At 57.0% G+C, this 55,588-nt stretch carries 58 protein-coding genes, 1 other RNA gene and 1 pseudogene (1 of these 60 cut by a window edge); 27 read left to right on the top strand and 33 right to left on the bottom strand.

Annotated features, from left to right (window positions below):
* Both ABVF61_RS04605 and ABVF61_RS04610 read right to left on the bottom strand, forming a co-directional pair.
* On the bottom strand, positions 1-230 hold the 5' portion of the coding sequence (locus tag ABVF61_RS04605; RefSeq protein ID WP_353992353.1) for an ABC transporter ATP-binding protein. It extends 694 nt beyond the left edge of the window; 230 of the gene's 924 nt are visible here — the first part of the coding sequence; the start codon lies at positions 228-230; its stop codon lies beyond the left edge, outside the window.
* A 291-nt stretch (positions 231-521) separates the two neighbouring features.
* Positions 522-1,172 carry a pyridoxamine 5'-phosphate oxidase family protein gene (locus ABVF61_RS04610; protein ID WP_353992354.1) on the bottom strand — a complete coding sequence of 217 codons (651 nt, stop codon included), beginning with the start codon at positions 1,170-1,172 and terminating at the stop codon, positions 522-524.
* 314 nt (positions 1,173-1,486) lie between these two features.
* Here ABVF61_RS04610 and ABVF61_RS04615 point away from each other — a divergent pair, with 314 nt between their 5' ends.
* The gene (locus tag ABVF61_RS04615) at positions 1,487-2,389 is read left to right on the top strand and encodes a pirin family protein (protein WP_353992355.1); all 903 of its coding nucleotides are present in this window, start codon (positions 1,487-1,489) and stop codon (positions 2,387-2,389) included.
* A 229-nt stretch (positions 2,390-2,618) separates the two neighbouring features.
* Here ABVF61_RS04615 and ABVF61_RS04620 read toward each other — a convergent pair.
* A pseudogene (locus ABVF61_RS04620) lies at positions 2,619-2,908 on the bottom strand (GIY-YIG nuclease family protein).
* Positions 2,909-3,171: 263 nt separating this feature from the next.
* On the opposite strand from ABVF61_RS04620, the gene ABVF61_RS04625 reads away from it, so the two are divergent.
* Both ABVF61_RS04625 and ABVF61_RS04630 read left to right on the top strand, forming a co-directional pair.
* Positions 3,172-4,356, top strand: a complete 1,185-nt coding sequence (locus ABVF61_RS04625) for a GNAT family N-acetyltransferase (RefSeq protein ID WP_353992356.1) — start codon at positions 3,172-3,174, stop codon at positions 4,354-4,356.
* 108 nt (positions 4,357-4,464) lie between these two features.
* The gene (locus ABVF61_RS04630) at positions 4,465-5,376 is read left to right on the top strand and encodes a PhzF family phenazine biosynthesis protein (protein ID WP_353992357.1); all 912 of its coding nucleotides are present in this window, start codon (positions 4,465-4,467) and stop codon (positions 5,374-5,376) included.
* A gap of 9 nt (positions 5,377-5,385) precedes the next feature.
* Here ABVF61_RS04630 and ABVF61_RS04635 read toward each other — a convergent pair whose 3' ends face one another.
* Both ABVF61_RS04635 and ABVF61_RS04640 read right to left on the bottom strand, forming a co-directional pair.
* Positions 5,386-6,309, bottom strand: coding sequence for a DMT family transporter (locus tag ABVF61_RS04635; RefSeq protein ID WP_353992358.1), 924 nt, complete (start codon positions 6,307-6,309; stop codon positions 5,386-5,388).
* Between the two features lie 128 nt (positions 6,310-6,437).
* Complete coding sequence (locus tag ABVF61_RS04640; RefSeq protein WP_353992359.1) at positions 6,438-7,088, bottom strand: glutathione S-transferase family protein; 651 nt, start codon at positions 7,086-7,088, stop codon at positions 6,438-6,440.
* Positions 7,089-7,243: 155 nt separating this feature from the next.
* Between ABVF61_RS04640 and ABVF61_RS04645 the strand changes: the two genes are divergently transcribed.
* The 5 genes from ABVF61_RS04645 (at position 7,244) to ABVF61_RS04665 (ending at position 9,953) form a co-directional block, all read left to right on the top strand.
* Positions 7,244-7,564: an ArsR/SmtB family transcription factor gene (locus ABVF61_RS04645; RefSeq protein WP_502949945.1), complete on the top strand. Its 321-nt coding sequence runs from the start codon at positions 7,244-7,246 to the stop codon at positions 7,562-7,564.
* The gene (locus ABVF61_RS04650) at positions 7,564-8,055 is read left to right on the top strand and encodes an SRPBCC family protein (RefSeq protein ID WP_353992361.1); all 492 of its coding nucleotides are present in this window, start codon (positions 7,564-7,566) and stop codon (positions 8,053-8,055) included. Before ABVF61_RS04645 ends, ABVF61_RS04650 begins: the two co-directional genes overlap by 1 nt.
* 24 nt (positions 8,056-8,079) lie before the next feature.
* Positions 8,080-8,793 carry a DUF899 domain-containing protein gene (locus tag ABVF61_RS04655; RefSeq protein WP_353992362.1) on the top strand — a complete coding sequence of 238 codons (714 nt, stop codon included), beginning with the start codon at positions 8,080-8,082 and terminating at the stop codon, positions 8,791-8,793.
* 194 nt (positions 8,794-8,987) lie between these two features.
* Positions 8,988-9,173 carry a hypothetical protein gene (locus tag ABVF61_RS04660; RefSeq protein ID WP_353992363.1) on the top strand — a complete coding sequence of 62 codons (186 nt, stop codon included), beginning with the start codon at positions 8,988-8,990 and terminating at the stop codon, positions 9,171-9,173.
* A 594-nt stretch (positions 9,174-9,767) separates the two neighbouring features.
* Entirely contained in the window at positions 9,768-9,953 is a 186-nt protein-coding gene (locus tag ABVF61_RS04665) for a hypothetical protein (protein ID WP_353992364.1), read from the top strand.
* Positions 9,954-10,074: 121 nt separating this feature from the next.
* On the opposite strand, the gene ABVF61_RS04670 is transcribed toward ABVF61_RS04665, so the two are convergent.
* Together ABVF61_RS04670 and ABVF61_RS04675 are read right to left on the bottom strand one after the other, a co-directional pair.
* Entirely contained in the window at positions 10,075-10,476 is a 402-nt protein-coding gene (locus tag ABVF61_RS04670) for a VOC family protein (protein WP_353992365.1), read from the bottom strand.
* Positions 10,477-10,606: 130 nt separating this feature from the next.
* Positions 10,607-10,855: a SemiSWEET family sugar transporter gene (locus tag ABVF61_RS04675; RefSeq protein WP_502949930.1), complete on the bottom strand. Its 249-nt coding sequence runs from the start codon at positions 10,853-10,855 to the stop codon at positions 10,607-10,609.
* 764 nt (positions 10,856-11,619) lie between these two features.
* On the opposite strand from ABVF61_RS04675, the gene ABVF61_RS04680 reads away from it, so the two are divergent.
* Complete coding sequence (locus ABVF61_RS04680) at positions 11,620-13,176, top strand: 2-isopropylmalate synthase (RefSeq protein ID WP_353992366.1); 1,557 nt, start codon at positions 11,620-11,622, stop codon at positions 13,174-13,176.
* 106 nt (positions 13,177-13,282) lie between these two features.
* Here the strand turns inward: ABVF61_RS04680 and ABVF61_RS04685 are convergent, their stop codons facing one another.
* The 3 genes from ABVF61_RS04685 to miaA form a co-directional block, all read right to left on the bottom strand.
* Positions 13,283-13,801 (bottom strand): GNAT family N-acetyltransferase, encoded by a 519-nt coding sequence (locus ABVF61_RS04685; protein WP_353992367.1) that lies wholly within the window; start codon positions 13,799-13,801, stop codon positions 13,283-13,285.
* 91 nt (positions 13,802-13,892) lie between these two features.
* Positions 13,893-14,432 carry a GNAT family N-acetyltransferase gene (locus ABVF61_RS04690; RefSeq protein ID WP_353992368.1) on the bottom strand — a complete coding sequence of 180 codons (540 nt, stop codon included), beginning with the start codon at positions 14,430-14,432 and terminating at the stop codon, positions 13,893-13,895.
* A 228-nt stretch (positions 14,433-14,660) separates the two neighbouring features.
* Entirely contained in the window at positions 14,661-15,614 is a 954-nt protein-coding gene (gene miaA, locus ABVF61_RS04695) for a tRNA (adenosine(37)-N6)-dimethylallyltransferase MiaA (RefSeq protein ID WP_353992369.1), read from the bottom strand.
* On the opposite strand from miaA, the gene serB reads away from it, so the two are divergent.
* Positions 15,598-16,488 carry a phosphoserine phosphatase SerB gene (gene serB / locus ABVF61_RS04700; RefSeq protein ID WP_353992370.1) on the top strand — a complete coding sequence of 297 codons (891 nt, stop codon included), beginning with the start codon at positions 15,598-15,600 and terminating at the stop codon, positions 16,486-16,488. The two genes, miaA and serB, sit on opposite strands and share 17 nt — an antisense overlap.
* Before the next feature lie 168 nt (positions 16,489-16,656).
* Here the strand turns inward: serB and ABVF61_RS04705 are convergent, their stop codons facing one another.
* Positions 16,657-17,169 (bottom strand): Hcp family type VI secretion system effector, encoded by a 513-nt coding sequence (locus tag ABVF61_RS04705; protein WP_299473606.1) that lies wholly within the window; start codon positions 17,167-17,169, stop codon positions 16,657-16,659.
* Between the two features lie 543 nt (positions 17,170-17,712).
* Between ABVF61_RS04705 and ABVF61_RS04710 the strand changes: the two genes are divergently transcribed.
* The gene (locus ABVF61_RS04710) at positions 17,713-18,357 is read left to right on the top strand and encodes a class I SAM-dependent DNA methyltransferase (protein ID WP_353992371.1); all 645 of its coding nucleotides are present in this window, start codon (positions 17,713-17,715) and stop codon (positions 18,355-18,357) included.
* Positions 18,358-18,415: 58 nt separating this feature from the next.
* Here the strand turns inward: ABVF61_RS04710 and ABVF61_RS04715 are convergent, their stop codons facing one another.
* Complete coding sequence (locus ABVF61_RS04715; protein ID WP_353992372.1) at positions 18,416-19,324, bottom strand: LysR family transcriptional regulator; 909 nt, start codon at positions 19,322-19,324, stop codon at positions 18,416-18,418.
* A gap of 84 nt (positions 19,325-19,408) precedes the next feature.
* Here ABVF61_RS04715 and ABVF61_RS04720 point away from each other — a divergent pair, with 84 nt between their 5' ends.
* Both ABVF61_RS04720 and ABVF61_RS04725 read left to right on the top strand, forming a co-directional pair.
* Positions 19,409-19,891 carry a luciferase domain-containing protein gene (locus ABVF61_RS04720; RefSeq protein WP_353992373.1) on the top strand — a complete coding sequence of 161 codons (483 nt, stop codon included), beginning with the start codon at positions 19,409-19,411 and terminating at the stop codon, positions 19,889-19,891.
* Between the two features lie 229 nt (positions 19,892-20,120).
* The gene (locus ABVF61_RS04725) at positions 20,121-21,074 is read left to right on the top strand and encodes an ABC transporter substrate-binding protein (protein ID WP_353992374.1); all 954 of its coding nucleotides are present in this window, start codon (positions 20,121-20,123) and stop codon (positions 21,072-21,074) included.
* Between the two features lie 117 nt (positions 21,075-21,191).
* Here the strand turns inward: ABVF61_RS04725 and ABVF61_RS04730 are convergent, their stop codons facing one another.
* The 4 genes from ABVF61_RS04730 to ABVF61_RS04745 are packed head-to-tail and all read right to left on the bottom strand — an operon-like array spanning position 21,192 to position 23,225.
* Positions 21,192-21,551, bottom strand: a complete 360-nt coding sequence (locus ABVF61_RS04730) for a putative quinol monooxygenase (RefSeq protein ID WP_353992375.1) — start codon at positions 21,549-21,551, stop codon at positions 21,192-21,194.
* Between the two features lie 57 nt (positions 21,552-21,608).
* Positions 21,609-21,746, bottom strand: a complete 138-nt coding sequence (locus ABVF61_RS04735) for a hypothetical protein (protein WP_353992376.1) — start codon at positions 21,744-21,746, stop codon at positions 21,609-21,611.
* Complete coding sequence (locus ABVF61_RS04740) at positions 21,739-22,980, bottom strand: MFS transporter (protein ID WP_353992377.1); 1,242 nt, start codon at positions 22,978-22,980, stop codon at positions 21,739-21,741. Before ABVF61_RS04740 ends, ABVF61_RS04735 begins: the two co-directional genes overlap by 8 nt.
* A gap of 44 nt (positions 22,981-23,024) precedes the next feature.
* Entirely contained in the window at positions 23,025-23,225 is a 201-nt protein-coding gene (locus ABVF61_RS04745) for a YjiS-like domain-containing protein (protein WP_353993665.1), read from the bottom strand.
* A 111-nt stretch (positions 23,226-23,336) separates the two neighbouring features.
* Here ABVF61_RS04745 and ABVF61_RS04750 point away from each other — a divergent pair, with 111 nt between their 5' ends.
* Complete coding sequence (locus ABVF61_RS04750) at positions 23,337-24,242, top strand: LysR family transcriptional regulator (RefSeq protein ID WP_353992378.1); 906 nt, start codon at positions 23,337-23,339, stop codon at positions 24,240-24,242.
* 127 nt (positions 24,243-24,369) lie between these two features.
* Here ABVF61_RS04750 and ABVF61_RS04755 read toward each other — a convergent pair whose 3' ends face one another.
* The 7 genes from ABVF61_RS04755 to ABVF61_RS04785 form a co-directional block, all read right to left on the bottom strand.
* Positions 24,370-24,882 (bottom strand): Hcp family type VI secretion system effector, encoded by a 513-nt coding sequence (locus tag ABVF61_RS04755; RefSeq protein WP_299473606.1) that lies wholly within the window; start codon positions 24,880-24,882, stop codon positions 24,370-24,372.
* Between the two features lie 460 nt (positions 24,883-25,342).
* Positions 25,343-26,833 carry a DegQ family serine endoprotease gene (locus tag ABVF61_RS04760; protein ID WP_353992379.1) on the bottom strand — a complete coding sequence of 497 codons (1,491 nt, stop codon included), beginning with the start codon at positions 26,831-26,833 and terminating at the stop codon, positions 25,343-25,345.
* A gap of 127 nt (positions 26,834-26,960) precedes the next feature.
* Entirely contained in the window at positions 26,961-27,146 is a 186-nt protein-coding gene (locus tag ABVF61_RS04765; protein WP_353992380.1) for a DUF2065 domain-containing protein, read from the bottom strand.
* The gene (gene hflC / locus ABVF61_RS04770; protein WP_353992381.1) at positions 27,143-28,075 is read right to left on the bottom strand and encodes a protease modulator HflC; all 933 of its coding nucleotides are present in this window, start codon (positions 28,073-28,075) and stop codon (positions 27,143-27,145) included. Before hflC ends, ABVF61_RS04765 begins: the two co-directional genes overlap by 4 nt.
* 2 nt (positions 28,076-28,077) lie before the next feature.
* The gene (gene hflK / locus ABVF61_RS04775; RefSeq protein WP_353992382.1) at positions 28,078-29,271 is read right to left on the bottom strand and encodes an FtsH protease activity modulator HflK; all 1,194 of its coding nucleotides are present in this window, start codon (positions 29,269-29,271) and stop codon (positions 28,078-28,080) included.
* Positions 29,272-29,481: 210 nt separating this feature from the next.
* On the bottom strand, positions 29,482-29,973 hold the full coding sequence (locus ABVF61_RS04780; RefSeq protein ID WP_353992383.1) for a GNAT family N-acetyltransferase: 492 nt from the start codon (positions 29,971-29,973) through the stop codon (positions 29,482-29,484).
* A 6-nt stretch (positions 29,974-29,979) separates the two neighbouring features.
* On the bottom strand, positions 29,980-30,492 hold the full coding sequence (locus ABVF61_RS04785) for a dihydrofolate reductase (RefSeq protein WP_353992384.1): 513 nt from the start codon (positions 30,490-30,492) through the stop codon (positions 29,980-29,982).
* A 158-nt stretch (positions 30,493-30,650) separates the two neighbouring features.
* On the opposite strand from ABVF61_RS04785, the gene ABVF61_RS04790 reads away from it, so the two are divergent.
* On the top strand, positions 30,651-31,025 hold the full coding sequence (locus tag ABVF61_RS04790; protein ID WP_353992385.1) for a TfoX/Sxy family protein: 375 nt from the start codon (positions 30,651-30,653) through the stop codon (positions 31,023-31,025).
* The gene (locus tag ABVF61_RS04795; RefSeq protein WP_353992386.1) at positions 31,022-31,702 is read left to right on the top strand and encodes a DUF2461 domain-containing protein; all 681 of its coding nucleotides are present in this window, start codon (positions 31,022-31,024) and stop codon (positions 31,700-31,702) included. Before ABVF61_RS04790 ends, ABVF61_RS04795 begins: the two co-directional genes overlap by 4 nt.
* Before the next feature lie 194 nt (positions 31,703-31,896).
* On the opposite strand, the gene ABVF61_RS04800 is transcribed toward ABVF61_RS04795, so the two are convergent.
* Together ABVF61_RS04800 and ABVF61_RS04805 are read right to left on the bottom strand one after the other, a co-directional pair.
* Entirely contained in the window at positions 31,897-32,193 is a 297-nt protein-coding gene (locus tag ABVF61_RS04800; RefSeq protein WP_353992387.1) for a GIY-YIG nuclease family protein, read from the bottom strand.
* A 261-nt stretch (positions 32,194-32,454) separates the two neighbouring features.
* A complete protein-coding gene (locus tag ABVF61_RS04805; protein WP_353992388.1) occupies positions 32,455-33,528 on the bottom strand; it encodes a serine hydrolase domain-containing protein in 1,074 nt (357 codons plus the stop codon).
* A gap of 88 nt (positions 33,529-33,616) precedes the next feature.
* Here ABVF61_RS04805 and ABVF61_RS04810 point away from each other — a divergent pair, with 88 nt between their 5' ends.
* Complete coding sequence (locus ABVF61_RS04810; RefSeq protein WP_353992389.1) at positions 33,617-35,086, top strand: multicopper oxidase family protein; 1,470 nt, start codon at positions 33,617-33,619, stop codon at positions 35,084-35,086.
* Between the two features lie 187 nt (positions 35,087-35,273).
* Here ABVF61_RS04810 and ABVF61_RS04815 read toward each other — a convergent pair whose 3' ends face one another.
* Positions 35,274-36,068, bottom strand: coding sequence for a thymidylate synthase (locus ABVF61_RS04815; protein WP_353993666.1), 795 nt, complete (start codon positions 36,066-36,068; stop codon positions 35,274-35,276).
* A 162-nt stretch (positions 36,069-36,230) separates the two neighbouring features.
* Between ABVF61_RS04815 and ssrA the strand changes: the two genes are divergently transcribed.
* The 4 genes from ssrA (at position 36,231) to ABVF61_RS04835 (ending at position 37,824) form a co-directional block, all read left to right on the top strand.
* Positions 36,231-36,601: a transfer-messenger RNA gene (gene ssrA / locus ABVF61_RS04820) on the top strand.
* A gap of 187 nt (positions 36,602-36,788) precedes the next feature.
* Positions 36,789-37,367 carry an SspB family protein gene (locus ABVF61_RS04825; protein WP_353992390.1) on the top strand — a complete coding sequence of 193 codons (579 nt, stop codon included), beginning with the start codon at positions 36,789-36,791 and terminating at the stop codon, positions 37,365-37,367.
* A gap of 17 nt (positions 37,368-37,384) precedes the next feature.
* The gene (locus tag ABVF61_RS04830; RefSeq protein ID WP_353992391.1) at positions 37,385-37,594 is read left to right on the top strand and encodes a DUF4169 family protein; all 210 of its coding nucleotides are present in this window, start codon (positions 37,385-37,387) and stop codon (positions 37,592-37,594) included.
* Between the two features lie 5 nt (positions 37,595-37,599).
* Positions 37,600-37,824 (top strand): ribbon-helix-helix domain-containing protein, encoded by a 225-nt coding sequence (locus ABVF61_RS04835; protein ID WP_353992392.1) that lies wholly within the window; start codon positions 37,600-37,602, stop codon positions 37,822-37,824.
* On the opposite strand, the gene ABVF61_RS04840 is transcribed toward ABVF61_RS04835, so the two are convergent.
* Both ABVF61_RS04840 and ABVF61_RS04845 read right to left on the bottom strand, forming a co-directional pair.
* Positions 37,825-41,643, bottom strand: coding sequence for an AsmA family protein (locus ABVF61_RS04840; protein WP_353992393.1), 3,819 nt, complete (start codon positions 41,641-41,643; stop codon positions 37,825-37,827). It lies immediately after the preceding gene.
* A 180-nt stretch (positions 41,644-41,823) separates the two neighbouring features.
* Positions 41,824-43,239, bottom strand: coding sequence for an FAD-binding oxidoreductase (locus tag ABVF61_RS04845; RefSeq protein ID WP_353992394.1), 1,416 nt, complete (start codon positions 43,237-43,239; stop codon positions 41,824-41,826).
* A gap of 140 nt (positions 43,240-43,379) precedes the next feature.
* Here ABVF61_RS04845 and ABVF61_RS04850 point away from each other — a divergent pair, with 140 nt between their 5' ends.
* Positions 43,380-43,880, top strand: coding sequence for a thioesterase family protein (locus tag ABVF61_RS04850; protein ID WP_353992395.1), 501 nt, complete (start codon positions 43,380-43,382; stop codon positions 43,878-43,880).
* Positions 43,881-43,989: 109 nt separating this feature from the next.
* Positions 43,990-45,633 (top strand): chloride channel protein, encoded by a 1,644-nt coding sequence (locus ABVF61_RS04855; protein ID WP_353992396.1) that lies wholly within the window; start codon positions 43,990-43,992, stop codon positions 45,631-45,633.
* A 100-nt stretch (positions 45,634-45,733) separates the two neighbouring features.
* Here the strand turns inward: ABVF61_RS04855 and ABVF61_RS04860 are convergent, their stop codons facing one another.
* Positions 45,734-47,548, bottom strand: coding sequence for an aminopeptidase P family protein (locus ABVF61_RS04860; RefSeq protein WP_353993667.1), 1,815 nt, complete (start codon positions 47,546-47,548; stop codon positions 45,734-45,736).
* 248 nt (positions 47,549-47,796) lie between these two features.
* Here ABVF61_RS04860 and ABVF61_RS04865 point away from each other — a divergent pair, with 248 nt between their 5' ends.
* Positions 47,797-48,000, top strand: coding sequence for a hypothetical protein (locus tag ABVF61_RS04865; RefSeq protein WP_299473566.1), 204 nt, complete (start codon positions 47,797-47,799; stop codon positions 47,998-48,000).
* A 96-nt stretch (positions 48,001-48,096) separates the two neighbouring features.
* Here the strand turns inward: ABVF61_RS04865 and ABVF61_RS04870 are convergent, their stop codons facing one another.
* The gene (locus ABVF61_RS04870) at positions 48,097-48,987 is read right to left on the bottom strand and encodes a 50S ribosomal protein L11 methyltransferase (protein WP_353992397.1); all 891 of its coding nucleotides are present in this window, start codon (positions 48,985-48,987) and stop codon (positions 48,097-48,099) included.
* A gap of 130 nt (positions 48,988-49,117) precedes the next feature.
* Between ABVF61_RS04870 and ABVF61_RS04875 the strand changes: the two genes are divergently transcribed.
* Positions 49,118-49,684, top strand: a complete 567-nt coding sequence (locus ABVF61_RS04875; protein WP_353992398.1) for a tetratricopeptide repeat protein — start codon at positions 49,118-49,120, stop codon at positions 49,682-49,684.
* Positions 49,685-49,692: 8 nt separating this feature from the next.
* Here the strand turns inward: ABVF61_RS04875 and ABVF61_RS04880 are convergent, their stop codons facing one another.
* The gene (locus tag ABVF61_RS04880) at positions 49,693-51,033 is read right to left on the bottom strand and encodes a sensor histidine kinase (RefSeq protein ID WP_353992399.1); all 1,341 of its coding nucleotides are present in this window, start codon (positions 51,031-51,033) and stop codon (positions 49,693-49,695) included.
* A gap of 1 nt (position 51,034) precedes the next feature.
* The gene (locus ABVF61_RS04885) at positions 51,035-51,754 is read right to left on the bottom strand and encodes a response regulator (protein ID WP_353992400.1); all 720 of its coding nucleotides are present in this window, start codon (positions 51,752-51,754) and stop codon (positions 51,035-51,037) included.
* 189 nt (positions 51,755-51,943) lie between these two features.
* On the opposite strand from ABVF61_RS04885, the gene ABVF61_RS04890 reads away from it, so the two are divergent.
* Positions 51,944-52,435, top strand: a complete 492-nt coding sequence (locus tag ABVF61_RS04890; RefSeq protein WP_353992401.1) for a hypothetical protein — start codon at positions 51,944-51,946, stop codon at positions 52,433-52,435.
* Positions 52,436-52,586: 151 nt separating this feature from the next.
* On the opposite strand, the gene ABVF61_RS04895 is transcribed toward ABVF61_RS04890, so the two are convergent.
* A complete protein-coding gene (locus tag ABVF61_RS04895) occupies positions 52,587-55,022 on the bottom strand; it encodes a UvrD-helicase domain-containing protein (RefSeq protein ID WP_353992402.1) in 2,436 nt (811 codons plus the stop codon).
* 125 nt (positions 55,023-55,147) lie between these two features.
* Here ABVF61_RS04895 and ABVF61_RS04900 point away from each other — a divergent pair, with 125 nt between their 5' ends.
* Positions 55,148-55,321: a hypothetical protein gene (locus tag ABVF61_RS04900; RefSeq protein ID WP_353992403.1), complete on the top strand. Its 174-nt coding sequence runs from the start codon at positions 55,148-55,150 to the stop codon at positions 55,319-55,321.
* Positions 55,322-55,588 lie beyond the last annotated feature (267 nt).

A 55,588-nucleotide genomic window follows, 5' to 3' on the forward strand; every position in this document is an offset into this window, starting at 1 on the left:
CGGGCGGCGCGAAACTCCTTCATTGCGTCGTGGCCGCCAACCCGGATTGAACCGGACGTGGGGCGTACAAGTCCGCAAATCGTGCTGATCAATGTCGTCTTGCCGGCACCGTTTGGTCCAAGAAGCGCAAAGACTTCTCCTTCCTCTATGTCGAGGGAAACGGATTTCAGCGCCTGAAAACCACCCTCGTAGGTTTTTTCCAGGTCGCGCACGGACAATATCGGAGCCATGAAGATCCAACCGGTTCAATGATATGCATTTGACCAGACGGCCAAATTGACAGGGCAGCCTCGCATGTGGGCCAGACCGCCGCAAGATGCAAGATCCATTGTCTGCTGCCGGTACGATGTCACCATGATTCCAAAGCGCGTATCGCCAGGCCGGGCTTAGCCCATTGCAATCCAGCCGGGTAATCCGCTTTAGAACCAGCTTTGCTCATCAGCCGGCAACGTTTCGATCTTTGATCGTAACGAAATGGAGGTCCGGCCCCCAGTCACGGTTCACAAGCATCCGGCACAAAACTAGTAAAGAGTATTCCTGTATTCCTCTTCCAGCTTTTGATCCAGCTCGTTCATCTGCGTATCGTCCTGCGGAGCGCCCTCTGTCTGGTCCAGGATGATATTCATCAGTGAGGGCATTTCGCTGCGATCCAAAAACCTGTCCGGATCCCAAAGATGCGAACGGCGAAACGCTTTTGCGCAATGCATGAAGACGGATGTCACCTTCACCAGGATCGCAATCGTTGGGGCGCGTCCATTGATGCTCAACGTCTCGAGCAAGTCGGGGTCAACCACGAGGCTCGCCGTGCCGTTGACACGCAAGGTATCGTCAAACCCCGGGATCAGGAACAACAGTCCGACACTGGGATTGGAGACTATGTTAACGAGGCTGTCGAGACGATTGTTGCCGGGGCGGTCGGGAATGACCAGCGTTTCCCGATCCACGACTTTCACAAACCCGGCAGGATCACCACGCGGGCTGACATCTGCCTTACCATCAGCATTCTGAGTGCCAAGGCACAGAAATGGCGAGCGGGCAATATAGTCTCGCGCATGCTTGTCGAGCGTCGCCTGGCACTTCTTTATCGCCAGCTCATGGGTTGCCGGGAACAGTGCGCGCAGAGAGGCTTCGTCCCTGATCGTCAACTCCGGCTTAGGTCTGTATTCCTGCATACCCTGGCTCCTCCCGCTTTGTTCCGCCGTCCTGGTTTGTACGTACCTGACGCTGCAAACCTACCGAGACTTACGCTTCAGTTTTCATATGCGCTGAATCAAACAATACAACCTAAACCGAACAGACCTTCGGTTGTTGACAGCTTTTGAGGTGCGTACCTCACGATGACACAAACTGTCAATGTTGCGGCCTCGGGGCGCGGCCCGGAATTGTTTCCCTGCAATGAACAGAGCGTTCGTTTGAGCGCGGCTAGGTTTTCTGCCAATCAACGCTATTTTCTGCACAACGAACAACCAGAAAAGGACGAACCTCCATGTCTATCCGCCCGGTGACGCATATCGGTTCAACGCAGCCAACTCTTGAAGGCGCAGGTGTAAAGCTTGAGAGAGCTTTCGGTTTTCAGGACCCTGAAATGCTTGATCCATTTTTGCTGCTGGACGATTTCCGAAATGATCGACCGGAAGATTACCTGGCTGGTTTTCCCTGGCATCCCCATCGCGGTATTGAAACCATAACCTATGTCCTGGCCGGCACGGTCGAACACGGCGATAGTCTCGGCAACAAGGGCGACCTGGGCGCGGGAGACGTACAATGGATGACCGCAGGGCGCGGCATCATGCACCAGGAAATGCCGAAGGGTGATGAAAACGGGCGCATGCACGGCTTCCAGCTTTGGGCAAATCTGCCCTCATCCCTAAAAATGACCGAACCGCGCTACCAGGACGTCACGGCAAAAGACATCCCTGTAGTGACGGAAGATGACGGCAGCTCTGCACGGATTATCTGTGGTGACTTCTGGGGCAAGCGCGGCCCGGTCGACGGGATTGCTGCGGATCCTCAATACCTTGATATCCATGTGCCCGCGGGCAAGAAAAAGCGTTTGAAGGTAGATACTTACAAGCAGACTTTCGCATATATTTTCGAAGGCTCGGGGATATTTGAGGGTGCATCCGATCCCTTCGGTGTGCTGACAGAAAAGGAGTTCGAAGGCGAAGAACTGAAATTTCGGGATCAGACGGGTGACCGGACACTCGTCATATTTGGAACCGGTGACGAAATCGTGGTACACGCCGGCGAGAAAGGCATACGCTTTTTGTTGGTCTCCGGCGCCCCGATCAAGGAGCCCGTCGCCTGGCACGGACCCATTGTCATGAACACCCGCGACGAACTTGTCCAGGCGGTCACAGAGCTGCAGAACGGAACATTCATTCGCTGACCAGCTGGCCATCCGCCGGCTCCAAACCGGGGTGGCGATCCTTACGCATCTTTGTCCTCCCCGTTTTCCACACGCGCGTAAAGGCCGGGCGGCAGCAACATTCGAGGCTGGTGATGAAATGCGACTGGACAAAAGATAACAGGTTTCCGGCCTTCCGCACCGCTCCAGCCGGAATGAGCAGCTCAAAACAAAGAGACATCCGGTACGGCTTGTTCGCGCTTACTTGCTGTCACGAATTCAAATGCCGTTTCAAGTCATACCAGTCAGGGTTCATTTTTTCGATTAACTCGATTTTCCAGTTCCGCCGCCAGGATTTGATCGCCTTTTCACGAGCGATTGCTTGGTTGGCAACTGGATGCTCTTCGTACCAGACCAGGCGAACAGCTCCGTATCGGGCAGCAAATTTTGAACCGGCCCCGCGTTCGTGCTCGCAAGTCTTCTTGCGAGATCATTCGTGACGCCGGTGTAAAGCGTTCCGTTCTTTCGGCTTGCCAATATGTAGACCCAAAAGCGCTTCATCAATCGATAGGGTGCGGCTTGGATTGCAGGGTCAAGCCCTGCAATGACCTAAAAAACAACAGTTTCAGATCCAAGCTCTTTGCATTACGTCATGCCATGGCTTGACCATGGCATCCATCCCCTTAAGGCCGAACATGTACAGCTTTTGAATGCACTCGAGCAAATGGCATAAACATGGGACGCTGTAGACGTTGCTCCCGTTTGCCTTCTTACCTTCACAAACTGTGGCTACCGCTGTCTGGCGCACAACACTACGGACTGCCATGCCCCTCAAACTCCGTCCTGCCACGCTCGCCGATGCCCCGGCGCTAACCCGTATTCTCCATCGTGCTAAGGCCTCCTGGGGGTATCCGCAGGACAAGATGGATGAATTTATCGAAACATGGGGCATCAAAGAGGCAACGATCCGGTCGCTGGAGGTAACGGTTGCAGAGCGAGATGGGACGCCGCTCGCCTTTTCAGGCGTGAGCGTTCAAGAAGGCGACACGCTCCTGGTTGACTTTCTGTTTGTCGACACTGGAGCGCAAGGCTCTGGCGTCGGCAGCCTGCTTTTGAAGCGCGTCGAGGATGCCGCCCGGAAAAAAGGCCTTTGCCGCCTTCATCTCGAATCCGACTTTCATGCAGAGCAGTTCTATCTGAAGCACGGGTACAGAACCCTGGGTACGCGACCGAGCGAGATGTCGCCGGGACAGGATATCCCGCTCATGGAAAAACGGCTGCCTGCCAGTGTCCACAAGGTCACGAATATCGACCTGAGTTTGACAGACAAACCCTGGCGGTTTGAAACCGAGAACGAACTCGAAATTTCCGCCCATTTTCACGAGGCAAAGAAAAAGATCGCCCTCTTGTGGAATGGCCGGACCCTAAAGCTGACCGCCTTTAATTTCAAAGACGGCACTTTCACCGGACACTGTGCCGAGAGCTCTTATGCAGCGCACCTGGCCTGGCGTGACTGGGGTGCTCCGGATGCCGAGGCTTTCAATCTCTTTGGATCTGCCATCGTGAGGTCTCGTGACGGCGCATTGCTCTATGGCCTCATGGCCGATCATACGGCAACAGCCGGAATGATCTATCCGCCCGGCGGCAATCTCGATCTGAACGACGTCACCGCAGAGAAAAAGGTCGATATTCGCGCGGCGATTCGCCGGGAATTGCACGAAGAAACCGGTCTTGTCTGCGATCAGCAATCCGGTGAAGACCTGCTGGTCGCATTTGACGGGCCGCGTATCTCAATCGCGCAAATCTTCGAAGTCGACGAGACCGCTGAAAGACTGCGACACCGCATGATTGAACACTCACTGAATTCGGAGGAGCAGGAACTTGCGGATATTTTCATCATCCGCGCGCGCTCAGACCTTGAGAACCCGGCCATCGTTCCATTCGCCCGCGAGATTGCCAAGTATTTGCTGCCTTCAGAAGCTCTCGGCGAAACGGAGGCCGGTCAATAGTTTGTTCACCAAGAACAACCACTAAGGACTGGCGGGACTCGCTGAGAAATGTAAAAGTCCGCACACCTCGGGAATAGAATTCAAGTGCATCTCAAGGGAGAACAGAATATGGGCCGTCGCTACGCGATCTTGGATGTCTTCACCAACACACTCCTTGCCGGAAATCCACTGGCGGTCGTGTTGGACTCCGAGGGGTTGAGCGACGAGCAGATGCAGAAGATCGCAGGTGAATTCAATCTCTCTGAAACCGTGTTTGTGTTTCCGCCCGAAAACCCGGGCCAGTCCGCAAGCATACGGATCTTCACGCCGAAAATGGAACTCCCGTTTGCAGGCCACCCGACCATCGGCACTGCCATACTGCTGGCAACAGAACGCTTTGGCGAAGTCGATGGCGAACAGGACGCTGTCGTCGTTCTGAAACAGAAGATCGGGGCTGTGCGCTGCGCCGTCATCTTGAAGCAGAATGCGGCGGGCTTCGCTGAATTCGATGTACCCAGCCTGCCGGAACCGGCCGGGCCGACCCACAATATCGAACTCATAGCAGCCGCGCTGGATCTGGAGCCGACGGACATTGGATTCGAAAACCATGCACCGTCCCGGTTTCAGGTCGGCCCACCTTTCAATTTCGTACCCGTGCGCGACCTTGATGCCCTTTCCCGGGCAAAGCCGGTCGCAGCCATGTGGAAGGCGGGCTTCGGCAAGGACGCACACAACCACGCCTATATCTACTGCCGCGAAACCCGCTCGCATGACAGCGCCTTTCATGCGCGGCTGTTTGCACCGGACATGGGCATCCTGGAAGATCCGGCGACAGGCTCCGCTGCAGCAGCCTTTGCGGGCGTTGTCAATTTTTATGACGGCCTGACGGAAGGAACCCACCATATTCGCATCGAACAGGGTTTTGAGATGGGGCGACCGTCGCTGATTGATCTTGAGATCGACATTGAAAACGGCGGCATGCACGCGGTCCGTATCGGCGGACAGGCAACACTTGTTGCGCGCGGTGAGCTGTTTGTCTGATTTTTGAGTTCAGCTGTCGTCACCGCCGCTGAGCTTGCCGCTCCCGGCGGATGACTTCGGCCGCGCGCTCAGGAGGCCGGGCAGGATGACACCTGCCACTATGAGAGCGCCACCTATCAGAATGTCCGACGTCATCTCTTCGCCGAGCGCCACATAGGCAATCACGAATGTGAAGACCACGGACAAAACGGCGAGCAGTGCCGCTGTTACGGTCGAAACGGTTGCCATGGCTTCATACCACAAGTAATACCCGACCGCCGTCGACAGAACACCAAGCAGAACAAGTAACATCATGTCGGGCACCGTCGCTTCCAAAGGATAGAGCAAGAGGCTTGGCGTAAGAACGAGTGCGCTTGGCAGGAGGATCTTCAAGAGAACCTCCATGCGATCCATTGTCGTTTTCGTGTTCTTGACCGAGCGTGCGCTGCCAACGATGAAGATTGCCCAAGAGAACCCGGCGCCAAGCTCCCAAAAGTCTCCGACCCAATTACCGGAAGCACCGGCATCAAAATCGTGCCGTACGGTAAAGTAGACACCCAACAGCGCGATACCTGTGGCAAGGACATCGTACCAACGTATTTTCTCGACACCGGCGACAACCAGAAACAACAGCACAAAAAACGGTGCGGTGTTTTCCAGCACCATCGCATTGGTGGCACTGGTGTGCTCCAGCCCCACATGGAATGTAATATAGTTCAGCGTGAAGCCAGCGCTTGCGAGCAGATTGAAACGGTCCAGCTGGAAAAGGTTCGGTCGTCTGCCGGACACCGTCAGCATCAAAAAAATCACCGAACAGGCGATCCACAACCGGAATACGGCGATCTGAAGTCCGTGCAGATCGGTGGTCAGGTACCTGACCATGACCGAGTTGGCCCCCATCAGAAAAGCGGCCACGAAACCGAACGCCAGCGCAATCGCATAAGACTTTGTCATTGACTGGTATCGTAGCGACCGGGCATCCGTCCGGCAAATGCAGGCGGCCGCGCGCGCGACCGCCATACCCTGTTGTTGGTTGACCCGCTAAACGCGGGTCGGACGCCTGTTTCAAAACGCGCCTGCGATCACTCGGCCGCCTCCGATGCGGGCGCCGGCGCTGTTTTTGCCCAGGCGGGATGAGCCTCGAGGCTTTGCAGCCAGGCAAGGACCTTTGGGAACTCCAACAGCGGCACTTGCGATTGCGGATGCAACGCGAGCGCGGAGTGGCTGCCCACGGAAAAATCGACGACGGTCGGCTTGTCACCAAGGACAAAGTCCCGGTCCGACAGGTGATCTTCAAGCACACCCGCGAAGCGCCTGAAATTATCCTGACCGGCGCTGATTTTCTCCTCGTCAGCCGGTCCGATCCCGAAAACCTGCTTTGCCACTGTTTCCCAAACGATGTCGCCAAGGGCACGATTGAAGTGCTGCACTTCCCATGACTGCCAGCGCAGGACCTCAATACGTCCCATGCGGTCTGAGGGACAGAATTCCTCGGCACCCCGGCGATCCGCAAGATAGATCATGATCGGATTGGCTTCCCAGAGCGTGAAATCACCGTCAACCAGCACCGGCACCTTCACGTTTGGATTGATCGCGCGGAATTCATCGGTCTGATGTTCGCCTGCAAACAGATTGAACTTTTGAACGTCGGTCTCTTGTTCCAGTCCCAGATGATGAACTGCTGCCAGAACACGCCGGCTGTTGGGGGACAAGTCAGTTACATAAAGTTTCATGTCTTTCTCTCCTGTTCGGACCGGCTGCGCAATAATCTGAGCCCGGCCATTGTCGAGCATTTCAGCGGGCTTTTGACTTTACTCAACCAATTAGTTGACTATAATGAATTCCCATGATAGTCAACCAAAAGGTTCACTTTATGACTGTGCAGCAAATGGCTCAACTGGACGCAACATTTTCGGCTCTCAGCGACGGCACCCGGCGCGCGATCGTCGCCCGGCTTGCCGACGGCGAGACGACGCTCTCCGATCTTGCAGCCCCCTTCGACATGTCGCTTACGGCGGTCTCCAAGCATCTGCGGGTTCTGTCGGATGCAGGTCTTGTCGATATCGAAAAACGGGGACGCACACGCCACTGCCGTCTGAAAGGTGCGCCGATCAAGGAAGCCGTCGACTGGCTCAGCAAATACGAATCCTTCTGGATCGACCGCTTCGACGCCCTCGCCCGCCATCTCGCAAAGGAGGATAACGACTGATGACCGTTCAAGAGATCGAAAAAGACTTTCTGAAATCGGATCCAGGACAGGAGCCCGTGATCGTGGAAGGACTGTTCCGGGCTGCTCCGGCGCGGGTTTTCCGCGCCTTCACGGAACCGGCTGAGGTGCAAGCCTGGTTCGTCCCGAAAGCCGGTGGGCTGGTGTCTGTCGATATTGACCTGAAGGTCGGCGGGAAATGGTGCTTCGTCATTGAAAAGACCCAGGACAAGCAAATCCATTTCGAAGGGGAATATCTTACCATCGACGCGCCGAACCGGCTGGAGTTCAGCTGGCGCCACGTTCAGGAATTTGCCGACGGCACGCGCGAGGCAACCGACACTTCGCAGGTCGCGATCACCTTTACGGAGGCCGGCAAGGCCACGGAAGTGAAGCTACGCCACGAAGCGATTAAAACCGAGGACGCCCGCAGAGGTGTTGGCGGCGGCTGGAACGGCTGCTTCAGGCGTCTTGATGAAATCATTTCGGTCTGAGTTTCAAGAGTTCAGGAGAACACCATGACATCCCAACAGTTTGTCAGCCGGGAAGACTGGCTGAAAGCCCGCAAGGCACTGCTCGCACGCGAAAAGGCCTTTACGAAGGAACGCGATGAACTCTCGGCCGCACGTCGCGACTTGCCATTGGTTCTGGTCGAAAAAGACTATGTTTTTGACACCGAAGACGGCCGGAAGTCCCTGGGAGAACTCTTCGGCCCGCTTCCCCAGTTGGCAGTCTATCACTTCATGTTCGGCGAAACGTGGGAAGAGGGCTGTCCCAGCTGTTCGTTCTGGGCGGACAACTACGATCACCTCGACACGCATCTGGCTGCGCGCGATACGAAACTGATCGCGATTTCAAATGCACCGCTCACGACGCTGCAGGCTTACAAACAGCGTATGGGCTGGACCTTTGACTGGGCGTCGACCGCCAGAAATGGATTTGGCGTCGATTTCGGCGTCACTTTCCCCGATAAGAAGGACCCGACAGGCAGAGGCTACAACTATAGCGGCCGGGACACTGTCCACTCCGAGGAACTGCCGGGCGTCAGCACTTTTCTGAAACTTGAGGACGGCCGTATCGGTCACAGCTACTCCACTTATGGCCGTGGGCTCGACATCTTGAACATGGCCTACAACATCCTGGACCTGACCCCGATGGGCCGGCACGAAGAAGGCCTCCCCTACGCCCAGGCCTGGGTCCGCAGGCGCGACATGTATGGGAATGAGGCATAGGGCATCAGTCGGGTTATGTCGCGTGCCTGTCATATGAATAAGCAATGAAAACGGTGCATCGGTCCAAAAACGATCACCAAAACTGAACTTGACTTCACGTCTTGTAATGGAAGGCCATCCCTTTAGTGCGCGTTAAGCTTCCGCGGCCAACGTCGGTCCATCCAATGGGATGGAACAGATCGAAGGAGATGGAAATGGACGTAGGATCCGCGAGTGCCGCTGCAAGCAGCGCTCAAGCTCTCAAATCGGACGCATATGCTTCCAAACCAACAGCGCCAGGGCAGTCCGGGGCGTCGAGTGTTGATACGGCCGCAAGTGCGTCCAGCACCCCGGCAGCTCCGCCACCAGGCCTTGGTGAGGCCGTTGATATTCAGGCCTGATTGACCAGTAAAAAGTGAGCGACACCAGAGGTTTCACCTATGAAACTGTGGGTCATCGCGTAACACAAAAGAAACGGGCCCGGCGGAGTACGCCGGGCCCGTTTCTATTCGACAGCGTTAAAGGTCAGCACGCCGTGCCGCCCTTACTTTATTTGTCTGCTTTGGCCCAGTTCAGGCGGCGAATGGATTTATTCGCGTCGCCGAAAGAGCGGTATAGCTTGCGGGGAAGCCAGCTCAGGCGTGGACGATTGTAAGTCAGTCCGTCACGTACAAGTAAACAATGTGCAACATGTATATTCATCTTAAATCTCCTTGAGCTAAACATAGTGCACGTAGTGCACTTTTACAAGGATTTCAAGATACGACGGTTAATTAAATTTCCGTAATGGACTCAATGACTCCAAGGTGAGATGATCGCGCATGTCGCGATACAAAAGACCTGCACAATGCCTTTTTTGAGAAACAGCCAGCCAGCAAAAAATAGCCCGGCAAAGAAGTAGATTGAAAAAAGTGTCGGCGTCGTTACGATCGCTCATCTGTCTCTTGACTTAACTGTCGTCGCGAAAGGCACGCTACGTTAGACGGATAGGTATGATGAACCTTTCGCCAACTGAGAAGAAATTCTTGCGGTTGCTGAACGCAGGCCGTCACCGGTTTGTGAACATAGAGGCCCTGCGGCTTCGCGCACTCGAGGAGGCAGGCTTGTTGCGAAGAGTTGGTATCATGCCGCTGGATGTCGTCCTGACGGGCGAAGGCCGGAAGTATCTCGAAGACCTTTAAACGCTTTTCTGATGTCAAATATCGGCTGGCCTAAAGGCTGGCACACTCTTGAGAGCATCTGACCGCAAAACCCGGCGCTCGTCGTTGAGGAACCGGATGGACAATTGCGAAAGCTGTCAACTCAAACACCCATCCAAACCAGCTCCAGTCGAATGCCGCCCGGCTCTGCGAACATCATATGTTTTCGCGGCCCTGACCCCATGAATTCCGGCATGAACTCGACAACCGCCCCGGGCCACGCGGCAACCTCGTCCGCAAGCCTCAGGAGATCCGCTTCCGTATCGACTTGCAGAGCAAGGTGATGCAGCCCGATATTGTGTCTCCGGTCAAAGTCTTTCGGCGGCACGGAGTGATCGACCTGCCAGAGAGTTAGACGCAGGTTGCCATCCGTTATGGAATTTCTCGGGTAAGACGCATCGCGCGCCGTTTCCTGCCAGCCCAGAACGGTCACAAAAAAACGCGTCGTCTGATCGAGATCGGCGACGGCCAGTCCAAGATGGTTCAACCCCGATGTGTTTGACACGAATTTCTCCCACAACACTTGCCTCTTCAGTCCGGTACCACAAGCGATAGCCTGCCGGCACCAAAGACACAACGCCGAGGCCGCACTCCAAAAAAACTTCGCTTAGGAACGGAAGTCTTGAGAAACCGCTTTACTTGTAAATCAGTTTTGCGGTTACGATCGCGCCAACCAGGATGACCGATATCACGTTCGCCACGATGAGTGGCCACGCGTCAATGGCAATCCCGTAGATGAGCCATAGCGCAACGGTCGCAAGAACGAGGAGGTTCGCGGAAAGTGACAGGTCTTTCGTTTCCCGCGTACGCCAGGTTTTTATCGTTTGCGGCAACCAGCATATGGTCCCGAGAATTGCTGCAATAAATCCAATTGTCTCTGCCAAAATCACCTCTCTTTTATTGGTATGCGCCGTCTTGTGCCGACACCATCCGAGCGACACTTTTTTGAAGCTCAAGTCGGAACTGCCGCTGATGCTTTCGGCTCACATGCTTGCGTGAAGCGCACGGGAACCTCTGCCTCTTGCAGTTCTGGCAGGCGGGCACCTGGTCTTATGCACCCGCCCGATCCTGCAGCTGTCGGAAAGTTGAAAAGTTGATAGGCCGCGATCTTTGCAACCGCACCGAAGCGTTTGCAAGCCGAATTTTCAAAACCCGATTTCTGGAAAACACCCCTGACACGCAAGGGTAATGATACGTACCATTAAAGCGGTGGCGGGCAATTTATTGAAAAAGGTATCCATTGCCCGATGCTGTCGGTCGCTTAACAGGGCAGCCAAAGAACCCCACTTGCATCAATTCGTATCCTGCCTTAAGAACAGACCCGTTAACCACCTGCTTACGCTTTTGTCTCAAGCTTGGTGGCTGTTACGGCAAGACGACCAAAGGCCAGAGTTGAAACCCATGATCGCGGCACGCGACATTTCCGGTTCTACGATCCACGCGCTGAATAAGCGCGGCGGCCTCCTTCTACTTGGCGATCTCCTCCTTCTTAGATGCCCCTGAGCGTCGGCTGATCCGCTTATTGATCTGGCGGAACGGACACTTAGGGGAGATACTTCGACACAGCGCACTACGAATTCCGGATCGCGTGACGGTTCCACCTGAATAACGGTTCTGAACTGCCGATCCAAGCCAGGGACGATATGACATGACTGCCACCTCTGAAACGGATCATATCCGCATCTTCGACACCACATTGCGCGACGGCGAACAATCGCCCGGCGCGTCCATGACGCTGGAAGAAAAGCTGCAGATTGCCGAAATCCTCGACGACATGGGCGTCGACATTATCGAAGCAGGTTTTCCAATTGCCTCCAACGGCGACTTTGAAGCCGTCAGCGAGATTGCCAAACGCTCGAAAAACTCCGTGATTGCAGGCCTCGCCCGCGCGATCCACGCCGATATCGACCGCTGCGGTGAGGCGGTAAAGCATGCCGCCAAGGGCCGGATCCACACCTTCGTCTCCACCTCGCCGATCCATCTGAAGTTTCAGATGAACAAATCCCAGGACGAGGTGATGGACATCATTACCGATACGGTGACCCGCTCGCGCAATCTGATCGACGATGTCGAGTGGTCCGCGATGGATGCTACCCGAACGCCGATCGACTATCTGTGCCGCTGTGTGGAAGCCGCCATCAAGTGCGGTGCAACCACCATCAATTTGCCCGACACGGTCGGATACGCGACGCCGGATGAATACAAAGCCATGTTCGAGGACATCCGCGAACGTGTTCCAAACAGCGACCAGGCCATTTTCTCCGTTCATTGTCACGACGACCTGGGTCTGGCCGTTGCCAATTCTCTGGCCGGTGTTGCTGGCGGCGCTCGCCAGATTGAATGCACGATCAACGGCCTCGGTGAACGCGCCGGCAACGCGGCGCTGGAGGAGATCGTCATGGCGATCCGCACGCGCGGAGACGTTCTGCAATACGCCACCCAGATCGATCCGAAGTTCATGGTCCGTGCGTCGAAGATGGTTGCCGGCGCATCCGGCTTCGCGGTTCAGTACAACAAGGCAATCGTCGGCAAGAATGCCTTTGCTCATGAAAGCGGCATCCACCAGGACGGCATGCTGAAGAACGCGGAGACCTATGAGATCATGCGTCCGGAAGATGTCGGTGTGAAAGCAACGTCACTGGTGATGGGCAAGCATTCCGGTCGTCATGCCTTCCGCGACAAGCTGCGTGAACTGGGCTTCGAGCTGGGCGACAACGCTCTGCAGGATGCCTTCCGCCGGTTCAAGGATCTGGCTGACCGCAAGAAACACGTCTACGACGAAGACATCGAGGCTCTGGTCGAGGATGAAATCAACATCCTGGGCGAAAGCACCAAGGTCATTGCACTGACCGTGATTGCCGGCACCGGAGGACCGCAGAAGGCGATCCTGACGATGGACGTCAACGGTCAGCACATCACCAAGGAAGCAACCGGCGACGGTCCGGTCGATGCGACCTTCAACGCGATCAAGGCCATCGTGCCCCACGAGGCAACCTTGTCGCTCTACCAGGTTCATGCCGTCACCGAAGGCACCGACGCCCAGGCCGAAGTCTCTGTGCGGCTGGAAGCCGAGGGCCGCATCGCAACCGGCAAGGGCGCCGACACCGACACCCTGGTTGCCTCCGCGCGTGCCTATGTGTCGGCCATGAACAAACTCGCCTTGCGCCAGCAAACCGGCAACCCGGGCGCTCTGCAGGCGGTCTGAGTGTCTCTATTAGCGCGAATTCATAGGGCCGCCTTTGCGGCCCTTACTTTTTGACCTTGCACTGCTTCGAGGTTCCGGACCGTCAGCGTTGCCTATGAGGCCTATGTCAAACCGCCTCATGCCGCTCAATCCGGTAAAACGTGCAGGGAACACCATCCCTTTCCATGTCGAACCAATAGGTGAACCCCGCCTTCTGCATCACCTTCAGGGACGCCAGGTGCTCTGAATGGGCAAAGGCGATCAGGAATCTGTTGTCCGTTTTTTCGAAAAACCACTTGGCAAGCCCCCTGGCAATCTCCGTCGCATACCCCCTGCCCCATGCCGCCTGCTTCAGGCTGTAGCCAACCTCAAACCCGTCCGGTGCCTTCATCCAGGTCAGTCCGGCACGGCCAATGAAATCGCCGTCCCGGGTGAGCAGCTTCCACTTGGAAAGCCCATTGTCCCGATGGTGTTGCACATAGGTATTCAGACGCCGCTCGACCTCTTCGGCCGACATTGGCGCCAGACCCGGTGACAGATAGCGATTGACCTCCGGATCGGAGTGAAGATCGAAAAGGAGCGGAAAGTCTGATTCCTGAAAAGGCTCAACCCGAAGGCGTTCGGTCGTCAGAATAATTTCAGCCAAATCTCAGTCTTCCAAAAGAAAAGCCGCGTTCAACGCGGCCAAGGTTACGGGTTCTTTTGGGGAATTTCCAGCCTGCAACCGTTGGTCGGTATCAGGCACTCATCAGGTAGGACTGCATGGACGGACTGAACAGCTGAAAGACGTCGGCCTGCATCCCCTCAATCACTTTGCTTTCCCGGTGGCAAAACCCGACGTCACGGACCACATTGCGCACATCCCTGTTGTCCGTCCGCACGACGGCCACAAGGTGCGAGAAGTAGGTGTGTTCGAAAAACCAGCCGGTCAGTGCCTCGCACAGCCGTGTCGCCAGTGTCTCATCCTGCTCCAGCACCTCGTTGAGCAGGCAGTAGTTCAGACTGATCTCCGATGTCTCGCTGACCGGCGTAAACCCGGCCCAGCCGAGAAACCGTCCCGTTTCGGAAACAGCCTTCCACTTGGCAAAGCCCAGGTCGGCCTGGTTTTGCAAGGCCGAACGCACAAGATCCGCTGCATCGGCGATCGTGCAGTCGGTCGAATATTCAGTACATCGGTTGCCAAAAGGGTCGGAGTGAAGGTTTTTGACGAGATTTATATCGGACGGGGAAAAGGGAACAAGCCGCACTGAGCCACATTCGAGAAATATCGTCTGCACCGTGGTCCTCCTATGCAATCAGGTTTTGCGCCGATGTTCTGAGGGAAGTGTACAAACTCCCGAAACTCGATTGCCGGACGCCTAACCCTGAATTGTGCCAACCCGAAGGCAGACAAAAGTATAGTGTCAAAAAAGGCAAAAATATATGCGTATTACCAACAGGTTACCGTAAAACCGCTTGCTGCATCGCACCACCTTTAAGTTGACTTGATGACATTAGTCCGCACGTCACAAACAGTCTTTGTCGATTCCCTTTGACGGATCAACCCGTTGCCAATCCGGCATCTGATTGCGGAACCACGTTTCCTGGCGCTTCGCGTATTGACGCGTTGCAACAGTGAGCCTGTGGACTGTTTCCTCCAGATCCCTGGTCCCGGCCAGATAGTCTCGCACTTCGCTCACACCGATCGCCCGCATGGCCGGCAGTTTTTCGGAAAGATTCAAGGCAAGCAGTTTCCTGACTTCTGCGATCCCGGCGCTTTCCAGCATGAGAAGCGCGCGCTGCTCGATGCGGGCATGCAGCCAGGAACGGGGCGGAGCCAGCACGATCCGGGTGCAGGTGTCCGGCGCCAGATAAGGCGCGGACTGCGCCTTCTGCTGCCAAGCACCAAGCGGCTCGCCCGTTGCCTGCAGCACTTCCAGCGCGCGCGTAAGCCGCTGCGGATCAGCAAGCGCCTGTGCAGCCGCCTCGTCGCCAAGGTGCGTGAGTTGCTTCTTCAGTCCTTCCACGCCCTCCCGGTCCGCCAGATCCCGCGCCGCGTCACGTATGTCATCGGGAATCGCCGGCAATTCGGCAAAGCCCTCCGTCAGTGCCTTGAAATAAAGACCGGTACCACCAACCAAAATCGGTGTCCTGCCTTCGGCTTCGACAGCCTCAATTTCCCGTATCGCCAGACGTAGCCACGCCCCGGTGGAAAACGCGGTCGATGCGGGCAAGACACCATAAAGCCTGTGCGGGATCCGGTTTTCTTCGTCGATCGAAGGACGCGCGCTGATTATGCGCAAATTTTCATAGAGCTGCATGGAATCGGCATTAATGATCACACCGTCACAGGCTTCTGCAAGGTTGAGCGCCAAAGCGGACTTGCCGCTTGCAGTCGGGCCAGCTATCAGAATGGCGCGGCTTTCAACAAGCTGTTTCCTTTCGCCTTCCAGGGATGCATCCATGTCTTTTGTTGCCACTTTGGTGTCTACTCCAACAGCCCCGGCTGTTGATCAGGAACTTGTCAGGCGTGCCGAAGACGTCCTTGGAGTAAGTAACGCCGCGACAATCCTGAGCGCCGGAGTTGCTGCCGATATCCGCTTCGAAACACCCGACGCAGCATCCGCTGATACCATGTTGCGTGATCTCGTCGGCTCTGCCCCTGTTGACGTCTTTGTGCAACCGGAACACGGCCGCCGCAAGCACCTTCTCATTGCGGACATGGATTCCACCATGATCCGGCAGGAGTGCATCGACGAACTGGCTGCCGAACTTGGCCTGAAAGACAGAATTTCGGCAATCACCGAGCGCGCCATGCGCGGCGAAATCGAGTTTGAACCAGCGCTGCGTGAACGGGTCGGTCTCCTAACGGGTTTGCCCGTGTCGGCGATCGGCACCGTCCTGAGCAACCGGATTGTGCTGATGCCGGGTGGACGCACGCTGGTCCAGACCATGAAGGCAAATAGCGCCTATTGTGCGCTGGTATCGGGTGGGTTCACGCATTTTACCAAGGCGGTCTCCGCAATGATCGGTTTTGACGAGAACCAGGCCAACACACTTCTGGAAGACGGCGGCAAGCTTACGGGCAAGGTTGGTGAGCCGATTCTTGGAAAGGATGCAAAACGTGTCCGCCTTGAAGAGCTGGTAGCTGAAAAGAACCTGGCCTTTGAAGACACCCTGGCTGTCGGTGACGGGGCAAATGATCTCGCCATGATTGAAAAGGCGGGGTCAGGCGTTGCCTACAGGGCGAAGCCCGCCGTTGCAAAGGCGGCGGATTTCCGTGTCGACCACGGTGACCTGACAGCCCTGCTGTATTTGCAGGGATATTCGGAGCAGGACTTTGTGCTGAGCTGATGAGCTGAAGCGCTTTGCGCTCGCATGCTTCGAAATCTTCAGACAATTCAAGCGCCCAAATGAAATCCGCCCGGTGTGAGAAGACCGGGCGGTTGCAGTTGGCGGGCGGGGGGTAGGTCCGCCGGCTGGGGGCCGGTTCAATGCCGGCCTCCGCGTTATTGCCTTGGATCAGGTGACCGGAGCGCGGTAATCGTCGGATGCGCTTGTTCCGGCAACTTCGTGGGTCCACTCGCACTTGCGGTAGGTGAACGAGAACTGGTCTATGTCACCGCGCGAGGCGTTGGCTTCGTCGTTGACGTCCGGAAGGATCGTCTTGCCTTCCACCAGAACCGCGTCGATGAACTTGATCGTGTAGTAGTGCTCCTGAACGCCTGCCGTGGACGTGCGCCAGAACTCAACTTCGATCTCGAGCGCTTCACCGGTTGCCAGTGCCTGCCAGAAGAGCGGGGTTGCCTTGTCGACAGGCTTGACGAAGGTCGTCGGCAAGTGGCGGCGCGTAGCGATGATGGAACCGGACTGCGGATCACGCGGCACGACTGCGTTCTGTTCCAGGGCATAAACGAGGGACTGGCCTTCGTGGCCTTCCTGCCACAGGTTGCCGATGCTGTCGCCTGTGGTTGCGTCTGCAGTCATGTCGCCTTGGGTTGCGCCTGTGGCTTTGAGGTAAGCGATATTGGACATTTTGATCTCCTGGCTCTGTGCTGCTCGGCAGCTTTGATTTGAATTCCGGGGCGCTGGATTTGTGTTTGGCGCCGATGCCAGGAGAATTGCAACGGGTGTGCCAGCTTGCGGAAATTTCCTCAAACCACTGAAAAATATGCGATTATTTTATTTTCGCGGCGCATTAACGACTGTGTCACTGTGCAGAAATCTGCACAGCTCCGGTTAAGCTGCGAGGAAACACGCGCAAGTCCAGTGTGACGAACATCACAAAATGCGTTCAAAGGGCCTGCCGGGAGACAAATTGGACCGCTGAACGTGCGAAAATCCCACGCCGCTTACAACAGCGCGCAGCCGTTCAAGCTGAAATTTTCACGCGCAAAAGACCGTCCACGCTGAATGAAAACTGACCCGGACAGATGGCGGTGGCTGAAGTTCAAATGCGTGAACCCACCGGATGCTCCGCGTCCATGCGCATGCGGTGTTCGACTTGATTGCGTCTTCTTGCCCCCTTAGGCTTTCAGGCAACCAATGCTGGAACCTGCTTTGAAAGGAAACGCCCCGATGGCGGCAAGCGACAAGGGGAAGGCCATTCTTGAGAATGCCTACAGGCTCTCGACCCCGGACGACAACAAAACCTACTATCGGGAATTCGCGCAGTCTTACGACGAGGACTTTGCCGATGCGCTTGGGTTTGTCTATCCGCAGACCATTGCCAAAATCTATTCTGCAAAGGCAGTGGCTGAGGACATTCCGGTGGCCGATATCGGTTGTGGCACCGGTCTGGTCGCCGAGGCGCTCGCCCTCCCCGCACGGGATATCGACGGCATGGATATTTCTTCAGAGATGCTGTCCCACGCTGCCAAGAAATCGCTTTACCGCCGCACGTATGAAATCGATCTCACAACGGATCTGTCGCCGATCTGCAACGACTACGGCGCGGTCGTGTCGTCCGGAACTTTCACCCATGGCCACCTTGGACCGGATGCTCTGACCAACCTTCTTGCAATCGCGCGTGAAGGTGCCCTCTTCGTCATCGGTGTGAACCGCTCACATTTTAAAAGTCTTGGCTTCCAGGAGACGCTAGCCGGATTGGCCCGTGTCCGGCGGATATCAGAACCGAGCCTTGAGGAGGTCCGGATTTATTCAAAGGACGATCACGAACACTCGGGCGATATGGCAATGGCGGTCTCCTACCGGAAACTGTGACCGCGTTCGTCTCTTTTCGGTCCGCCGCTTCGAATTATCAGTGACCCTTGGCTGACGTTCAAAGCGAAGTTCCACTCGGCATTGCCAGAACATCTTCCGTAATTGCCGAAGTTGCGTGGTCAAAAAACGCATGCACGCGAGCGCTTCGGCGCACGTCCGGGTGTGCCAGCACCCAAAGGTCCCAGTTGACGCGATCATCCGGTTCTCCGATGCGAACAAGCTGTGGGTCCTTCTCGGCAAGATAAGTGGGCAGGACTGCAATCCCCAATCCCGACCTGGTCAAATCCAGAGCCCCCATGACCGTGTTGACGGTCGTTGTCGGCGCATTTGCGGATTTCCGGCTCTTGGCAATCTGGCTCATGGGGGATCGGTTGAGACTGTCATCCAGAAGAACCCAACGGAGCTGTTCCGGCGGCAGGTCACTTGCAGCTGCCCAGTAATCCCTGTGCGCATAAGCAGCGCAAATGATTGGAAGCAGTTTCCGGCCAACCCAGTGCTCAGGCGGGTTTTGGGTCGGCCGCAAGGCGATGTCCGCATCGCGCTGCATCAGATCAAGCGGCTCTGCATCTGACAAGATCCGCAATTCGACGTCCGGATGTTGTTTCTGAAAATCCACTATCACCGGTGTCAGGCAATTCAGCAGCGAGTCCGTGGTCGTGACTGTCAGTTTCCCCTCAAGACGAAGATCTTTGCCCGCGAGCGCCATTTCGATGCTGTTCATACCATCACAAAGCACGATCGCCCGTTGGTAGAACAACTCCCCGGCAGGCGTCATGACATAGCCGTGGCTTTGCCGGTCAAAAAGCCGGACTCCCAACCTGTCTTCGACGCCCGCGATGCGGCGGAAGACCGTCGAATGGTTGACACCCATCATCCTTGCGGCGCCCGCAAGGCTGCCAGCCTCGCATACCGACAGGACATAAGGCACGTCACTCCAATCGAGATTCTGCACTCTCTGTGCTTTCATGCAAGAACCATTTGCGTAATTGGTGAATTTACTTGCAGGTTTTAGCAGTCATACTTGCCGCATGCAACGATATGGAGCAGAGACATGCATAGCGAGATGAATTTGCAGCACCGCAGCGGATCAAAGCCCGACACAACCAGCAGCCTGCCGCATTCACAGCTGAACCAGCATGGTCCTGACGTCGTTGTCGCTGCTCTTCATACCTGGTGTTTCTCTCTGCCCCTCGTCCAGGAAGAAGACAGCGGCATCTCGGTTCCAGGTTCGCGAGCGCTAGTGCTTCACGATAGTGCTGATTGCAACCATGCAGCGTTCATGATCGGACGCGAATTCGCGCATATCCACCCCCATCCCGACAATGGCAGCATGCATGTGCAGCTTCCGCCGGAAGCTGCGCGAGAGGTCATAGAAGCCGGGTGGGGCGAAAGCCACTATCTCGTGACCGAGGGCAGGCTTCCGTTCGGCCTTGTTCTGGTCTTCTCCCCACGAGACGAAATGGAACTGGAGGTGGTCAAAACGATCGTCCGCCACTCTTACGAATACGCGACCGGCCAAAGTTCTCAAACCTGAGAAGCTACGTCAAAATGCCAAGGGGCGAACAAGTGAGGGGGAGTTAAGCCACCTCACCGCATCACACGCCAAGCTTCAAACAATATGGAGTAACAGAATGAGTGTCACAAAAACGCTCAGCACAGCAGCGCTTTGCGCTGTGCTTTCGATACCGGTGATGGCCGCCGACATCGAGACGAGGTCCCTGGATTAGCTTTATCAGGCCGCCTTGCAGGAAGGCGGAAAGTTCGTGCTGCGCGCCGGCGGCGACAAACCCGACCAGATCGACTACTACCTGGACATGTTCAAGGCGCGCTTTCCGGAACTCGACGTCACGCATAGCGTTGATGTCAGCATCAACCATGCGCCGAGATACGACAATGCGCGCGCGGCCGGCAGCGAAGCCGGCATCCCCGATGTCATTCAATTCCAGACGCTGCATGATTTCCATCACTACGCGGAAAACGGATTGTTGGAGGCCTATCGGCCCAAAAACTGGGACAAGGTTTTTCCGGATCACAAAGATCCGCATGGCCGTTGGACGGGTCTTTATGGAGTGACTTTCACAAACTACATCAATCTGGACAATGTCGACGAAGACAAGGCGCCCCGGGACGCCGTGGATTATCTCGACCCCGCCTTAAAGGGAAAGGTTATCCTGACCTACCCCCACGATGACGATGCGGTCCTCTATCAGTTCTGGAAACTGAAGCAAAAATACGGCTGGAACTATCTGGAAGCGCTGGTCGCCAGTGAACCCACCTGGGTTCGTGGCACTGCGATGCCCTATGTCGCCATCAACAATGGCTGGTACGCAGCGAGTTTCACGACCTTTTGGGCATTCGAACCGTTTCCCGGAACCAACACGCGCTTCATGTTCCCGGAAGAAGACTACTTCTTGACCTGGTTTCAGACGGTAGGGATCCCGAAACAGGCAAGGAACAAGGCGGCAGCCAGGCTTTATCTGAACTGGATGCTATCGGAAGAGTTCCAGGGCAAATGGCTTCAGTTCCCGGTGCGCATGGATATTGAAGCGCCCGGCGGCCACAAATCGGTGCTGAACCACAACACCTCACCCGGCGACTTTCACCGCTGGATGCTGAAACGTGACCAGGTCGAACGGTTCCGGATGCAAATGCTCCAACTTATCGGACCGGTCCACGGCCCTACCCCGATCGAAATCGACTACAGCGCCAAACCTTAAGAGTTTTGGTCGGGCAACCCTGTTCTTTTGGGCACCGAAGACCCACGTGCCAGTGATCTTATTCCTTCAGGCAACACGGTATCTATCGTGTTGCCGCAGCACTTGGCCCGCCGAAATTCAGTCATTCAATCCTGACCGTCCAACCGATGCATGCCATCCGGAACTCAGGTCGATGTGCTGAAGTGAATGCTCTTCGATGAGATCCTCATAGCCCTCCGGTAGAAAGGACTGGTCCCAAGCATCGCCGAAGCGCTGTTTGATAGCGTCGAAGTCTTTCCAAAGCGATGCGAATACGAGCGTATCCTCGTCGCTCTCGATCCCGCGACCGAAAAAGTAACCCTCATTTCCCGGCTCGTTTCTGACAACATTGGCTGAAGTTGTGGCGAACTTACCGAGGAGCGTTTCTTCGCACCCGCGTTTCGACTTCACCTTGAAAAGACGCAGAATAGGCCCGCGTTCATTGGACTGAGCAACCATGTTTTTCCTTTGGGTTTTTGAGATCCAGTTGACGTTCAGGGTCTGGACTGACCCTGTTCAACAGATGAACCTGATGAGCGAGAGCTCAAGAAAGAGCTTTTGATAGGCACCGGCGTAGAACGTCCACAACAAGACTAGGGCCAGGCTCACCAGAGCGCACAACAGGCTGACCTTGAGCAAGGGCTGATCAGGCATTTCCCGCTAGCCCCTGTAACTTGGGCATCTTGGACACCAACGGCCGTTCGTCGATCGGAAGATGGAGCAATGCGGCAATCAAGCCGAACAGGACAACACTCCACCACATGAGATCGTAGCTTCCGGTTCGTTCGAACACGAGGCCGCCCAGCCAGGCGCCCAGGAAACTGCCGATTTGATGCATGAAAAAGACGATCCCGATCAGCGTCGCCAGATACCGCGGTCCGAAGACCTGAGCGACAATGCCCGTTGTAAGCGGAACGGTACCCAGCCAGGTAAACCCCATCACAGCAGCAAATATGAGCGTCGACACGTCGGATACGGGGAGAAGGATGAAAAGTGCGATCGCGCAGGACCTTGCCAGGTAAAGACTGACAAGAACTTTCCTTTTGCTCAAGTAATCGCCGACGGCTCCGCAGGCAAGCGTTCCGGCAATGTTGGTCGCCCCTATGGTTGCAAGCGCAGCGCCGCCAAGCCAGGCTTCCAGTTGCAGGTCCATGAGGTAAGCCGGCAGATGGGTCCCGATAAAGGCAAGTTGAAACCCGCAAACGAAGAACCCGAGCACCAGCAGCACGAAGCCTTTGTGCCCGAGCGCCTGCGACAGAGCCTCGGCGAGAGACTGATCCGCACTTTGCGCATCCGCACGGCCGGACAGGAAAGGCGCAAGAACACACATCGTGAGGGCAACGAGAGCCAGGCTCACAAATGCCATCGACCAGCTCAGCGTATCGATCAGGCTCAGGGTGACGGGCACGGACAGAAAGATCCCCAGTGATCCGCCAAGCGACGCTATTCCAAGCGCAGTGGAGCGTCGCTCCGGCGGATACCGGTGTCCAACGGCCCCCAAGACCACGGCATAGGTCGTGGCACTCAAGCCAATGCCAACCAGAACGCCAAGACCCAGCACCAAACCGAGAGCGGATGAGGCAAGCGATGCGCAAATCAGCCCGCCGGCATAAAGGGCACCGCCTGCGAAGATGACCCTTGCGCTTCCATACCGGTCGGCGATCATTCCCGCGAATGGTTGTGCAAGACCCCATATCAGGTTTTGCAATGCGACAGCGAACCCGAATGTTTCCCGGTCGACACTTTGAATACCTTCCGTAACCGGGTTCAAAAACAACCCGAAGGAGTGCCGCATACCGATCGCTATGAGTGCAACAACGGACCCGGCGAGCAAGACAATACGCGGATCGCTGAGGTACCCGGCCGCAGCGACATTTTTAGAACTCATTCCGGATCTCCCCATGGTGAAACGATGCAATGGACCTTCCCGCATCAGTCGCCTCTGTTGCGTTTGCGCTCGCCCTGGCCTGAGCTTACGATTGAGGTGATTTCGCTGCGATCTATAGCCAGATCACGAAGGGTCGCAGTGCTCAGCCCTTCCAGTTCCCTGCGGTCGCGTCGTTGTTTGCGCCAAGTGCGAAAAGTGCCGAGCCAGACTGCAAGACGTGAAACACGCAATTTCGTTTTAGGCACGGCTCCGATGGCTAGTTCCTTGGTCAAAGATCACACCCGCTAGAGCGTTAAGAGCACCTGATTGTCTTGCGAGAGTTGTTATTGATCAAAACGTATTGTTCAATGAGTGTTATGCGTGAAACCAATATCAGAAATGTCGATCTGAACCTGCTTGTTGCCTTTGACGCGCTTCACAAGGAGCGCAGCGTGACGCGGGCAGCAACGCGCCTTGCGTTAACGCAGCCAACGGTTTCGGGCATGTTGAAGCGGCTTCGACAGGTGTTTGATGATGACCTGTTCATCCGCACCTCCCACGGCATTACACCGACGCCGCGAGCGGACGCGATCGCACCCCAAATCGATGAGGTTCTGGGCGGCGTGCGCACGTTGCTCGAGCCAGATGATTTCGATCCTGCAACATCTCACTTCACCGCTAGGATTTGCGGAAGCGACTATCTGCAACACACGATCCTGAACACCTTTGCCAAAACGGTTTTCAGTGCAGCTCCCAATGCACGTGTTTCCGTTTTGCCGCGACCTGCAAGCGGCATCGTCGATCAACTCGAGCGGGGCGAAGTTGATCTGATATTGAGCGACCGGGATCTGGCCGTGCCTGACCTCCCGGCGCGTTTACTCTATAGCGACGGGTTTGTTTGTCTTTCCAGTTATCCGGACATGCAGGACGGAGAGGAAATCTCCCTGGACCGGCTCTGTACATTGCGGCACGCATTCGTTGATCCGACAGGCAGCAGTTTCCGGGGACCGATCGACGAAGCCTTGAGCGATGCCGGGAGGGAGCGACAGGTGGTGCTGGCTGTGCCCACATTCGCGATGCTGATGCATCTGATGAAATCGCAAAGCCTCGTGGCGTTCATACCTGAACGGATTGCCGGTTCCTTCGACCACAATTTCGCTCAAGTGATCACCCCACTGAAGCTTCCCGGCCTCGAAATCGTTGCAAACTGGCACCCTCGCATGCAGCGCGATGCAAGGCATATGTGGCTGAGAGACGTGCTTCTGTCCGTGGCAAAGGTGTAACGGCGTTTGGAGATCCTGAGCTCTCTCAAACAAATCCGCCCGGCGCTTTGGCCGGGCGGTGGCAGCTGTCTGGAGGGGCACCCATCCAGCTGCTGACCGGATCAAATCCGGTTCGGGGTTTTTGTGATCAGGTGACCGGAGCGCGGTAATCGTCGGATGCGCTTGTTCCGGCAACTTCGTGGGTCCACTCGCACTTGCGGTAGGTGAACGAGAACTGGTCGATGTCGCCGCGCGAGGCGTTGGCTTCGTCGTTGACGTCCGGAAGGATCGTCTTGCCTTCCACCAGAACCGCGTCGATGAACTTGATCGTGTAGTAGTGCTCCTGAACACCGGCCGTGGACGTGCGCCAGAACTCGACTTCGATCTCAAGCGCTTCACCGGTGGCAAGTGCCTGCCAGAAGAGCGGGGTTGCCTTGTCGACCGGCTTGACGAAGGTCGTCGGCAGGTGGCGGCGTGTTGCGATGATGGAACCGGACTGCGGGTCACGCGGCACGACTGCGTTCTGTTCCAGGGCATAGACCAGAGACTGGCCTTCATGGCCTTCCTGCCACAGGTTGCCGATGCTGTCGCCTGTGGTTGCATCTGCTGTCATGTCGCCTTGGGTTGCGCCTGTGGCTTTGAGGTAAGCGATATTGGACATTTTGATCTCCTGGCTCTGTGCTGCTCGGCAGCTTTGATTTGAATTCCGGGGCGCTGTTTTTGTGTTTGGCGCCGATGCCAGGAGAGTTGCAACGGGTGTGCCAGTTTGCGGATTTTTCGACAAAGCACTGAAAAATAAGAGATTTTTTTATTTTCGCGGCGCATTAACGACTGTGTCACTGTGCAGAAATCTGCACAGCTCCGGTTAAGCTGCGAGGAAACACGCGCAAGTCCAGTGTGACGAACATCACAAAATGCGTTCAAAAGGCCTGCTCCAAGGCAAGTTGGGCTGCTGAGCGTGCGAAAATCCCACGGCTTTTAACAGCCGTAGCCGCAGAACTTCACCTGCTGATCGCAAAGATCCGGAAATTTCTCTTAAAGCCGTCGGTAAACAGCGACAGCCCGATAGAAAAGGGGCACTGTTTCCAGCGCCCCTTGACCGTTGATATCTGTTTGGAGACCTAGTTGTCTTCGATCCTCACGGGAACAAAGCGGACGTCGCCGGTCGGATTGGCGAGCAGCAGCAACGCGGAACGGCGGCCATCGTCCTTCAACTTGGCAATCTCCGTCTCCACGTCTTCAGGTGTCTCGACGGGCTCCTGCGCCACTTCCCGGATTACGTCGCCAGCGGTAATCCGTTTTTCCGCAGCGGACGAGTCAGGCTTGACTTCTGTCACGACAACGCCGGTCACATCGGATTCAATGGAGAATTGTTCGCGCAATTCGTCATCGAGTTCCGCCAGCATCATGCCCAGCACCTCACTCTTGGCGACTGGCTCTTCTTCCGGCTGTTCATCCGCCTGAACGCTCGCCTCTGTCGGAGTGTTTTCCTCAAGACGCTCCAGGATCACGTTGATCGTGACCTCGTCACCCTTGCGCAGGACTACCACTTCGACTTCCTTGCCGATCGCCGTCTCGGCGACCATGCGAGGCAACTCGCGCATTTCCTCAACATCGTTGCCGTCGAATTTCAAGATGACGTCACCGGCTTCGATCTTGGCCTTCGCCGCCGGACCGTTTTCGGTCACGCCAGCCACCAAGGCGCCCATGGCTTCGTTCATTGCAAGGCTTTCAGCGATCTCGTCCGTGACTTCCTGAATACGCACGCCTAGCCAACCGCGGCGGGTCTCGCCGAACTCACGCAGCTGGTCGATGACACGCATTGCGGTTTTGGCCGGAATAGCAAAGCCGATACCGATGGAGCCGCCCGATGGAGAAATGATCGCGGTGTTGATGCCGATCACATTGCCCTGCATATCGAACAGCGGACCGCCGGAGTTACCCCGGTTGATGGACGCGTCCGTCTGGATGAAATTGTCATAAGGGCCGGAGTTGATATCACGGTTCCGCGCCGAAACGATCCCGACGGTAACAGTGCCACCAAGACCGAAGGGATTACCGATTGCCATCACCCAGTCGCCAACGCGGATCGACTCCGAGTTGCCGAAATCAACGGCCTTGAGCGGTGTTTCCGGCTCGACCTTCAGCACGGCCAGATCGGTTTTCTCATCGGTGCCGATGATTTCCGCCCTCAGCTTTGTGCCGTCATTGAAGTTGGCAGTGATTTCATCTGCCCCTTCAATCACGTGGTTGTTGGTAATGATAATGCCTTCGGTGCCATCGATCACAAAACCGGATCCGAGCGACTGAACACGCCGCGGCGCCTGGCCATTGTCGCGGTTTTGCCGGTTGAAGAATTCCTCGAAGAACTCCTGGAAAGGAGATCCGTCCGGAACTTGTGGCATCGGCACAGATCTGCGGCCCTGAACGGTTTGTGCCGTTGAGATGTTTACAACGGCATCTGCCAGGTTTTCGGCGAGATCTGCCACCGAAACCGGCCCCTGGGCCTGCGCGGTCTGTACGGGCTGGAACGCCACCATTCCGCCAAGCACAAGTCCCGCCGCGGCATAGGCGATCCGGGACATGCGACGGCGAACAATATTTGGAGCCATAGGGCTTTCTCCTCATCCGTTCCGGTAAGGCTGTCTTTCTTACGAACAGCGCATATCTTCTAAAGACTTCTAGTCAAAATATAGAACGGGCGGGAGATTTTTGCCTCTCCCGCCCGGAAACTTTTCGTTATCCGCGTATGATCCACACAATAATCAGACCCAATGCGGCCACAACGAGACCTGTCACACGCAAAGTCTGGTCCGGTGTTTCCAGCGCGCCCCGCATGATGGTTTTCATACCACCAGGAAGGAGCGCGTAAAGTATGCCTTCAATAACCAGGACCAGCCCAAGCGCGGTCACAAAGTCGATCATTGCGAGGCGAGTGAAGGCGAACGTGTCGAGATGCCCGTGCCACCATCATCTTCCGCCGCCGGCGCGTTGACACCGGTCGGATCCTTGAAGAACCGGAAGAAGCTGGAATCCGGCGACAGCACAAGGCTGGTATCGCCCGACTGAAGTCCGGCTTCATAAGCCTGCATGGACCGGTAGAAGGCGAAGAACTCCGGATCTGCACCGAATGCTTCGGCAAAAATCCTGTTCCGTTCCGCATCACCGTCACCGCGGATGATTTCCGCATCCCGGTTCGCTTCAGCCTCGATGACAGTCGCATCGCGATCTGCACGGGAGCGGATGCGGCGGGATTGTTCTTCACCCTGCGCGCGGATCTCGGTCGCTTCCCGCTGACGTTCCGTCTGCATACGTGCGTAAATCGCCTGGGAGTTTGCATCAGGAAGGTCAGCGCGGCGGATTTTCACATCGATCACTTCAATGCCGAGTTCTTCCGCGTTGGCGCTGACGTCCCTGCGGATGTTCTCCATCACGCCCGACCGATCGTCACGCACGAGCGCCACGAAGCTGGTCCGGCCGACTTCGGACCGAAGCGACGATTGCAGAAGCGTGGACAGGCGGCGGTTTGCCGTCAGCACGTTCTGGACACGCTGATAAAACAGGACCGGATCGGAGATCTTGTAGCGCGCGAACGCATCCACGATCAGACGCTTCTTATCCGAGGAAATCGGCTCAAGCGGCGGCATGTTGAGGTTCAAGATACGCTTGTCGAGATAAACCACGTTCTGAACGAACGGGATCTTGAAGTAGAGACCCGGCTCCGTCTTCGGCTCCTCGGTGATCTGGCCGAACCTCAATACGAGCGCCTGCTGCGTCGGGTTGACGACGTAGACTGACAGATAGCCAACGACCGCGACGATAACGAGGACAATTGCAAGAATACCACTGCGCATGATTAGTTACCTCCCGTCCGTGTGGACGGCACGGTGCCGCGTCCGTTCAGATCGTTCAGCGGCAGGAAAGGCAGAACGCCTGAGCCGGACGATTCACTGTCGATGATGATTTTGTTGTTCGCGCCGAGAACTTTTTCCAGCGTCTCAAGATAGAGACGTTCCCGGGTAACGTCGGGCGCATTCTTGTATTGCTCGTAGATCTTTGTGAAGCGCTGAGACTGACCGGTTGCCTCTGCAATGGTCTGGTCCTTGTAACCATTTGCCTGTTCCAGCACCCGGGCTGCCTGACCACGTGCTTCCGGCACGATCCTGTTGGCGTAAGCTTCCGCTTCGTTGCGGATACGCTCCTGGTCGGCGCGGGCCGCCTGAACATCACGGAACGCCTCGATGACCTGTGCAGGCGGGTCAACGCGTTGCATCTGAACTTCGGAAATTTCGACGCCCGCCCTGTAAGAATCAAGCGTCGACTGCATGAGCGTTGCCACGTCGTTCTGAATGGAGACGCGGTTTTCAGTCAGGATGGCGTCGATATTCGAACCGCCAACGACTTCGCGCATGGCGCTTTCCGCAACTGCTTTCACCGTGGCTGCCGGCTCCTGAATATTGAAGAGGTAATCCGTGATGCCGTCGGTGGTGTTCTTGACGCGCCACAAGACCTTGAACCCGACGTCGACGATGTTTTCATCGCCCGTCAGCATCAGGCTTTCTTCTGGAATGTCGCGTGCACGGACAGCACCTGACGTGGAAAAGGTTTCATCCACGCCAACGGTGGTTTCACGCTGCAGTTCCACGGCCGGCTTGTAAACTTCGCCGATCGGATAAGGCAGATTGTAGTTCAGGCCCGGGGATGTCAGCCCACGCACGTCGCCAAGCACCAGCTCAACGCCACGCTCGCCTTCGTCCACCGTATAGATACCTGTCGCGAGCCATCCGATTACGCCGATGCCGATAACGATAAGAACGCCTGCGAATCCGATGCCGCCACCGCCGCCACCAGGCAAAACGGTCTTCATGCGGTCCTGGGTCTTTTTCAGGAGCTCCTCAAGATCCGGCGGGTTACCACCGCCCCCGCCGCCACTGCGGTTCGGGCCACCGCCCCAGGGACCATTGTTGTTTCCTCCGCCGCCCCAAGGGCCGCCATTGTTTCCGCCACCCTTCCAGGGGCCACCGCCACCTGACTGATTGCTCCAAGGCATCAAGACTTCCTTCTTTGAACTCCGGCATCGGGTGCCGGACATGGGCAATTGCCCGTTCTGACTCAAGGTTGGTTATAGGGAGGTTACCGACTGCTTTCAATGAAAAGCCCGGCTACGCCCTAAGTAAAACCTTTGCGTTTTCCCGTGCCGCAGGTGGGTGTGAATTACGGCTGTGTCAAGGCTGGCACGTCTAAACTTTCGGGCAAAGGGTTAACCGGGCGCTCTGCCTTTGCGGATCATGTCCACATGCGGTATCCCGTCTTCAAGATAGATAGCCGAAATGGTCTCAAAGCCAAGGGATTTGTAGAACTTTTCCAGATGGGCCTGGGCCGACAGATCGATCGAGCAGCCCTCCACAAGCGCCTCGGCTTTCTCGATGCCCGCTTCCATGAGTTTGCGGCCGAGCCCGGTTCCCCTCCCCTCGGGTGCGATCGCGACGCGGCCAATGCGCGCAGTGACCGTTTCCGGCTCTGTCATGAGGCGTATCGTTCCCACAAGAACGCCACTGGTTTTGTCGTGCACAATGAGATGCAGCGCCTCGGGATCCTTGCCGTCGATATCCTGATAAAGCGATGTCTGTTCGAGAATGAAGATATTCTGGCGCAGCTTGAAAAGGTCGTGCGCCTCGATGGGATCCATGTCCCGCAGCATGCACCATTTTCCGTCAAAGGCATCGCCGAACTTCATGCCGGTGTTACTCATTTGGGATCAGGCTCTCCGCCGGTAGGTGACCATGGCGAAATCCGCACTGTCCCTTTCGGTCCGCTGTCCGTCCGCACGATTGGTCTCTTCCCAAAGGTCCGGATCGATTTCGGGAAACCGTGTGTCGCCATCCGGTTTTGCGTCCACTTCGGTGATTTCCAGCCGGCTCGCCTGATCTATGGCTTGTTCGTATATCTGTCCGCCACCGATGCAGAAAACCTCGTCGACTTCCAGCTCATCCGCCAGTGCCCGGGCTTGCGTTATCGCCGCTTCCAGTGATGTCGCCGTATCGACGCCATCAGCTCGATAGTCAGGGTCGCGGGAAACCACAATATGTGGGCGGCCCGGCAACGGCCGCCCGCCAAAGGAAAGAAATGTTTTCCGGCCCATGATCACCGGTTTGCCAAGTGTCAGGCGCTTGAAGTGCTTGAGATCAGACGACAGTTTCCACGGCATATCATTGTCCGAGCCAATAATCCCGTTGCGTGCGACGGCGGCGATCAGAACAAGTTCAGGCAAGTTTGCCTCCGAATCCGGTTTGCATTTCCAAGCCAGCCTCCTAGCATGTTTTGCGGCCAGCGGAGAATTTTTGGGACAATTTCGCCTCAAGGCTGTCGGAAACGCTCATGGTCGCGCGTCCTTGTGTGCAGAAGCGAAACCGCCAGGGGATTAAACGCATGCCGGATTTGATGGAAACCGTACTAATCGAACGCACAAGGGCTCTGATCCCGGACGAGAATGTCGAGCAGAAACGGATGTTCGGATCGATCTGCTTCATGGTGAACGGAAACATGCTCTTATGCGCGTCAAAACGCGGTCTGATGGCGCGCGTCGGCAAGGACCAGGAGGCGGAGGCTCTTGCAAGACCTCATGCATCTCCTTGCGAGCCAGCCGGGCGACCGATGCCCGGTTTCATCCGCGTCGAACCGGAAGGCATTGAAAGTGATACGGATCTGAAAGGCTGGGTCGATCTGGCACGGAATTATGTCTGCGCCCTACCGCCAAAGGAAACAAAGCCGAAAAAGGCGCGGACCGGGAGACCATCCAGATGACCGCGCAGGGCTTTTCCTCCGAGACATTTCAGTTTCTTCAGAACCTGAAGGCGAACAATTCCAAAGACTGGTTCGACGCCAACAAGGGCGACTACCAGCGACTGGTCAAGAAACCGTCGGATGCGTTCAGGGCCTCGCTCGCCGAGGACCTCGCAAGGTTGACGGATCACGGGATGGCGTCGAAACAATTCCGGATCAACCGGGACTTGAGGTTCTCCAAGGACAAGACACCTTATAACGCCCATATCCGGATGGCCTTCTGGCCGAAAGGCGCGGCGTTCGAGGGCAAGGATGCACAGCCTCCAAGTTTCTTTTTGTCGATTGAGCTCGAACACATCCGCTTTGGAACCGGCTGTATGGCGTTTTCGAAACCCGATCTGGGATCATATCTCCAAGCACTGGAGGCAGGCGCCGGCGACGAGATCGAAACTCTTCTGACCACGCTTGAAAACGAGGGTTTTGAACGCTCCAAACCGGACCTTGCAAATGTGCCCCGCGGTTTTCCTAAAGATCACCCGCATGCGGACCTCGCCCGCCACAAGGGCTTGGCCGTCTGGAAGTCGAGAGAGGACACCGCAATCGCGACTGGACCCTCGGCAGCCGGATCTCTGGCGGCTGCCTTTGAACCGACCTTGCCGCTTTGGAATTGGCTCTTGGGTCTTTCAAAGTCCGGCTGAGAGGCAGTTCTTCGAAATTAGATCGGCCGCCTACTGCTTGCTGCCCATCCTTCGAGACGGACCTCGCGGTCCTCCTCAGGATGAGGGTGTGTTCCTTCGCGTGTATCCAGATCACGCAGGATCGGTATTGGCCAAATCCCCCACCTCATCCTGAGGAGCGCGCATGCGCGCGTCTCAAAGGATGGGCCAGGAACCTAGGACCCCGTCTTGCGGCCCCTCGCGGACAATTCCGGAAGTAGATCGAAGTCGCCTCGAATGAGCGCTTCTTTCTTTTCGCGCCGCCAACCCTTTATCTGACGTTCGCAGGCGATCGCGTCTGTTATCCGATCAAACACGCAATTGAATACGAGTGTGACCGGTCGATATCGTGCCGTGTAGCTGTCGTATGATCCCTGCTTATATTCACTGATCCGACTTTCCAGATCTTTGCGGGTTATACCGGTGTAGTAGCTACCGTTTGAGCATCGCAATATGTAAACGGTCGCGGTCATTCAGGTCTCTATCTAAAATTGCACAATGATTTTTCTCTAGCAAAGGCGAGAGACCTCAGCAAGTCGCGCATCCTTCGAGACGGACCTTCCGGTCCTCCTCAGGATGAGGCTGTGTTTCTTTGCACATAACCTAATCAATCAGGATTGGCGGGATTGGCCAAATCCCCCACCTCATCCTGAGGAGCGCGCACGCGCGTGTCTCGAAGGATGGGCAATTGGCTCAAGAACAAGACCCTGGCGCAAACCGCTCGCGCCCTGACGCTAAGCCGTCTTGAGATTGGCCAGGATAATCTCGATCCAGATCCGGGTCGGCGGGATCCAGGCGTTCCAGTTGTTGTAGTTTCCCGAATAGATTACGGCTGCGATATCCGCTTTTGGGCAGATCCAGAGCCGCTGCCCGCCATTGCCGAAACCGGCGACCCAGTCCGTCGGCCCGCCGAGCGCAGCGACGGGCGCCTTTCCCAGGAACCAGAAATAGCCATAGTCCAGCATGTCTGCGGTCCGGATGTGAGGCATCAGAGACGCGCGGATCCAGGCTTCCGGCACCACCCGGCGCCCCTCCCAGGTGCCGTTGTTGAGCACCAGACGTCCGATTTTCAAAAGATCCGGTGCGGTGAGCCGGAGACCTGAGGCTGGAGAATGGGTTCCATCCTTGCCCGCTGCCCATTCGAACCGTTCAATGCCGAGCGGATCGAACAAGACTTCGGTCGCAAAATCCGGAAGCGTCCTGCCCGTGCCGCGCTGAATGATTTCGCCGATCAAAGCCGTCGCGCCACCGCTGTAGGTCCACTTGGTGCCAGGCGCGTCGACGATCGGGCGTTCCAGAATAAACCTGTACCTGTCCTCGGCCAGTTCCATCGCAATTTCGCTGTTCTTCGGATCGGTATAGGGAATGGATTCATCCCATTCCAGACCGAGGGTCATGGTGAGAGCATGTTCAATCGTGCGTTTCACCCGCTCGGAATCGGACGCGAGATCGGAATAATCTTCAAAGGCATTGAGGATCGGCGCGTCGACTGTGGGCACCAGTCCCCTTTCCAAGGCAATCCCGTAAAGCAGACTGACGACGCTCTTGGTCACGGAGCGCAGATCGTGGAGGGTTCCGGCGTCGAACGCGACCTCCCCGAGCGACTTCCCCCAGCTCTCGTCGGGTCCGCGGCCATAGCTTTCCAGGATGGTTTCACCACCACGTTCTGCCAGAACCACATGCAGATGCGGCAGCAGACCCGACTCCACACCGGCAACCAGTCTGCGGCCGATCAAGGGATCGAAGCCCCGATTTTCCGCGGCCATGGCGTGAGGTGAAAGGGAAATGGCGGCGTCCAGGGAGGTCATGGCGGTCTTCCTGTTCAGTGATTGTTCGTTGTCAGTCTTCCAACTCTACACGTAAATCTGAATGGTTTTGCGTCAGAGTTTCTGCCGAATGGCACGGGGATTGACCTTCCAGCTACTGGAAACACCATACTTCGGACAGGGTGGGTCGACCACGAATGCACCGGAGCTGAAATTGGACCGCAGGACGTTTTTGAAATCCGCACTGGCCGGGAGCGTGACACCAGCGTTTCCGCAGCTTGCCCTGGCAGAAGCCTCCGCAGGTTTTCTGGAACTGAACGCAGTCCAGGGCAAGGCTAATCTTTACGGAGACAATGGTGGTGCATCCGACCTATGGCTTTACAATCACCAGCTCCCCGGACCGGAAATTCGCGTGAAACAAGGTGACCGCGTCAAGGTGCGCTTCACCAATCAGCTGAGTGAACCCACGTCTGTTCACTGGCACGGTATCCGCATCGAAAACGCAATGGATGGCGTCACCGGACTGACACAACCGGCCGTACAGCCGGGTGAAAGCTTCGACTATGACTTCGTTGCACCGGACGCGGGAACCTATTGGTACCACGCACACAACATGAGCTGGAACCAGGTTCCGCGCGGGCTGGCCGGTCCGCTCATCGTCGAAGACCATGAGCAGCATTTTTCAGCAGACACAGACATCATCCTGATGCTCAGCGACTGGCGCTTGGATGACGACGGCGTTCTGGATACCGCCAGCTTTGGCGCGATGCATGACTTTTCCCATGCGGGCCGGCTGGGGAATTGGCTGACGGTCAATGGGACCTCTTTGCCGGACATTCCGCTCAAAAAAGGGCATTGGCACCGGCTTCGGCTGATCAACACCTCTTCGGCCCGCATCCTTGATATCGCGCCGGACCGGTTCGGTGCGAAAGTGATCGCCGTTGACGGTCAGAGCTTCAACGAAGCGCGCAACATGCCAGGTGTCATGCAGCTTGCTCCTGCCCAACGCATTGATCTGGCGCTGCGGCCAACCGAAGCGGGAACGCTTCCCTTTGAAATGATGACCGGACAACCCTTCACCTTCGCAAATTTCCAGGTAGCCGAAGCCCCGGCAAACGATCGTCCCCTAAGCCTGCCACCTGTCAACAGGTTGCCGGAACCCGATTTGGAGGACGCCCTGGAGATACCGCTTGTCATGGAAGGCGGCGCCATGGGCGGAATGCGTTCGCTGCTCAAGGAACGCTCGGAGGACGAAATCCGTGACATGATGCAGAATGGTCTGTTCTGGACCTTCAACGGGGTGCCCGGCGTTCAGGATGAACCGATGTTCAATGCCAGGCGCGGCGAAACAATTGTTCTGGAAAGCCGGAACGACACCAGTTTCGCCCATGCAATGCATGTTCATGGTCATCATTTCCGCGTCCTGGAACGCAATGGTAAACCGCTCGACCATCAGGATTGGCGGGACACATTCACGACCGCCCCGCGCGAAATTGTCAAAATAGCCTTTGTTGCAGACAATCCCGGCAAATGGCTCATCCACTGTCACATGCTTGGCCACGCAGCCTCGGGCATGAGGACATGGTTTGAGGTCGCATAAGTCTGTGCCCGAAGGATCAGCTCCAACGACGCATATTCATGCTACAGGTGCTTAGACATTGTCATCCCGAACGCAGCGAAGCGGAGACCCGGGCTCGAGTACGCCGCAGCGCTCGCAAGGCGCGGTCGGGTCGGTGACGACGGGATCCCTGGCTTCGCAGGGAGGACAAAGACAAAGAAAGACAGCCTCAAACTGCAATTGGCGCCGCGATGTGCGGGTGCGGGTCATAGCCGGTCAGTTCGAAGTCCTCAAATTTAAACGCGAAAAGATCGGTGACGTCAGGATTGATTTTCATTTCCGGCAAGGGACGCGGGTTGCGGGTGAGTTGCTCGCGGGCCTGCTCGAGGTGGTTCGAATAAAGATGCGCATCGCCGAGCGTATGTACGAAGTCACCCGGCTTCAGGCCTGTCACCTGAGCAACCATCATGGTGAGCAGCGCATATGAGGCAATATTGAACGGGACACCGAGGAAGACGTCTGCCGAGCGCTGGTAAAGCTGGCAAGACAGCTTGCCATCGGCCACATAGAACTGGAACAAGGCGTGGCACGGTGGCAACGCCATTTCATCGACCAGAGCCGGGTTCCAGGCCGACACGATCAAGCGCCTGCTTTCCGGGCTCGAACGTATCATCTCAAGCAGCTTCGCAATCTGGTCGATCGTGCGGCCGTCAGGTGCCGGCCAGGACCGCCACTGGTAGCCGTAAACGGGGCCGAGTTCGCCGTTCTCGTCTGCCCAGTCGTCCCAGATCTTGACGCCATTTTCGTTGAGATAGCGAATATTCGTGTCGCCGGCCAGAAACCAGAGCAGCTCGTGAATGATCGACCTCAGGTGCAGTTTCTTGGTCGTGACGACCGGAAACCCTGCCGCCAGGTCAAAGCGCATCTGATGCCCGAAGATCGAGCGCGTGCCCGTACCTGTCCGGTCGCCCCGATCGATGCCTTCGTCCAGAATTTTCGTCAGGAGGTCGAGATATTGCTGCACGGCAACGCCTTTCAGACTGGACATGGAGCGGATGGCGTTAACTTCGCAGATTTTCGGCAAAACACAGCCCCTTGAACACACTTTCCCCAGATCGTGTTCTAATGGTTGCGACCGTGAACCGGCGTCAGAGCAAGCCGGCTAAGCAGCCGTTCTGCCGGAAAGCCTCTTTCATTTCAGGGCCGAAGCGCTTATATCAGGCAGGCTGGTCTCCAGCTATGGCAATAAACTGTCAGTGCAATAAACCTATCGGACCCGGGGGCGGTACCCGGCGCCTCCACCCAAGCCCGTGAGACCAATCAGCGGATGTTTCGCGGGTTTCGGCGGGGGCGAAATAGGATCGACGAGGGCGTAAAGACTGTGCTTTTGCTCGGCATTGTACCACCGTTATCGGGCTGTTCTAATAGTTGCAAACGACAACTATGCTATGGACAACGCTGTCGCTGCGTAATGCAGTGCCAGTAGTCCTTTAAAGCCCTGCTGGGTTAGCACCGGCAGGCGGGGTTCGAAGGCACCTGGCAACAGAAGCCTTCACCTTCCTTTTACGCCTTCCCCTGACCAATTTACCAAGCACTTTTCGGCATGAATGCATGCATTGGCATAGCCTTCTCCTGAAAGACGCATTAATCTGGTATCACTTGGAAAATTGGCTTTTCTTTTTGTCCACGGACCGTCAATGTGGGTCGAGTGACCCAACATCAAAGCAAGATTCGACGAGAACTGATGTCTGAAGACCTTCTGCGATACGATATCCTGATACAGGACGCGCTCAGGGGCGCGGTCAAGAAGATCCTTGCCGAGGTCGGACGAACGGGCCTTCCCGGTGACCATCATTTCTACATAGCTTTCGACACCAACGCCCCCGGCGTGCGCATTTCCCAAAGACTGAAAGAGCGCTACCCGCAGGAGATGACCATCGTCCTGCAACACCAGTTCTGGGACCTTGCTATCGGCGAACACGCCTTTGAGGTCGGTCTTTCCTTTGGAGGTGTACCCGAGAAACTCCTGGTGCCTTTCTCGGCGATCAAGGGCTTTTTCGATCCTTCAGTTCAGTTTGCGCTCGAATTCGACCCCGGAAAAACGGCGGAAGAACTGCCCGAAGAGCTTCTGGAAGCGGTCGAAGAACTTGCCAAGGCGGAGCAGGAACACGCTGACAACGAGTCCGACAAGCCGGGCGATGGCGATGGTGCCGAAGCGGCGACTGCCGACAAAGCCGATGCGGAACAGGTGGTTGCAAAAGCGGTCGAAAGCGATGGCGGCGGCGAAGTTGTGTCCCTCGACGCCTTTCGCAAAAAAACCTGAAACCCGGAGAGTTTTTAATGAGCGCGGAGATCGTAAATCTGCGCCAGGTGCGCAAGCAGAAGCAGCGTGCAGAAAAAGAAAAACGCGCTGAAGACAACCGGCGCAGTTTCGGACGTTCCAAAGCCGAACGCGATGCCGCCCGCCAGAGGCGCGAGGAACTCGAGAAGCAGGTCGATTCGCATCGTCTGACATCCGACTCCTCCCCCGGCGATGACACCCCCTCCTGACACCGATGGCTCTCGTCAAACGCTCGCTGTCCCTTCACGGTCATCGCACAAGCCTCGCCCTGGAACCGGAATTCTGGGAAGTCGTGGATGCGCATGCGGAGCAGGAAAAGCAGTCACTGGCCAGCCTGATCGCCGAAATCGACGATAATCGCGATACGGACGACCCGCTGTCTTCGGCAGTGCGCGTGTGGGCGCTCCGAAAAGTCAGGTCCTTTGCGGTTGAGTTCTGATTACTGAGCGCCCGGTAGGACCAATGGTGCGCCCACATCCTGTGTGATCAGGTCTTCGATCGAAACCGGCGGATCAAGCGGCGGCAGGTTATTGCCCGGTTTGGCTGCCGGTGTTGAAGTGGTTACAGACTGCGTTGTCTGCGGGTCATCGTCTCCGAGAAGCGCCCTTATGCGCTCCGCGAAGGGCGCATCCTCACCACCTTGTTGCAAATTGCTCTGTTGCCTTGGCTCAGGAACAGAGTCGCCTTGCGGCGCAGCTTCTTCTTCGATCTGCCGCTCCGATTGCTCTTCAAGCGCCTGTGCCTCTTCTTCAATGCGAAGGCGTTCCAGTTCTTCCGCAGCGAGGGCAGCTGCTTCCGCTTCGCGTACGCGACGGTCCCTCGCCTGCCGCTGCCGCTTCAACTCACGGACAATCCTATCCCGTTCAAGGATCTCTGCCTGAAGCCTTTCGACCCTTTCAACTTCCTGTTCGAAAGCGCGCAACGTGAGGTAAGCGGTAAAGGGAGCTATGTCGACACGCCGTGCCGGTGCATCGACGGGGCCTTCAAACAGCAAACCGACCTGGGGTTCTGCGCCTGTGACCGCGTCTTCGCCCGGATCGACCTTCAAAGAGAAATCGGCATCGAGATCGTAAGACCTGAGATCCAGTTCACCTGATCCGAAGATTTCCGCGCGGGCTGAATCAACAACCACGTTTCGCGCGCTCAAACGTCCACCGACCAGTGTGAGCGTGCCATCAACCCTCTCGAACGGCAGGCTGCCCGCCCCCATATGGCTGACGAAAACGTCGCGGATCCTGTCATCCTGCAATTCCAAACCGGCATCGGCGGCTCGCGTCACAAGCGGGAAGGCTTGCGGGTTAAGTCCGCGGAAGTCTCCGTCCGCCATGGAAAAGGTTCCGCCTCCGTTCAATCCGGCAACAATCGCCGATATCGACCGCCCTGCCCCCTCAAACTCCAGGAAAAGATCCATTGTGCCTGACGCGACTGCTCGGCTGTCCGGCCGCCAGACGAGTTGACGAATATCTGCGCGATCGAGTTTGACACGCCCGGAGATTGCCGCTTCCGCATCTGAACGCTTCACGGACAGACTTCCGTTCAGAGCGCCCCCGGCGAAAGCACCGGACAGACCATCCAGGCGCATCAGCGCCGGAGACAGGCGAAGCTCCGCCTTCGGGTTCGAAATCTCTGTTTGCTCATCAATCAGCAAGCGGCCGGCTTCAAACTGAAGTGTCAGGTCAAGGCGGTCCAGCAAGGGCGTGCCGAAGGTTTCGGTCGGCCAGATACTCGTCCCATCTCCGGCCGAAAACCACTGGTCAGGCCCCAGAACAAGCTCCGTCATACTGCGCAGATCCGCTTCGCTCGCAGCAAGAGCTCCGGAAAAGCGACGGTTCCGTTCGCCCGGGGCCGGCTCCAGGTTCCCCTTCAACTGTCCTTCAAACGAGGTGCTGCCCAGACTTCCCGATGCATTACTGATGTCCAGCGCACCTTCAGCAAGTGCGACATCAAATGCGAGCTCGGCAGGGAGCGACCCGGACATTACCGGCATGACCCGTCCTGCCATCAATGCAATCGGCGCAAGATCGTCTGTCTTCGCTGCAACGCTGGCCTTCAGGCCAGGCGCCGTATCGGGCTGCAAAACGAGAGTGCCGGCTGCTTTCAACTCCGACGATCCGATGGAGGCATCCAGTTCAACGGCAAGTCCGTTCGAGGGCACGCCGGAGGCAATCGCATAAAGCCTTCCTTCGCTGGCCTCAGACACGGGGATAACGTCAAATCCGAGCTGCTGCAAAAGCTTGCCGCCATCCGGCCCCTTCATACCAACCGCAAGATTGACTTCTCCGTCCTGCCAATCGTCAACACGGCCTTTCAGCTCCGCGTTCACCGAAGCCTCTGCCCCGCCTGCCACACCATCCAGCGTGAGGGTCATGTCAGTTCCCTCGCCGAGGGTTGCAGCCTTGAGCTCGCCCTGGAACGCTGCCGGGACAAGGCTGCCGGCAGCTCTCTCAAGGCGTTTTGCGAATTCGGTATCGGGAAAGACACTTCCTGCCAGAGCCACAAGTCCGGAAAGGTCGCGGGCATTCAGGTCACCAGCGACGGCGCCCTCCGGAGCTGAGAAGAGATTGCTGATTTCTCCGGTGACATCCAGACGCGTGCCGGCAAAGTCCTCGGCAAAAAGCCGGTCGATGCGGACACCGCCGTCGGTGTACTCAGCTTCAAGAGCCAGACCCTTGCCGTCGACACCACGGGCTGTGACTTCCTTGGCGCGCAAACGCAAGGAGACGTCGAGACCTGCCGGGTCCCTGGTCTCGCCGGTATCCGCCTGTTCTGGCCGGACAAGTGCAGCGATGCTCTCGACAGCATCGAGATCAAGCCGGTCTGCTTCCAGATTGAGGGAAAACTCGGCGTTGCCGTTGCGCGGCTTGCGGTAGGCCAGCGCTCCGCGTGCTTCCGATCCAGCCGTCGTGATGCGAAGATTGTTCACGGCGGCGCCTTCCGGGAGCAGGTTCAGCCGGCCTTCCAGTGCGACTGGCTCCATCGCCGACGCTTTGGATTCTCTTTGCTGCCACCATCCCAGAAACGATCCTGGCTGATCGGAATTGATGGAAACAGCGCCGCGGTAACTCATTGTCGGCTCAAGGCCGAGGTCGCCCTGCGTCGCAACAGTCGTTCGCCCGGGGAAACGGCCTGCCAAACGTGCGACCCGCCAGCCGCCAAGCATGGTTTCGAGATCAAGGCGGACGTTTTGAACAATTCCGCCGCCAGCGACCAAAGCTGGCAGATCCAGCGAAATTGAGCCGTCGATAGGCGGCAGTGGCACCGCGCGCAGCGCTGAAATCAGCTGGCCGCTTGCCGCATTGAGTTCGACCGGCGCCTGGGGGCCACCGCCCAACAACCGATCCAGGTCGACCTGTTTGGACTTCGCTCGTATCTCAAAACGCTTGTTCCCGGCATAGACCAGATCCGCACTCCCGGAAACGCTGAGACGTTTGTCTTCCGGACCGTAGCGGAATTCGAATTCGGGAACCGCGACTTCCGCAATGTCAGCCGTGAACCGGCCTTCGGACGACCAGCTGTTGGCATCGCTTTCGTCGAGGATGATCGACGCGATGTCGAAATTGCCGTCAAAGGCGGGCGCAGCATCCGATTGTTGCAGCATGCCATCAAAGGCGAAATTCACCGCCCAATTGATGGGGGTGAGTTCCCCCTTCACGCGAATGCCCAGGTCCTTTTGAGCGCGGCCCGTCGCGATCGACAGATTATAGGGCGCGCCATCGAGCGTCAGGCTGCCGGTTGCCTTGAACGGACCGGCCAATGACCTGGCGCTCACTGAAAGGTTGCCGTCGTCGAACCTGTGTGTTTCGCCCGACCGTGCATCAACGACCGAAAGCGCCCCATCGCGGATCGTGATCTTCTCGAAGGCAACATCGTCGGGCGGAAGATTGGCCAGCGCACCATCCGAGGTGCGTGCCGTCAGCCAATCGAGCCTGCCGCCTTCGTCCAGCGACAGCGACAGATGCGGCCGGTCGAGTTCCATGTCGATAACGCGGATCTCGCCCTTGAGCAGCGGCGGTAGTTCTATCCGCACGTTGAATTGGGAGACCACAAGCAGCGGGTCTTCCGCTTCCCCGACCCGTACGTCTGAGAAACTGATGGATGGCGCCGGCAAGAGCCTCAGATCCGCCTCGCCCAGCACTGTCACCTTGTGCCCGAGCGCACGCTCCGCGTAACTCTCGAAAGTTGACCGATAGACGGTCCAATCGACAAAGAAGGGCCCCACCAGTGCCGCGACCAGCACCAGGATGACGGATATTCCCAACGTGATGTAAACGGAGTTCAGGCTTTGTCTCCTTGTTCTCCAAAGTCACCGGAGCCTATACCGGCCACGTGTAGCGTATCTTTGTTGCACCGCAAACACATACTCGGAAAGATACGTCCCGCGCTACACACATAATCTGCCGCGGTTAAAACGAGCTTAGTCAACTGATTCGATACAATATCACGACTGCGGCAGGATCTTGCCCGGATTCATTAAATCGTGCGGATCGAGCGCCTGTTTGATCGATTGCATCAATTCCAGGGCATCTCCATGCTCACGCCGCATGTATTTCTGTTTTCCCTGGCCAACGCCATGTTCACCGGTGCATGTGCCATCCATGTCAAGCGCACGGATGGCAAGCCGTTCAATGAATGCCTCGCACTTGCGCATTTCTTCCGGATTATTCTGATCCACAAGGACCTGGACATGGAAGTTTCCGTCGCCGACATGACCGACGATCGGCGCAAGCAGGTTTTCTGCTTCGATGTCCGCGGCGGTCTGTGTGACACATTCAGCAAGCCTTGAGATCGGCACACAGACATCTGTCGCTACGACCTGCGCATTGGGCCTGAGGCTGCGCCCTGACCAGTACGCATCATGCCGGGCCGCCCACAACTTCGAGCGGTCCTCCGCTACCGTTGCCCATTTGAACGGGCCGCCGCCGAACTCTTCTGCAATGCCGGAAAAGGTTTCGGACTGCTCTTCGACCCCTGCTTCCGAGCCGTGAAACTCCAGGAACAGTGTCGGGGTCTCTGCGAGATCCAGGTTCGAGTACGCATTGCAGGCTTTCACCTGGAGACTGTCGAGCAATTCAATTCGCGCGACGGGAAGACCCATTTGGATGGTCATGATCACTGCCTGGCATGCAGATTCCACATCCGGAAACGGGCAGACGCCGCCTGAGATCGCCTCCGGCTGACCATGAAGCCGGATCGTCAGTTCGGTAATCACACCAAGCGTGCCTTCGGAGCCGACAAAAAGCCGCGTAAGATCATATCCGGCGGAGGACTTGCGCGCGCGCCCGCCTGTTTTGATGATACGCCCGTCCGCGGTCACAACTGTGAGGCCGAGAACAGCGTCTTTCATTGTGCCGTAGCGAACCGCGTTCGTGCCGGATGCCCGGGTCGCCGCCATGCCTCCAAGGCTTGCGTCCGCACCCGGATCAATCGGAAAGAAAAGACCCGTGTCTCTGATGTAGCTGTTGAGCTGCTTGCGCGTGACACCGGCCTCGACACGGCAGTCTAGATCCTCGGAATTCACCTCAAGAACTCTGTTCATCCTGCTGAGGTCAATCGATATTCCACCGCGAGGCGCATTTACATGACCTTCCAGCGATGTTCCGGTTCCAAATGCAATTACCGGGACATTTGCGGCCGCGCAGGTTTTTACGGTCTCGGCCACTTCCTCGGTCGTTTCGGCAAATACCACCGCGTCCGGTGGCTGGTTGATAAGCCATGTCGTCGTGTGGCCGTGCTGTTCTCTCAAGGCCTGAGATGTTGCACAGCGGTCGCCGAACCGTGCCCGCAATGCTGCAATAACAGCTTCGACGCCGTCGCGCGCGTCTTCGGCGGAGAGTGCTTTTGCTTCTAGTGTCATTTCTGACCAATTTCCTTCTTGCAGCGGCTGAACTTGGCCCTGCTTTACAATTGTGAATATGTTAGCGGAACACAAAAAGGTCAAAGCCAAAACCGCCATTGACGGCAAAGCGTTGCCGGAAAGTTCTTAAGGAGATCAAGATGTCGGCTGTGTGGGGCCCCGGGCCGGTCAAGAGCAGGGTCATGTCCGTCAAGGACGAGTGGATCGACTACAACGGCCATCTGAACATGGCGTATTACAACGTTTTGTTCGACACGGCGGTCGATGAGGTCTTCGAAGGCCTGGGAATGGGATCTGAATATGCAAAGACGCGGAATGCATCGTTTTTCACCGCTGAAGTCCATGTCTGTTATGTGCGCGAATTGAGCGCCGGCATGCCGGTCGTCGTCACGCTGCAATTGATCGGCTTCGATTCCAAGCGCGCCCACTTCTTTCAGGAATTGAGACACGCGGAGGAAGACTGGCTTTCGGCAACGTCTGAGCAAATGTGCCTCCACGTCGATATGGCCGCGCGCAAAGTCGTGCCTTGGCCGGACGATATTGTCGTGAACCTTGAAGCCCTTGCCACGGCACAGGCCGGTCTCCCCCTGCCTGAAAGATCAGGAAGGCGCATCGAGATCCCCAAAAGAGCAAGTTCATGACATTTTGGAGTGATATTGCGCCTTAATGCGCTGGAAGACCTGTTCTTTCCCGCCGACTCGGGCAAAATGGATCCTGTTCAGACAATGGTTCCACTTTCCGGCCCGACCGATGCGAAAAATAATAGAAACTGCCGGCCAGCTTCCAGACATCCTTATCAGCTGGATCACGCCGAACGTGCGTCAGTTCCGGGCCAACAAGCTGCCCCTGGTTTGGCTCCTGGCCATCTTCGTTGGTGCGCTGGTCGCCCTGGCCGCAATCGCCTTTCGGACAGCAATAGGCCTCATTCAGTGGCCCTGGTTGCGTACGACGACGGAACTCACGATCCAGGCCGCCGTTCAGCAACCGTGGTGGATCATCATGCTTGCGCCCGCAGTGGCCGGTCTTCTGGTGGGATGGATCTTGCACAAGTACCATCCTTATCAGCGCGCGGGCGGTGTTGCGGACGTGATCGAAGCGCGCGCATATGGCGGTCGCGGCCTGCCGCTCAAGGCGGGTTTATGGTCCGCGCTGGTGACCGTGATTTCGCTCGGCGGTGGCGCGAGCGCCGGCCGCGAAGGCCCTGTTGTTCACCTGGGTGCGACCCTTGGCACTGCGGTTTGCCAGTTTTTTCAACTGCCCGACTCGGCCCGGCGCACGCTCCTCGCCTGCGCGGTGGCCAGTGGTGTATCAGCATCCTTCAACGCACCAATTGCGGGTGTCCTGTTTGCGCATGAAGTCGTTCTCGCGCATTACGCCGTTTCCGCATTTGTGCCGATCGTCCTTGCCTCGGTCATGGGCACACTGTTGTCGCGTCTCTGGTTCGGCAATGTCGCGGCGTTCGAGATCCCTCAGTACGAGATTACGTCGTATCTCGAGATCCCGGCGTTCGCCCTGCTGGGGCTGACCTGTGCCGCAGTTGCCATCATCTTCCAGTTTGCCCTGATCGGCAGCGACTGGACCGCACGCAACATCACGATGCCCTTATGGCTCCGGCCGGTAGTCGGTGGGCTTGTCGTCGGTGCGATCGGCGTGTTCTATCCTGAAATTCTCGGGGTCGGCTATGAGGCGACGGACCTTGCACTGAAACACGAGCTGACCATCAACACCATGCTGACACTGCTGGTCGTCAAGACGGCGGCCACGGCAATCACGCTCGCCTCTAGATTCGGGGGCGGAATCTTTTCGCCGTCCCTCTATCTTGGCGCCATGACAGGTGGCGCATTCGGACTGATTGCGGCATCGGTATTTCCCGAAATGGCGTCCAGCCACGGACTATACGCAATCCTGGGCATGGGCGCTGTCGCCGCGGCAGTCCTAGGCGCACCCTTTTCGACGACGGTGATCGTATTCGAACTGACCGGCGGCTACGCACTCTCCATTGCGCTTCTGCTTGCCGTTTCAATCGCCACGGGACTGACGCAGGCTGTCCATGGCAAATCCTATTTCCACTGGCAACTTGGCATGCGTGGCTGTTTTGTGAATGAAGGCGCGCACCAGTTCCTGAGCGAAACGGTCAAGGTGCGGGACTTTATGGATCCCCCTCCGGAAGACGAGGAAGAGCGGGACTTCAATCCCGGCGAGGACGGGCCTTATCTACACGACACGGATACGCTTGAAAGCGCCCTCAAAAGCTTCGATTCCTGCGGCAAGGCGACGCTTCCGGTCGTGCGCAAGGGAGATGCCACGAAGGTAATCGGTCTCGCGCGCCACGTCAGGGGCCTTCGCTACTTCAACGCAGCGCTGATCAAGGCCACCAAGGAAGAACACCACTAAGCCCGCGGTGTACGCCAATCAAGCGCCCGAGCGCCGTCCCGGGCTTGATCCGGGACCGTTCACCAGCGTGGTCTGGCCGCAGCAAAGAGACAAAGCCGCCTTAAACCGCCTCTGTCGCCTTCTCGAGCCAGATCCGTTCCTTCGCACGAACCAGCGGTCCCACTTCAGAGCGTACACGCGCGTGATAGCGATTTAGCCAGTCGCGTTCGGCGGTCGTGAGAAGACTCACATCAATGAGACGCAGGTCCATAGGCACGAGCGTGATTGTTTCGAACCCAAGCATCGGTCGCTCTCCGCCGGCAACATCACGCGCTTCGGTGACGATTTCCAGGTTTTCAAGCCTGATGCCGTATTCGCCGGCCGGATAATATCCGGGCTCATTCGACAGGATCATCCCCGGCTTGAGCGGCACGGTGCCCGTCTTGGCGATCCGCTGTGGCCCTTCATGAACGCTCAGATAAGCGCCGACACCGTGGCCGGTGCCGTGATCGAAATCGAGACCGGCTTTCCAAAGATCGATACGGGCGAGCGGATCCAGCTGCGCCCCGGTCGTTCCTTGCGGAAACCGCGCCGTGGAGACAGCAATGTGGCCTTTGAGAACGAGCGTGTAGTGCTTCTTCATCTCAGCGGTCATCTCGCCGACGGCCAGCGTGCGCGTAATATCGGTGGTGCCGTCTTCATACTGTCCGCCTGAATCGATCAGATACGGCTTTCCAACCGGAATTTTCAGATTGCTGGAACGGCTCACCCGATAGTGACAGATCGCACCATTCGGACCTGCGCCGGAAATCGTATCGAACGAGATATCCTTGAGAACACCGGTCGCCCGCCGAAATTCCTCCAGCTTCTCAGCAACGCCAATCTCGTCAAGCGCGCCCTTGGGAGCTTCTTCGTCAAACCAGCACAGGAAATTGACATAGGCGGCTGCATCGCGCAGATGCGCCTCGCGCGCGCCCTTGAGCTCGGTCGCGTTCTTGAGGGCTTTTGGCAGCAGAACCGGGTCCTGCGCTTCAATCAATGTGCCGCCTGCATCGGTAATGGCATCGGCTATGCCGATGCCCGCAAGTGCCGGATCAATCATGACCTTGGACCCTGCCTCTCCGAACGCATTCAATCCGGCTCTGAAATCGGCCGGTTCTGCCAGCTCCGCAAGATCCAGAAGAGCGTCCCGTACCGAGTTGGAAAGCTTTCTGCCGTCGATATAGAGCGATGGCTTGCCTTTAGCGGGCAAGGTTGCAAAGGACAGCGGCAGCGGGGTGTGTTCGACGTCGGAACCACGAATATTAAAAAGCCACGCGATCGAGTCAGGTTGCGTCAAAACGCAGGCATCAGCGCCCTTGTCTTCAAGCGCGCTCTGGATTTCGGCAATTTTCTCATTCGAAGGTTTTCCCGCAAGTTCAACGGGATAAAGAGAAACTGCACCCACGGGAGGCTCAGGCCGGTCTTCCCAAACGCTGTCGACAGGGTTGTCGTCCAGAGTCACCAGTTCAGCGCCAGCCTTTTCACAGACCTCTCGCAACCGGCGGACTTCGCGCACCGTGTGGAGCATTGCGTCGATGCCGAGTTTCTGGCCGGGTTTCAAGGTCTCCGCCAACCAGGCCGAAACGGGATCGTTGATAAGGTGCCGTGCTTCAAAGACCTCAAGATCGACCTGTTCGCGTACCTGGATCGTGTAGCGGCCATCAACGAAAATAGCGCCCGTGTCGCCCAGCACCGCAGCAACACCGGCAGACCCTGTAAAGCCAGTCAGCCACTGCAGGCGGCAATCATGCGGCGGTACATATTCTCCCTGATGCGCATCAGCGCGCGGAACCAGAAAGCCGTCGAGACCACGGCGGGCAAGTTCGGATCTGAGAAGCGCTGCACGCGGCGCTCCGCAGGAGGGATCAGTCAGATCGTCGAAGGATTGGAACATGAGCGGCACGGTAATTTGACCGTACGCTTGGATCAAGCCGGATAATTTTTCCGCAAAACCAGGAGATTCGGAAACCACAACCTCAATATTGCAATGCAAAATTTCATCTCGCATATGCGAAAGACGCAGAGCAGTCATGCATTTGAAGACCTACCTGAAAGCACCAGAAAGGCGCATATAGGGGTCAACAACGAATAAAGACGTTTCTCCCTAGGGAAGCTCTTGATCTTCAAATGGGAATAACCACGATGACTATCGCAACAACGACTTCGACACGCACCGGCTCCAGCTTCGTTCGCCGCGCATTCGACCGCATGGTTGAAGCACGGTCCCAGCAGGCTCGCCGCTACGTCAATGGCTACCTGCTGTCTCTGGACGACGCCACGCTCGCAGCTCACGGCTACGACCGCAAGCAGCTGGAACGTGAAGGGTCAATGACCAACCCGTTCTAAGGGGCTCAGGCGCTCAACAGCACTGTGCATATGAAAAAGGGCCTGCCGGTTGACCGGCAGGCCCTTTTCAGTTCCGGGCCATCTTCGCCCGCGCTTTCAGGCCGTCTTGCGGCCACGCACCAGGGTCAGCGTCAGCCACCCGTTTTTCTCCCGGCGCCGGTCCAATACAAAGCCCTGGCAACGATAGGCAAACAGGATCCGGGGACCGTCCTCCACCCGCAATCCGGAGAGGACAAGCGTCGCAGTGCCGGTCATCTGGTGCCCGATTGATTTTGCCATTCTCATGAGCGGACGCGCCAGAATGTTCGCAATGACGAGGTCAAAGGGGCCGTACGCACCGAACCGCCGGTCTTCAACACCATTTGCCGTAAAACCGCTGACCAGGTGACCTGCCCCGTTGAGCCGCGCGTTCTCAAGCGCTGTTTTTGTCGCTATCGGGTCGATATCCGTTGCAAGCACAGACTGACGGTTCTTGAGGGCAGCTGCGATCGCAAGGACACCAGTCCCGGTTCCCAGATCGAGAATGTTGCTGTATTCGCGCATCGAAAGGAGCCGGTCGATTTCCTCCAGGCATCCGGCGGTCGTCCCGTGGTGTCCAGTCCCGAAGGCCTGGGCCGCTTCGATTTCGATCCCAATTGCGCCGGCTGTAACTTTCGTACGGTCATGGCCTCCATGAACGACAAAGCGGCCGGCACGTACAGGTTTCAACCCTTCGAGGCTCTTTTCCACCCAGTTGATGTCGGGAAGTTCTTCCGCCTCGATCGGTGCTGCAAATGCGTCGGACCCGACACGGTCACGCACAAGATCCGCCGCCTCGTCCGGGTCCATCTCGAAAAGCAGAATTTCAGCCGACCATATGCGGCCGTCATCGGAAGTCTCGTAAATGGAAACGGGGTTGCCATCGTCCTCGAACGCCTGCTCCAGGATATCCGCAATCCGTTTGGCTTCCAGTTCCTCCGCTACGATCCGCACCCGGATGGTTCTCATTCCCGTATCCACTTTGATAGATTGACCAAGGCGAGCGGTATAGCCGCACTGGCACGAACACACCAGCGTCAATAACAATTGACTGGCCAATTCCGGTTTTTGCGCCATGATTCCCAAAGGGAGACGCGCGATGACAATGAACTTGATGCGACATTCGGAACTTTATGCAAACAGGCTGATTGCGGTTCTTCTGATCTGCCTGTGTACGATCGCGGGAATCGCCATTGCGGATACCGTGCGCGACGATCTGTTTGAAGCGCTGAAAAACGCGACCACCGAAGCGGAAGCCAAAAGCATCGAAAGAGATATCTGGCAGTCGTGGATCGAAGCAGCCCCGACCCCTCAACTGAAATCGAAAGTGGAATCTGCGATGCGCAAGCGCGAGCAGTACGACTTTCAAGGCGGCAGGGACATTCTCGACGAAGTTGTCAAAGAAGCCCCGAGCTATGCCGAGGGCTGGAACCAGCGCGCATTCATTCTTTTCCTTCAGGGCAATTACGAAGCCAGCCTCAACGATATCGAACGGGTTCTCGAGCTTGAACCGCGTCACTTCGGGGCTCTTTCCGGCAAAGCGATGATCTATATGACGCTCGGTCGCGTCAAACTTGGTCAGGAAACGCTGCGCGAGGCCGTTGAGATTCATCCGTATCTGCAGGAACGCTCCATGCTGATCAAACCCAAGGGCGTTGATCTCTGAAAAGTTGTCTAGTTTGGAGCTTTGGCGAGCGGAAAAGTAAGACGAACGGTCAGGCCGCCGCCCCGTGTGTCGCGCAGTTCCAGACTACCACCACTGGCCTCCACGATCGTCTTGCTGGTCGGCAATCCTAATCCGAAGCCAGTGTCCTTGAAGATTTTTCGCGCGTGATCGCCCCGTTCAAACGGTTCAAGAAGTCGGTGTTTTTCCGGTTCGGGAATACCCGGACCGTGATCGATTATGTCGATCCGCACCCTTGCATCATCTGAACTGGCGTCGATCTCGACGGTGTCTGCGTATTTGTTCGCGTTGTCGAGCAGGTTGGAGAGCGCGCGCACCAGTTCACTGCGCCGGGCCGTGATCGAAAACTGGCCGATGCAACGAAGTTCGATCGAAAATCCGAGGTCGCAATATTGGTCGACAAGTGCATGAAGAAGACTGGGCACATCAATGCGCATCGGTTCTTCCGAACTTGCACCGTCCCGCAAAAAAGTCAGCGCCGCGTTGATCTGATGATCCATGATATTGAGGTCTTCAAGGCTCCGGTCCCTGATGTCATCGTCTTCCAGAAGATCGAGACGCAGACGCAGACGTGTGAGCGGTGTGCGCAGATCATGGCTGATTGCGGCCAGCATTCGTGTTCGTTTTTCAAGAAAGTCGTTAATTCTCAATTGCATGCGATTAAAAGCCTGCGCCGCTGACCGCACTTCTCTCGGGCCGGCTTCCTTGACAGGAACCGGCACTGTCGAACCTTCGCCAAACGTTTCGGCCGATTGAGCAAGGTTCTCCATAGGTCTTATGAGCGAGCGTGCTGCCCAAAGCATGAGCGCAACTATTGTCAGCACAAGAAAGCCGAAGAACAGATAAAACGGGAGCCCGAGTATGGGTGGCGGCGGCCCGCGAAATCCCCATTCCGCACGGATGAGGCTGCCGTCGGACAGCCTTATGAACAGTTGCGGCGCTTTGCCAAACCCAAGGTCGCGCGGGCCGAGCACATGCTCGACCTTCATGCCAAGGAGCGTGTCACCCAGGTGAAAAGGACCAAACCGTCTTCCGCCCTCAACGCCGGTCGCGGCCTTGAGGTCGTCCTCGCTGACAAACCAGATATTCACATTCGGGGCCGAGCGGCGTATGTCTTCAAGCACCGCCAACCTGTTACCGGCAGGCGTCTCGTTGAGTTTGCCGATCGCGAGACTGACCTTGTGGCTGTTCATGAGCGCAAGATTGTTTTCCAGCGCTGATTTCAAGAAAAGCACCACGACGACCGTGGCGACGATCATCAGGAAACCTGCGACCGACATCAGGACGAGGACCTGATACAGCATCGAATCCGGCCACAAACGCCTGATCATGTCATCCTTCGCGCGTTACAGGCGCGACAAATTCATAGCCGCCGGCGCGCACTGTGCGAATGTACTGGTAAGGCGCACCTCCGGCTTCAAGCTTGGACCGCAGGCGGCTGACCAGAATATCAATGTTGCGGCCGTTGGAAGCCCCGATCTGGCCCATGGTAAGTTCGATGAGCTGGTCGCGGCTCAGGACCCGGCCACTTCGCTCCGCCAAGACCTGGAGCAGATTGAACTCGGCCGGCGTCAGCGACACAAGCGCCTTGTCGGCATTGAAGAGATGTCTTGCGCGGCACTCCATTTCCCAGCCTTCAAAACAGAGTTTACCGCTTTCGATCGGGGATGCGACACCGCCAAGGTCAACTCTGCGAAAGAGTGCCCTGACACGCGCGATTAATTCACGTGGGTTGAACGGCTTGGGAAGATAGTCGTCGGCGCCCACCTCAAGGCCGATCACCCTGTCAATGTCTTCGTTCTTGGCGGAGACGATGATGATTGGCATTGCACCTGTCGCCCTGAGACGCCGGCAGATGCTGATGCCGTCTTCGCCGGGCAGCATGATGTCGAGAACGATCAGATCAACGCGATTGCTGGCCAGAAGCCTGTCCATTTCTGGCGCATCACGTGCAAGGGTCACCTTGAAATCGTTGGCGATCAGGTGCCGCTTGATAAGCATTCCGATTTCCGGATCATCCTCGACAACCAGTATGTGCGACGTCTTCTGCATGCGCGGACCATAGGCCTGTTCCCCGCAAAAATTCATCAAGAAAGTTCGGAAAGTTGTTTCCGCATGTTTCCGGAATTCTGTCGGGAAACAGGGTGAAAACGAGCAGTGCGACCAGTTAACAGGCCGTTAACCTCCTCAACTCAAACGTGATTTCAGTAGCAGCGTTCACCCCATTTCAGGAGCAAATCGATGATATCAATTGGCGCATCACCAATGATGCCTCCGCCCGGCACTTCTCCCAGGGATCAGGTGGCAAGCACACTGGAAGCAAAGGTTGAGACCGGCGAAATCAGTGCGGAAGACTCTGAAGCCATGCTATCGGCCCTCGATGCCATGCATGAAGAACGCAAGGCGTCCGGCTTGCCTGATTTTTCGTCCGGTCCACCCTCCAAAGAGGAGATCGCGGCAAAGTTCGACACGCTGCTTTCCGACCAGGTGGATGCGGGTGCCCTGTCGCAGGATCAGGCAGACCAGTTGAGCGCGCTGTTCGAAGAAGGCGAGATTGGTCCAAAAGCCCGCTTCGGTGACTTGGCCAATTCAGGCGGGCAGGATCTGAACGCTTTGATCCAGGAGTTCATGGCATCCGTTCTGGAACAGGTTCAAACCGGAACGTCTTACGACGAGAGCGGTGAAACATCCTCTTCAAACGCCGCTTCGCTGCTGGCAGACTTTAAGGTCTGATGACCATTTGCCTTGCTGCTCGGAGCTGCGACGCGGTGCTCACGGCCAGGTTTTCTGCAGTGCGCCGTTCGGAACCATAACAACCCGTTGAAGCGCACGCTGCGAAGCGGCCGGTCGTCGTCAGGCGGCCGGCCCGTTCGGTTTCTAAGCGTCAATGCCGCTCGACAAAACTGTCGATCACTTTTTTGACGCCAGCCTTTTCAAAATCGACTGTGAGCTTGTTGCCCTCGATTGACGTGATTGCCCCATAACCGAACTTGATGTGGAACACCCGTTCGCCGACGGAGTAGGCCGATGGCGTTTCGCTGACCGATTTGGCGACAAGTTCTCCTTCGATTGTCAAGGGACCCTGGCGTTTCGTGCGCGCGGACTGATATCCCCTGCCCCCTTCGGAAAAACCATCATCGGACTGACGCGCCCGCTGTGCCCGTTGCCAACCGGGTGTCGAATAGCTGCCGCGCTCAAACGGATCGTTGTTGTCGAAGCGCGAGGGACCATAGCCGCCGCCCGCATAACCACCATAGCTGGACGACGGTTCCGCAATCTCGACATGGTCGACGGGAAGCTCGTCCAGAAACCGCGAAGGAACCGTGGATTGCCACAACCCGTGGATCCGCCTGTTGGAAGCGAAATAAAGCTTGGCCCGCTTCTTTGCTCTTGTGATCCCGACATATGCGAGCCGACGCTCTTCTTCCAAACCCGCACGGCCACTTTCATCGAGCGCACGCTGGTGGGGAAAGAGCCCCTCTTCCCACCCGGGCAGGAAAACCGTATCGAACTCAAGCCCCTTGGCCTGGTGCAGTGTCATAACCGAAACCGCGTCATTGGCGTCGGCACTGTCCCGATCCATCACCAGCGATATGTGCTCCAGAAATCCAGCCAAGGACTCAAACTCTTCCATTGAGCGCACGAGTTCTTTCAGGTTGTCGAGCCGCCCGGGCGCGTCGGCGGACCTGTCCAACCGCCACATCTCCGTGTATCCGCTCTCGTCGAGAATAATCTCGGCCAGTTCGATATGGCTGAGCTGGCCAAGCTGGCGCCGCCAGCGTTCAAAATTGTCGAGCACATTCTTCAAAGCATTGCGTGGCTTGGGCTTCAGCTCCTCCGTATCGATCAGTTGCTGCGCTGCCTGCATCAGGGGAATACGGTCTGCTCTTGCAAGGCCGTGCACCAGTTTCAAGGTCGCATCGCCAAGTCCGCGTTTCGGTGTGTTGACGATACGCTCGAAGGCAAGATCGTCGGCCGGCTGCACCACGCAGCGGAAATAGGCAAGCGCGTCACGGATTTCCATGCGTTCGTAAAAGCGGGGACCGCCGATGACCCGGTAATTCAGCCCCAGCGTGACAAATCTTTCTTCGAACTCGCGCAGCTGGAACGACGCACGCACGAGCACAGCCATGTCGTTCAGCGCATGCCCCTTGCTTTGCAGCGCTTCAATCTCGTCTCCGATCGTCCGGGCTTCCTCTTCAGAATCCCAGACGGACCCAACGGAGACCAGATCGTGATCGGGTTCTTCGAAGTCTGTGAAAAGTGTTTTCCCGAGCCTGTCCTGGTTGAACGAAATCAGATGGGAAGCCGCCGCCAGAATGTGGCTCGTCGAGCGGTAGTTACGCTCCAGTCGGATGACCACGGCACCCTTGAAGTCATGTTCGAAGCGCAGGATGTTGTCGACTTCAGCACCACGCCAGCCATAGATCGACTGATCGTCATCACCAACGCAGCACACGTTCGGATTGGCCTGTGCCAGAAGGCGCAGCCAAAGATACTGGGCAATATTGGTATCCTGGTATTCATCCACCAGCATGTAGCGGAACCGGCGCTGATATTCCTTCAGAACATCGGGCTGCGTTTTGAAAAGCGTGATGACATGCAATAGCAAGTCACCGAAATCGGCCGCGTTCAGGATTGAAAGCCGTTCCTGATACTCTTCGTAGAGCCTCCGTCCCTTGCCATTGGCAAAGGCCCGGGCTTCTCCCTCCGGCACCTGCTCCGGGGTCAGCGCCCGGTTTTTCCACCCGTCGAGAATGCCGGCAAAGGTTTTGGCAGTCCACCGCTTGTCGTCGAGGCCTTCGGCCTGGATGATCTGCTTGATAAGTCGTATCTGATCATCCGTATCCAGGATCGTGAAGCTGGATTTCAGGCCGACGAGTTCAGCGTGTTTTCTGAGGATTTTTACGCAAATGGAGTGGAACGTACCCAGCCAGGCCATGCCTTCCACGTTGCCGCCGACGAATTTCGCGATGCGTTCCTTCATCTCGCGCGACGCTTTGTTTGTGAAGGTCACGGCGAGGATTTCATTCTGCCGGGCGCGGCCTGTTGCCAGAAGGTGAGCGATGCGTGTCGTCAGAACGCGGGTTTTGCCCGTCCCTGCCCCGGCCAGCACCAGTACCGGGCCCTCCGTTGTTTCAACGGCAAGTCTTTGTTCCGGATTGAGACCGGTCAGATAATCCGGTGCCTGGCGTGCTGCCATGGCCCGCGCGGCAATGCCGCCCTGCGGACGCGGCGGCGCAGGCGCCGGCTCGGCGCGCGTTGCGGCCGGCTCAAAGGGATCGTCGTAGGAGTCGTCATACCCGCCCGGGTCTGCCATGGTGTGCTGGTCCAGTTGCGTAAAAGCTTCAAGACCCAAAGGTCTTAGCAGTGAAGAACAATATAGCAACAAAGTGTTTCTGGCGAGGCGTGAAAACACCTTTAGATGGGGACAAGGAAAGGTGCATGAACCCCGAGATTTATCGCTTCCGGGAACTTAAACTGATTGACCTGATGCGACCTGTTTCAGCGCGCCATACCAGCAAGATCAATGTTCCAGCAATCGACGAAGTCTGTGAACTCTACCGCCACCGGGACTACTGGATCCCGGTCTTGACGCTACGCGTCAAACCGGGATGACAAGCAATCCGGACATGCGCGAGAGAATCTCACTGTCGTCATCCCTGCGAAGGCAGGGATCCGGTAAACCCACCTTGTTGTCCATACCAAAAACGCTGCGGCGTACTGGTTCCTGGCTCGCGCTGCGCTGCGTCCCTGACGACAACTGAAACGAAAACCGCCCTCCATTGCCGTCCCGGACTTGATCCGGGACCTGCTCTCAGCACTAGCTTAACCCCGGCTCAAGGCCGGGGCGGCTCCCCTTGAGCACTTTGTCATCCCTGCGCA

Origin of the sequence: Roseibium sp. HPY-6, from assembly GCF_040530035.1 — a bacterium.
Taxonomy (GTDB): Bacteria; Pseudomonadota; Alphaproteobacteria; order Rhizobiales; family Stappiaceae; genus Roseibium.

Coding starts and splice junctions, on each gene's coding strand:
- ABVF61_RS04855 (WP_353992396.1), top strand. CDS start 43,990: ATGCGAAAAATAATAGAAACTGCCGGCCAGCTTCCAGACATCCTTATC.
- ABVF61_RS04850 (WP_353992395.1), top strand. CDS start 43,380: ATGTCGGCTGTGTGGGGCCCCGGGCCGGTCAAGAGCAGGGTCATGTCC.
- ABVF61_RS04865 (WP_299473566.1), top strand. CDS start 47,797: ATGACTATCGCAACAACGACTTCGACACGCACCGGCTCCAGCTTCGTT.
- ABVF61_RS04830 (WP_353992391.1), top strand. CDS start 37,385: ATGAGCGCGGAGATCGTAAATCTGCGCCAGGTGCGCAAGCAGAAGCAG.
- ABVF61_RS04660 (WP_353992363.1), top strand. CDS start 8,988: ATGGACGTAGGATCCGCGAGTGCCGCTGCAAGCAGCGCTCAAGCTCTC.
- ABVF61_RS04635 (WP_353992358.1), bottom strand. CDS start 6,309: ATGACAAAGTCTTATGCGATTGCGCTGGCGTTCGGTTTCGTGGCCGCT.
- ABVF61_RS04880 (WP_353992399.1), bottom strand. CDS start 51,033: ATGATCAGGCGTTTGTGGCCGGATTCGATGCTGTATCAGGTCCTCGTC.
- ABVF61_RS04800 (WP_353992387.1), bottom strand. CDS start 32,193: ATGACCGCGACCGTTTACATATTGCGATGCTCAAACGGTAGCTACTAC.
- ABVF61_RS04860 (WP_353993667.1), bottom strand. CDS start 47,548: ATGTTCCAATCCTTCGACGATCTGACTGATCCCTCCTGCGGAGCGCCG.
- ABVF61_RS04760 (WP_353992379.1), bottom strand. CDS start 26,833: ATGGCTCCAAATATTGTTCGCCGTCGCATGTCCCGGATCGCCTATGCC.
- hflC (WP_353992381.1), bottom strand. CDS start 28,075: ATGCGCAGTGGTATTCTTGCAATTGTCCTCGTTATCGTCGCGGTCGTT.
- ABVF61_RS04655 (WP_353992362.1), top strand. CDS start 8,080: ATGACATCCCAACAGTTTGTCAGCCGGGAAGACTGGCTGAAAGCCCGC.
- ABVF61_RS04740 (WP_353992377.1), bottom strand. CDS start 22,980: ATGAGTTCTAAAAATGTCGCTGCGGCCGGGTACCTCAGCGATCCGCGT.
- ABVF61_RS04735 (WP_353992376.1), bottom strand. CDS start 21,746: ATGCCTGATCAGCCCTTGCTCAAGGTCAGCCTGTTGTGCGCTCTGGTG.
- ABVF61_RS04640 (WP_353992359.1), bottom strand. CDS start 7,088: ATGAAACTTTATGTAACTGACTTGTCCCCCAACAGCCGGCGTGTTCTG.
- ABVF61_RS04790 (WP_353992385.1), top strand. CDS start 30,651: ATGCCGGATTTGATGGAAACCGTACTAATCGAACGCACAAGGGCTCTG.
- ABVF61_RS04650 (WP_353992361.1), top strand. CDS start 7,564: ATGACCGTTCAAGAGATCGAAAAAGACTTTCTGAAATCGGATCCAGGA.
- ABVF61_RS04630 (WP_353992357.1), top strand. CDS start 4,465: ATGGGCCGTCGCTACGCGATCTTGGATGTCTTCACCAACACACTCCTT.
- ABVF61_RS04645 (WP_502949945.1), top strand. CDS start 7,244: ATGGCTCAACTGGACGCAACATTTTCGGCTCTCAGCGACGGCACCCGG.
- ABVF61_RS04900 (WP_353992403.1), top strand. CDS start 55,148: ATGAACCCCGAGATTTATCGCTTCCGGGAACTTAAACTGATTGACCTG.
- ABVF61_RS04795 (WP_353992386.1), top strand. CDS start 31,022: ATGACCGCGCAGGGCTTTTCCTCCGAGACATTTCAGTTTCTTCAGAAC.
- ABVF61_RS04615 (WP_353992355.1), top strand. CDS start 1,487: ATGTCTATCCGCCCGGTGACGCATATCGGTTCAACGCAGCCAACTCTT.
- ABVF61_RS04895 (WP_353992402.1), bottom strand. CDS start 55,022: ATGGCAGACCCGGGCGGGTATGACGACTCCTACGACGATCCCTTTGAG.
- ABVF61_RS04805 (WP_353992388.1), bottom strand. CDS start 33,528: ATGACCTCCCTGGACGCCGCCATTTCCCTTTCACCTCACGCCATGGCC.
- hflK (WP_353992382.1), bottom strand. CDS start 29,271: ATGCCTTGGAGCAATCAGTCAGGTGGCGGTGGCCCCTGGAAGGGTGGC.
- ABVF61_RS04825 (WP_353992390.1), top strand. CDS start 36,789: ATGTCTGAAGACCTTCTGCGATACGATATCCTGATACAGGACGCGCTC.
- ABVF61_RS04810 (WP_353992389.1), top strand. CDS start 33,617: ATGGCACGGGGATTGACCTTCCAGCTACTGGAAACACCATACTTCGGA.
- ABVF61_RS04885 (WP_353992400.1), bottom strand. CDS start 51,754: ATGCAGAAGACGTCGCACATACTGGTTGTCGAGGATGATCCGGAAATC.
- ABVF61_RS04755 (WP_299473606.1), bottom strand. CDS start 24,882: ATGTCCAATATCGCTTACCTCAAAGCCACAGGCGCAACCCAAGGCGAC.
- ABVF61_RS04625 (WP_353992356.1), top strand. CDS start 3,172: ATGCCCCTCAAACTCCGTCCTGCCACGCTCGCCGATGCCCCGGCGCTA.
- ABVF61_RS04845 (WP_353992394.1), bottom strand. CDS start 43,239: ATGACACTAGAAGCAAAAGCACTCTCCGCCGAAGACGCGCGCGACGGC.
- ABVF61_RS04705 (WP_299473606.1), bottom strand. CDS start 17,169: ATGTCCAATATCGCTTACCTCAAAGCCACAGGCGCAACCCAAGGCGAC.
- ABVF61_RS04780 (WP_353992383.1), bottom strand. CDS start 29,973: ATGAGTAACACCGGCATGAAGTTCGGCGATGCCTTTGACGGAAAATGG.
- ABVF61_RS04835 (WP_353992392.1), top strand. CDS start 37,600: ATGGCTCTCGTCAAACGCTCGCTGTCCCTTCACGGTCATCGCACAAGC.
- ABVF61_RS04680 (WP_353992366.1), top strand. CDS start 11,620: ATGACTGCCACCTCTGAAACGGATCATATCCGCATCTTCGACACCACA.
- ABVF61_RS04710 (WP_353992371.1), top strand. CDS start 17,713: ATGGCGGCAAGCGACAAGGGGAAGGCCATTCTTGAGAATGCCTACAGG.
- ABVF61_RS04750 (WP_353992378.1), top strand. CDS start 23,337: ATGCGTGAAACCAATATCAGAAATGTCGATCTGAACCTGCTTGTTGCC.
- ABVF61_RS04720 (WP_353992373.1), top strand. CDS start 19,409: ATGCATAGCGAGATGAATTTGCAGCACCGCAGCGGATCAAAGCCCGAC.
- ABVF61_RS04890 (WP_353992401.1), top strand. CDS start 51,944: ATGATATCAATTGGCGCATCACCAATGATGCCTCCGCCCGGCACTTCT.
- ABVF61_RS04715 (WP_353992372.1), bottom strand. CDS start 19,324: ATGAAAGCACAGAGAGTGCAGAATCTCGATTGGAGTGACGTGCCTTAT.
- ABVF61_RS04765 (WP_353992380.1), bottom strand. CDS start 27,146: ATGATCGACTTTGTGACCGCGCTTGGGCTGGTCCTGGTTATTGAAGGC.
- ABVF61_RS04875 (WP_353992398.1), top strand. CDS start 49,118: ATGACAATGAACTTGATGCGACATTCGGAACTTTATGCAAACAGGCTG.
- ABVF61_RS04730 (WP_353992375.1), bottom strand. CDS start 21,551: ATGGTTGCTCAGTCCAATGAACGCGGGCCTATTCTGCGTCTTTTCAAG.
- serB (WP_353992370.1), top strand. CDS start 15,598: ATGTCTTTTGTTGCCACTTTGGTGTCTACTCCAACAGCCCCGGCTGTT.
- ABVF61_RS04665 (WP_353992364.1), top strand. CDS start 9,768: ATGAACCTTTCGCCAACTGAGAAGAAATTCTTGCGGTTGCTGAACGCA.
- ABVF61_RS04870 (WP_353992397.1), bottom strand. CDS start 48,987: ATGAGAACCATCCGGGTGCGGATCGTAGCGGAGGAACTGGAAGCCAAA.
- ABVF61_RS04610 (WP_353992354.1), bottom strand. CDS start 1,172: ATGCAGGAATACAGACCTAAGCCGGAGTTGACGATCAGGGACGAAGCC.